Source organism: Candidatus Woesearchaeota archaeon B3_Woes, from assembly GCA_005222965.1.
GTDB lineage: Archaea > Nanobdellota > Nanobdellia > Woesearchaeales > B3-WOES > B3-WOES.
On sequence record NJBG01000001.1, the window covers coordinates 1 to 56,735 of the forward strand.

General features: G+C 29.7%; 67 protein-coding genes and 1 tRNA gene (1 of these 68 running past the window's edge). 31 read left to right on the plus strand and 37 right to left on the minus strand.

Going from position 1 to position 56,735, the window contains the following annotated elements; all coding sequences use genetic code 11:
• Nucleotides 1–217, plus strand: a 217-nt coding sequence (locus CEE44_00005; GenBank protein ID TKJ16905.1) for a hypothetical protein, incomplete at its 5' end; no start/stop codon positions are given.
• Nucleotide 218: 1 nt separating this feature from the next.
• On the plus strand, nt 219–680 hold the full coding sequence (locus tag CEE44_00010) for a hypothetical protein (GenBank protein ID TKJ16906.1): 462 nt from the start codon (nt 219–221) through the stop codon (nt 678–680).
• Between the two features lie 111 nt (nt 681–791).
• Here CEE44_00010 and CEE44_00015 read toward each other — a convergent pair whose 3' ends face one another.
• Nucleotides 792–1,613: a hypothetical protein gene (locus CEE44_00015; protein TKJ16907.1), complete on the minus strand. Its 822-nt coding sequence runs from the start codon at nt 1,611–1,613 to the stop codon at nt 792–794.
• Between the two features lie 85 nt (nt 1,614–1,698).
• On the opposite strand from CEE44_00015, the gene CEE44_00020 reads away from it, so the two are divergent.
• On the plus strand, nt 1,699–2,436 hold the full coding sequence (locus tag CEE44_00020; protein TKJ16908.1) for a hypothetical protein: 738 nt from the start codon (nt 1,699–1,701) through the stop codon (nt 2,434–2,436).
• 5 nt (nt 2,437–2,441) lie between these two features.
• Here CEE44_00020 and CEE44_00025 read toward each other — a convergent pair whose 3' ends face one another.
• The 4 genes from CEE44_00025 to CEE44_00040 all read right to left on the minus strand — a co-directional run bounded on the left by CEE44_00025 (nt 2,442) and on the right by CEE44_00040 (nt 5,562).
• Entirely contained in the window at nt 2,442–3,401 is a 960-nt protein-coding gene (locus CEE44_00025) for a hypothetical protein (GenBank protein TKJ16909.1), read from the minus strand.
• A 52-nt stretch (nt 3,402–3,453) separates the two neighbouring features.
• On the minus strand, nt 3,454–3,702 hold the full coding sequence (locus CEE44_00030) for a hypothetical protein (GenBank protein ID TKJ16910.1): 249 nt from the start codon (nt 3,700–3,702) through the stop codon (nt 3,454–3,456).
• A gap of 89 nt (nt 3,703–3,791) precedes the next feature.
• A complete protein-coding gene (locus tag CEE44_00035; protein ID TKJ16911.1) occupies nt 3,792–4,331 on the minus strand; it encodes a hypothetical protein in 540 nt (179 codons plus the stop codon).
• A 31-nt stretch (nt 4,332–4,362) separates the two neighbouring features.
• On the minus strand, nt 4,363–5,562 hold the full coding sequence (locus tag CEE44_00040) for a hypothetical protein (GenBank protein ID TKJ16912.1): 1,200 nt from the start codon (nt 5,560–5,562) through the stop codon (nt 4,363–4,365).
• A gap of 220 nt (nt 5,563–5,782) precedes the next feature.
• On the opposite strand from CEE44_00040, the gene CEE44_00045 reads away from it, so the two are divergent.
• Complete coding sequence (locus tag CEE44_00045; GenBank protein TKJ16913.1) at nt 5,783–6,442, plus strand: hypothetical protein; 660 nt, start codon at nt 5,783–5,785, stop codon at nt 6,440–6,442.
• On the opposite strand, the gene CEE44_00050 is transcribed toward CEE44_00045, so the two are convergent.
• The gene (locus tag CEE44_00050; protein TKJ16914.1) at nt 6,439–9,552 is read right to left on the minus strand and encodes an isoleucine--tRNA ligase; all 3,114 of its coding nucleotides are present in this window, start codon (nt 9,550–9,552) and stop codon (nt 6,439–6,441) included. The genes CEE44_00045 and CEE44_00050 overlap by 4 nt on opposite strands.
• 90 nt (nt 9,553–9,642) lie before the next feature.
• On the opposite strand from CEE44_00050, the gene CEE44_00055 reads away from it, so the two are divergent.
• Complete coding sequence (locus tag CEE44_00055) at nt 9,643–11,469, plus strand: hypothetical protein (protein TKJ16915.1); 1,827 nt, start codon at nt 9,643–9,645, stop codon at nt 11,467–11,469.
• 63 nt (nt 11,470–11,532) lie between these two features.
• On the opposite strand, the gene CEE44_00060 is transcribed toward CEE44_00055, so the two are convergent.
• The 6 genes from CEE44_00060 to CEE44_00085 all read right to left on the minus strand — a co-directional run bounded on the left by CEE44_00060 (nt 11,533) and on the right by CEE44_00085 (nt 16,319).
• On the minus strand, nt 11,533–13,116 hold the full coding sequence (locus tag CEE44_00060; protein ID TKJ16916.1) for a hypothetical protein: 1,584 nt from the start codon (nt 13,114–13,116) through the stop codon (nt 11,533–11,535).
• 23 nt (nt 13,117–13,139) lie between these two features.
• On the minus strand, nt 13,140–14,144 hold the full coding sequence (locus tag CEE44_00065) for a hypothetical protein (protein ID TKJ16917.1): 1,005 nt from the start codon (nt 14,142–14,144) through the stop codon (nt 13,140–13,142).
• A gap of 279 nt (nt 14,145–14,423) precedes the next feature.
• Nucleotides 14,424–14,903, minus strand: a complete 480-nt coding sequence (locus tag CEE44_00070; GenBank protein TKJ16918.1) for a hypothetical protein — start codon at nt 14,901–14,903, stop codon at nt 14,424–14,426.
• A gap of 9 nt (nt 14,904–14,912) precedes the next feature.
• Nucleotides 14,913–15,410, minus strand: coding sequence for a hypothetical protein (locus tag CEE44_00075; GenBank protein ID TKJ16919.1), 498 nt, complete (start codon nt 15,408–15,410; stop codon nt 14,913–14,915).
• Nucleotides 15,407–15,742 carry a hypothetical protein gene (locus CEE44_00080; protein TKJ16920.1) on the minus strand — a complete coding sequence of 112 codons (336 nt, stop codon included), beginning with the start codon at nt 15,740–15,742 and terminating at the stop codon, nt 15,407–15,409. Before CEE44_00080 ends, CEE44_00075 begins: the two co-directional genes overlap by 4 nt.
• 4 nt (nt 15,743–15,746) lie before the next feature.
• On the minus strand, nt 15,747–16,319 hold the full coding sequence (locus CEE44_00085; protein ID TKJ16921.1) for a hypothetical protein: 573 nt from the start codon (nt 16,317–16,319) through the stop codon (nt 15,747–15,749).
• Between the two features lie 135 nt (nt 16,320–16,454).
• Here CEE44_00085 and CEE44_00090 point away from each other — a divergent pair, with 135 nt between their 5' ends.
• From CEE44_00090 to CEE44_00100, 3 genes are all read left to right on the plus strand, one after another.
• Nucleotides 16,455–16,787 (plus strand): hypothetical protein, encoded by a 333-nt coding sequence (locus CEE44_00090; protein ID TKJ16922.1) that lies wholly within the window; start codon nt 16,455–16,457, stop codon nt 16,785–16,787.
• 167 nt (nt 16,788–16,954) lie between these two features.
• Entirely contained in the window at nt 16,955–17,296 is a 342-nt protein-coding gene (locus CEE44_00095) for a hypothetical protein (protein TKJ16923.1), read from the plus strand.
• 20 nt (nt 17,297–17,316) lie between these two features.
• The gene (locus tag CEE44_00100) at nt 17,317–17,430 is read left to right on the plus strand and encodes a hypothetical protein (GenBank protein TKJ16924.1); all 114 of its coding nucleotides are present in this window, start codon (nt 17,317–17,319) and stop codon (nt 17,428–17,430) included.
• Between the two features lie 244 nt (nt 17,431–17,674).
• On the opposite strand, the gene CEE44_00105 is transcribed toward CEE44_00100, so the two are convergent.
• Entirely contained in the window at nt 17,675–18,199 is a 525-nt protein-coding gene (locus CEE44_00105; GenBank protein ID TKJ16925.1) for a hypothetical protein, read from the minus strand.
• Between the two features lie 443 nt (nt 18,200–18,642).
• On the opposite strand from CEE44_00105, the gene CEE44_00110 reads away from it, so the two are divergent.
• Nucleotides 18,643–19,299, plus strand: coding sequence for a hypothetical protein (locus tag CEE44_00110; GenBank protein ID TKJ16926.1), 657 nt, complete (start codon nt 18,643–18,645; stop codon nt 19,297–19,299).
• 125 nt (nt 19,300–19,424) lie between these two features.
• Here the strand turns inward: CEE44_00110 and CEE44_00115 are convergent, their stop codons facing one another.
• Together CEE44_00115 and CEE44_00120 are read right to left on the minus strand one after the other, a co-directional pair.
• Nucleotides 19,425–20,030 (minus strand): hypothetical protein, encoded by a 606-nt coding sequence (locus tag CEE44_00115; GenBank protein ID TKJ16927.1) that lies wholly within the window; start codon nt 20,028–20,030, stop codon nt 19,425–19,427.
• 74 nt (nt 20,031–20,104) lie between these two features.
• The gene (locus tag CEE44_00120; protein ID TKJ16928.1) at nt 20,105–21,748 is read right to left on the minus strand and encodes a hypothetical protein; all 1,644 of its coding nucleotides are present in this window, start codon (nt 21,746–21,748) and stop codon (nt 20,105–20,107) included.
• 101 nt (nt 21,749–21,849) lie between these two features.
• Between CEE44_00120 and CEE44_00125 the strand changes: the two genes are divergently transcribed.
• Both CEE44_00125 and CEE44_00130 read left to right on the plus strand, forming a co-directional pair.
• The gene (locus CEE44_00125; protein ID TKJ16929.1) at nt 21,850–22,521 is read left to right on the plus strand and encodes a hypothetical protein; all 672 of its coding nucleotides are present in this window, start codon (nt 21,850–21,852) and stop codon (nt 22,519–22,521) included.
• A 36-nt stretch (nt 22,522–22,557) separates the two neighbouring features.
• Complete coding sequence (locus CEE44_00130; protein ID TKJ16930.1) at nt 22,558–22,920, plus strand: hypothetical protein; 363 nt, start codon at nt 22,558–22,560, stop codon at nt 22,918–22,920.
• A 27-nt stretch (nt 22,921–22,947) separates the two neighbouring features.
• Here the strand turns inward: CEE44_00130 and CEE44_00135 are convergent, their stop codons facing one another.
• The 3 genes from CEE44_00135 to CEE44_00145 form a co-directional block, all read right to left on the minus strand.
• On the minus strand, nt 22,948–23,160 hold the full coding sequence (locus CEE44_00135) for a hypothetical protein (protein ID TKJ16931.1): 213 nt from the start codon (nt 23,158–23,160) through the stop codon (nt 22,948–22,950).
• Between the two features lie 111 nt (nt 23,161–23,271).
• Complete coding sequence (locus CEE44_00140; GenBank protein TKJ16932.1) at nt 23,272–24,243, minus strand: hypothetical protein; 972 nt, start codon at nt 24,241–24,243, stop codon at nt 23,272–23,274.
• Nucleotides 24,244–24,365: 122 nt separating this feature from the next.
• Nucleotides 24,366–24,767 (minus strand): hypothetical protein, encoded by a 402-nt coding sequence (locus CEE44_00145; GenBank protein TKJ16933.1) that lies wholly within the window; start codon nt 24,765–24,767, stop codon nt 24,366–24,368.
• Between the two features lie 267 nt (nt 24,768–25,034).
• On the opposite strand from CEE44_00145, the gene CEE44_00150 reads away from it, so the two are divergent.
• Both CEE44_00150 and CEE44_00155 read left to right on the plus strand, forming a co-directional pair.
• A complete protein-coding gene (locus CEE44_00150) occupies nt 25,035–25,295 on the plus strand; it encodes a cold-shock protein (GenBank protein TKJ16934.1) in 261 nt (86 codons plus the stop codon).
• Nucleotides 25,296–25,518: 223 nt separating this feature from the next.
• Entirely contained in the window at nt 25,519–26,715 is a 1,197-nt protein-coding gene (locus CEE44_00155; GenBank protein ID TKJ16935.1) for an ATP-dependent RNA helicase, read from the plus strand.
• A 9-nt stretch (nt 26,716–26,724) separates the two neighbouring features.
• On the opposite strand, the gene rpl44e is transcribed toward CEE44_00155, so the two are convergent.
• A complete protein-coding gene (gene rpl44e / locus CEE44_00160) occupies nt 26,725–27,042 on the minus strand; it encodes a 50S ribosomal protein L44e (protein TKJ16936.1) in 318 nt (105 codons plus the stop codon).
• Between the two features lie 92 nt (nt 27,043–27,134).
• Nucleotides 27,135–27,575, minus strand: a complete 441-nt coding sequence (locus tag CEE44_00165; GenBank protein ID TKJ16937.1) for a hypothetical protein — start codon at nt 27,573–27,575, stop codon at nt 27,135–27,137.
• Nucleotides 27,576–27,661: 86 nt separating this feature from the next.
• On the opposite strand from CEE44_00165, the gene CEE44_00170 reads away from it, so the two are divergent.
• From CEE44_00170 to CEE44_00180, 3 genes are read left to right on the plus strand one after another with little or no spacing between them, the layout of a single operon-like run.
• Nucleotides 27,662–29,110 (plus strand): phosphoglycerate mutase (2,3-diphosphoglycerate-independent), encoded by a 1,449-nt coding sequence (locus CEE44_00170; protein TKJ16938.1) that lies wholly within the window; start codon nt 27,662–27,664, stop codon nt 29,108–29,110.
• Nucleotides 29,111–29,161: 51 nt separating this feature from the next.
• Entirely contained in the window at nt 29,162–29,731 is a 570-nt protein-coding gene (locus tag CEE44_00175; GenBank protein ID TKJ16939.1) for a hypothetical protein, read from the plus strand.
• Nucleotides 29,728–30,663, plus strand: a complete 936-nt coding sequence (locus CEE44_00180) for a leucyl aminopeptidase (protein ID TKJ16940.1) — start codon at nt 29,728–29,730, stop codon at nt 30,661–30,663. The genes CEE44_00175 and CEE44_00180 overlap by 4 nt, the downstream gene beginning before the upstream one ends.
• Here the strand turns inward: CEE44_00180 and CEE44_00185 are convergent.
• Together CEE44_00185 and CEE44_00190 are read right to left on the minus strand one after the other, a co-directional pair.
• Nucleotides 30,660–31,244 (minus strand): hypothetical protein, encoded by a 585-nt coding sequence (locus CEE44_00185; protein ID TKJ16941.1) that lies wholly within the window; start codon nt 31,242–31,244, stop codon nt 30,660–30,662. The genes CEE44_00180 and CEE44_00185 overlap by 4 nt on opposite strands.
• Nucleotides 31,245–31,275: 31 nt before the next feature.
• Nucleotides 31,276–31,947 (minus strand): hypothetical protein, encoded by a 672-nt coding sequence (locus CEE44_00190; GenBank protein TKJ16942.1) that lies wholly within the window; start codon nt 31,945–31,947, stop codon nt 31,276–31,278.
• Nucleotides 31,948–32,092: 145 nt separating this feature from the next.
• On the opposite strand from CEE44_00190, the gene tgt reads away from it, so the two are divergent.
• Both tgt and CEE44_00200 read left to right on the plus strand, forming a co-directional pair.
• The gene (gene tgt, locus CEE44_00195) at nt 32,093–33,277 is read left to right on the plus strand and encodes a tRNA guanosine(34) transglycosylase Tgt (GenBank protein ID TKJ16943.1); all 1,185 of its coding nucleotides are present in this window, start codon (nt 32,093–32,095) and stop codon (nt 33,275–33,277) included.
• 34 nt (nt 33,278–33,311) lie between these two features.
• Complete coding sequence (locus CEE44_00200) at nt 33,312–33,836, plus strand: peptidylprolyl isomerase (protein TKJ16944.1); 525 nt, start codon at nt 33,312–33,314, stop codon at nt 33,834–33,836.
• Here CEE44_00200 and CEE44_00205 read toward each other — a convergent pair.
• The 3 genes from CEE44_00205 to CEE44_00215 all read right to left on the minus strand — a co-directional run bounded on the left by CEE44_00205 (nt 33,828) and on the right by CEE44_00215 (nt 35,852).
• Nucleotides 33,828–34,532 carry a hypothetical protein gene (locus tag CEE44_00205; GenBank protein ID TKJ16945.1) on the minus strand — a complete coding sequence of 235 codons (705 nt, stop codon included), beginning with the start codon at nt 34,530–34,532 and terminating at the stop codon, nt 33,828–33,830. The two genes, CEE44_00200 and CEE44_00205, sit on opposite strands and share 9 nt — an antisense overlap.
• 31 nt (nt 34,533–34,563) lie before the next feature.
• Nucleotides 34,564–35,409: a hypothetical protein gene (locus tag CEE44_00210; GenBank protein ID TKJ16946.1), complete on the minus strand. Its 846-nt coding sequence runs from the start codon at nt 35,407–35,409 to the stop codon at nt 34,564–34,566.
• Between the two features lie 62 nt (nt 35,410–35,471).
• Nucleotides 35,472–35,852 (minus strand): 30S ribosomal protein S8e, encoded by a 381-nt coding sequence (locus tag CEE44_00215; protein TKJ16947.1) that lies wholly within the window; start codon nt 35,850–35,852, stop codon nt 35,472–35,474.
• 113 nt (nt 35,853–35,965) lie between these two features.
• Between CEE44_00215 and CEE44_00220 the strand changes: the two genes are divergently transcribed.
• Complete coding sequence (locus tag CEE44_00220) at nt 35,966–36,250, plus strand: small nuclear ribonucleoprotein (GenBank protein TKJ16948.1); 285 nt, start codon at nt 35,966–35,968, stop codon at nt 36,248–36,250.
• Nucleotides 36,251–36,260: 10 nt separating this feature from the next.
• A complete protein-coding gene (locus CEE44_00225; protein TKJ16949.1) occupies nt 36,261–36,428 on the plus strand; it encodes a 50S ribosomal protein L37e in 168 nt (55 codons plus the stop codon).
• On the opposite strand, the gene CEE44_00230 is transcribed toward CEE44_00225, so the two are convergent.
• A complete protein-coding gene (locus CEE44_00230) occupies nt 36,429–37,655 on the minus strand; it encodes a hemolysin (GenBank protein TKJ16950.1) in 1,227 nt (408 codons plus the stop codon).
• Nucleotides 37,656–38,029: 374 nt separating this feature from the next.
• Between CEE44_00230 and CEE44_00235 the strand changes: the two genes are divergently transcribed.
• From CEE44_00235 to CEE44_00270, 8 genes are all read left to right on the plus strand, one after another.
• Nucleotides 38,030–38,104, plus strand: a tRNA-Lys gene (locus CEE44_00235).
• Between the two features lie 12 nt (nt 38,105–38,116).
• Complete coding sequence (locus CEE44_00240) at nt 38,117–38,356, plus strand: DNA-directed RNA polymerase subunit H (protein ID TKJ16951.1); 240 nt, start codon at nt 38,117–38,119, stop codon at nt 38,354–38,356.
• Nucleotides 38,349–39,836: a hypothetical protein gene (locus CEE44_00245; GenBank protein ID TKJ16952.1), complete on the plus strand. Its 1,488-nt coding sequence runs from the start codon at nt 38,349–38,351 to the stop codon at nt 39,834–39,836. Before CEE44_00240 ends, CEE44_00245 begins: the two co-directional genes overlap by 8 nt.
• Nucleotides 39,836–41,638 carry a DNA-directed RNA polymerase subunit B gene (gene rpoB, locus CEE44_00250; GenBank protein TKJ16953.1) on the plus strand — a complete coding sequence of 601 codons (1,803 nt, stop codon included), beginning with the start codon at nt 39,836–39,838 and terminating at the stop codon, nt 41,636–41,638. Before CEE44_00245 ends, rpoB begins: the two co-directional genes overlap by 1 nt.
• A gap of 106 nt (nt 41,639–41,744) precedes the next feature.
• Complete coding sequence (gene rpoA1 / locus CEE44_00255) at nt 41,745–44,474, plus strand: DNA-directed RNA polymerase subunit A' (protein TKJ16954.1); 2,730 nt, start codon at nt 41,745–41,747, stop codon at nt 44,472–44,474.
• On the plus strand, nt 44,471–45,568 hold the full coding sequence (locus tag CEE44_00260) for a DNA-directed RNA polymerase subunit A'' (protein ID TKJ16955.1): 1,098 nt from the start codon (nt 44,471–44,473) through the stop codon (nt 45,566–45,568). The genes rpoA1 and CEE44_00260 overlap by 4 nt, the downstream gene beginning before the upstream one ends.
• Nucleotides 45,565–45,846 (plus strand): 50S ribosomal protein L30, encoded by a 282-nt coding sequence (locus tag CEE44_00265; GenBank protein ID TKJ16956.1) that lies wholly within the window; start codon nt 45,565–45,567, stop codon nt 45,844–45,846. The genes CEE44_00260 and CEE44_00265 overlap by 4 nt, the downstream gene beginning before the upstream one ends.
• Nucleotides 45,846–46,259 (plus strand): transcription elongation factor NusA, encoded by a 414-nt coding sequence (locus CEE44_00270; GenBank protein TKJ16957.1) that lies wholly within the window; start codon nt 45,846–45,848, stop codon nt 46,257–46,259. The genes CEE44_00265 and CEE44_00270 overlap by 1 nt, the downstream gene beginning before the upstream one ends.
• Before the next feature lie 2 nt (nt 46,260–46,261).
• Here CEE44_00270 and CEE44_00275 read toward each other — a convergent pair whose 3' ends face one another.
• Nucleotides 46,262–47,161 (minus strand): hypothetical protein, encoded by a 900-nt coding sequence (locus CEE44_00275; protein TKJ16958.1) that lies wholly within the window; start codon nt 47,159–47,161, stop codon nt 46,262–46,264.
• Nucleotides 47,162–47,318: 157 nt separating this feature from the next.
• On the opposite strand from CEE44_00275, the gene CEE44_00280 reads away from it, so the two are divergent.
• The 3 genes from CEE44_00280 (at nt 47,319) to CEE44_00290 (ending at nt 49,489) form a co-directional block, all read left to right on the plus strand.
• A complete protein-coding gene (locus tag CEE44_00280; GenBank protein TKJ16959.1) occupies nt 47,319–47,501 on the plus strand; it encodes a hypothetical protein in 183 nt (60 codons plus the stop codon).
• Between the two features lie 289 nt (nt 47,502–47,790).
• The gene (locus tag CEE44_00285; protein TKJ16960.1) at nt 47,791–48,771 is read left to right on the plus strand and encodes a UGMP family protein; all 981 of its coding nucleotides are present in this window, start codon (nt 47,791–47,793) and stop codon (nt 48,769–48,771) included.
• Between the two features lie 58 nt (nt 48,772–48,829).
• A complete protein-coding gene (locus tag CEE44_00290; GenBank protein TKJ16961.1) occupies nt 48,830–49,489 on the plus strand; it encodes a hypothetical protein in 660 nt (219 codons plus the stop codon).
• On the opposite strand, the gene CEE44_00295 is transcribed toward CEE44_00290, so the two are convergent.
• The 10 genes from CEE44_00295 to CEE44_00340 all read right to left on the minus strand — a co-directional run.
• Nucleotides 49,486–50,802: a phosphopyruvate hydratase gene (locus CEE44_00295; GenBank protein TKJ16962.1), complete on the minus strand. Its 1,317-nt coding sequence runs from the start codon at nt 50,800–50,802 to the stop codon at nt 49,486–49,488. The two genes, CEE44_00290 and CEE44_00295, sit on opposite strands and share 4 nt — an antisense overlap.
• Before the next feature lie 82 nt (nt 50,803–50,884).
• Nucleotides 50,885–51,346, minus strand: a complete 462-nt coding sequence (locus CEE44_00300) for a hypothetical protein (protein ID TKJ16963.1) — start codon at nt 51,344–51,346, stop codon at nt 50,885–50,887.
• Between the two features lie 101 nt (nt 51,347–51,447).
• Nucleotides 51,448–52,245 (minus strand): hypothetical protein, encoded by a 798-nt coding sequence (locus tag CEE44_00305; protein ID TKJ16964.1) that lies wholly within the window; start codon nt 52,243–52,245, stop codon nt 51,448–51,450.
• Nucleotides 52,242–52,415, minus strand: a complete 174-nt coding sequence (locus tag CEE44_00310) for a ribosome biogenesis protein (GenBank protein ID TKJ16965.1) — start codon at nt 52,413–52,415, stop codon at nt 52,242–52,244. The genes CEE44_00305 and CEE44_00310 overlap by 4 nt, the downstream gene beginning before the upstream one ends.
• A 339-nt stretch (nt 52,416–52,754) precedes the next feature.
• Nucleotides 52,755–53,378 carry a hypothetical protein gene (locus CEE44_00315; GenBank protein TKJ16966.1) on the minus strand — a complete coding sequence of 208 codons (624 nt, stop codon included), beginning with the start codon at nt 53,376–53,378 and terminating at the stop codon, nt 52,755–52,757.
• Nucleotides 53,375–53,647, minus strand: a complete 273-nt coding sequence (locus CEE44_00320) for a hypothetical protein (GenBank protein TKJ16967.1) — start codon at nt 53,645–53,647, stop codon at nt 53,375–53,377. Before CEE44_00320 ends, CEE44_00315 begins: the two co-directional genes overlap by 4 nt.
• A 244-nt stretch (nt 53,648–53,891) precedes the next feature.
• On the minus strand, nt 53,892–54,674 hold the full coding sequence (locus tag CEE44_00325) for a hypothetical protein (protein TKJ16968.1): 783 nt from the start codon (nt 54,672–54,674) through the stop codon (nt 53,892–53,894).
• A gap of 2 nt (nt 54,675–54,676) precedes the next feature.
• Entirely contained in the window at nt 54,677–54,862 is a 186-nt protein-coding gene (locus tag CEE44_00330; GenBank protein TKJ16969.1) for a 30S ribosomal protein S27e, read from the minus strand.
• 62 nt (nt 54,863–54,924) lie between these two features.
• A complete protein-coding gene (locus CEE44_00335) occupies nt 54,925–55,728 on the minus strand; it encodes a nucleotidyltransferase (GenBank protein ID TKJ16970.1) in 804 nt (267 codons plus the stop codon).
• A 39-nt stretch (nt 55,729–55,767) separates the two neighbouring features.
• Nucleotides 55,768–56,735, minus strand: partial view of an ATP-dependent helicase gene (locus tag CEE44_00340; GenBank protein TKJ16971.1) — the end only. Its footprint extends 1,939 nt past the window's final position; 968 of the gene's 2,907 nt are visible here — the last part of the coding sequence; its start codon lies beyond the right edge, outside the window; it ends in the stop codon at nt 55,768–55,770.

Consider the following 56,735-nt stretch of genomic DNA (forward strand, 5'->3'; position numbering starts at 1 on the left):
TCAGGACTCTGGGTGTTCTGGATTGATAGGTGTTTGTTCAACTACTGCACAGAGAGGCGCTTTAGATTGGTTACCCCAATTTGAGAGAGTAATTAGTGCAGCATGGCCTGAGAAAGTTGTTGGTTCAAACGTTCTACAAGGATATTCACCCACAAATGTTTGGCCTGTCGGAGAAATTGTTAGAGAACTAAGACCTGAGAATCAGGCAAAACGATAATATGACATTAAACTGGAAAGATAATTCTAAACTCGCCGAGGCATTATTATCTTCGATTAAGAAATACTCTTTAGGTTTTACTCCAGGAGAAATTCCTAGCAATCCAATTTCTCCTCATGAATCTGTTAATCTTTTGTATTATGGTAATCCTGCGATATTATGTGAAGATTCTGAAGGAAGATTAATGTTCTACTCTCAACATGGAAAATCTGTTTTTGGATATTCTGCTGATGAGGCAATTGGAATGTCTTCTGTTGATCTAGCTCCAGAACGATTTAGAGAAGGTAGAGAACAATTATTTAATGAAATCATAGAAAGAGATAAGCCAGAAACTATTGGAACTGTTCGAATACATAAATCTGGAAAAGAGATAAATATTTCTGCACAAGTCTTTCCTTATGAAATAAATGGAGAGAAGAGTATTGGTGCGATTGTTAAAAAATTAACTGATAAAACCCTTTAATCTAATTGGATAGATTTTACCTATGTATGGTTTCCTTTATTTTTTTAAATTCTATAATTAAAAAATTATTGAAAAACCTATTATGTTAGTTAGAACTCTAAAATATTATTCTTACTTTTCCATTAGTTTTAGAAGGTCTGATCTTAGATATCTAAGTAATTTTGATTCTGGAAATTTTCTATATAGTTTAGAGAGCAAATCTGATGGACGTACTCCTATTAAAATATTTCCTCCAAGCCAAATAAGACCATTACCCTCTACCCCCCTTGATGAAAAACAACCATTAAATGAACCTAACTCCAGATTGAGCATTAGAGGAGGTGCTTCTGGATATCCTTCAGTTAAGGGATAAAAAACCATGTTTTTTTCATTATCTTTAAATTCTCTAAATATACAATCTACATATTCCTCTAATAATGCTCTGTCATCTTGTGCCATTTTAAGCCAAAGTGGATGATTTCTAGCTTCATTTTCACTTAATTCCCTATTGAGCAATAATTCTCCATATTTAAATGATTCATATTTTTGAGATAGTTCATTATATTGATCTAGATTTAATTCCAAAGCCCCTGTGGGTCTTTTTTTTGAGAATGTTACAAAACGACAACCACAACTACCAGTTTCATGAATATTAAGTAATATTTCTGCATTAGGAACTACCATTAAATGTTCTCCATAGCTAACCAACCCATCTGATGTATTAAAGTTTGACTCAGTATCAGATCTATGCTCATATGGTGCATCAACTTTCTCTAACCAGAACTCTCTTTCATTTTTATCTTGGCTTTGAAGAGCTTTTACTCTATATGACATAATCTCTTTGCTAGTTAAAGGTCTAAATCCCTCTTGACGTAATAAAGGCATCATGTTGCAATATGCTCCATGAAATAATTCATATTCCTTATCTTGAATTAATCTAGTTTCACTTGCCATATAATTCCATTCTTTCACCACTATTTAATTATTATTCCCCCCCAGTTAGGGAAAAATATATAAACAAGTAAATTATATAGCTTACATGATAAAAGAAGCCTTAGAAAAGATTGGATTAACACCCGGAGAAGCAGAAGTATATGAAGCATTGGTTAATCTGGGGTTGTCTTCAACCGGGTCAATTACAAAGAAAGCAGGTATTGCCAGTTCAAAAGTATATGAGGTTCTTCAAAGATTGCAGAAAAAAGGTCTTGTGAGTTTTATTATAAAGAATGGTGTTAGATATTACGATGCAACACCTCCAGAAAGGTTGCTTGACTTTCTTGAAGAGAAAAAGGAAGATGTTGTAAAAGCTCAAAATGAGATAAAAAAGATTATTCCAACAATAAAACAAATTGGAAAAAAAGCAGAAGAACACAATGAAACAGTAGTATACACAGGAATTGAAGGTCCAAAGATAGTCTTAAACGAGATTTTAGAAGCTGGAAAAAAAGGCGTATCAAATTATGGATTTGGAACTGATATTGATCCTTATGTAAAACAAATACCTCATATTTTAAACAAATACATAAAAGAAGCTAAAAAATATAAGTTTAAGACAAAACTAATTTTTGCTAAAGGGTTTAAATCTCCAAACATAACAGCAGATATTAGATTTCTTTCAACAGAATATTTACCACCCGTAAGAACAATGATTTATGGTAATAAGGTTGCAATTGTTGATTTTACAAAACCTATTACAACAATTATTATTCATAAAAAAGAAATTGCAGAATCCTATAAGAAACATTTCGAACAATTATGGAAAATCGCTAAAAAATAATATACTTAAACCCACTTTTTTCTCTTAAAATAATAAATCATAACAGCAGCTACTGAAAGCATTATCCCCATTATAAGATAAAAGCTTTCTTTACTCTGGCCGCCAGGAAGAATTGGCAGATTCATACCATATATTCCTGTTATTAATGTCAATGGCATCATTATTGTAGCTATAATTGTTAGAACTTTGATAGCTTCATTCATATTTGAAGACAATAAAGTATTGTGTTCAGAAATAGTTGCAGCTATCTGCTCTTTAGTTGTTTGTAAAGAATCATTAATAATTAACAAATTATCCAGAACATCTTTGAAATATATTACTACTTCTTCTCTGATATCACGATTAGAAGGTTTGGTCACTCTTGACATCATTCTTCCAGAAGAAACAATCAATGATTTTAATTCACTATTAATAACTTTTTTATCAAATAAATCATCTAATTTCTTTTTATCACGACTTTTTAGAATATCTTTGTCTAATTTTTCTATTGCTTTCTCATGATTTTCTACAATTGGATAATATAAATCAATTTCCTTATCAATAAAATAATGTAATAAGTAATCTGTTCCTCTTGATAATAAAAACTTTTTTCTTCTATCTCTTTTCTTCAAATCATTAATAATTTTATTATCTTTATGTAATGTTATTAAAAATCTTTTACCAACAATAAAATAGACTGTGTAGAGTTCTAAATCATCTTTAGAAATCTTTTTTATACCTGTATAAACAATAAAAGAATAATCATCAAATTCTTCATACTTTATTCTTGTAGTCTCTTCTTCATCTTTCAAATCTTCTATTGTAATTGGATGAAGCTCTACAAATTCACTTATTTTCTTTATATCTTCTTCAGAAGGATTATTAAAATCTAACCAAAATTTTATTTTTTTAACATTAAAACCCTTGAAATTTTTTAGATCTATCTTTCCAAGTTCTTTATCCTTATATGTATATCCTTCAAACATGACTTAGCAGAATTTTCAAAGTTTTATAAAGCTTTTGATTAAGAAAAGAAATTTAGATAAGGTTTTCCAGATCTTGTTCTAGGCTTTCTAATTCAGATAAATCTTGATCTATACTTTCTACTTCAGCAATATCTGATCCAAGGTCTTGTGCATCTATGTCTTCATCACTTGTTAGACCAATATCTTCACCAGAAATAGTATCAACAGGTTGTTGATTTGAATCATCAAAAGTTGGCTGAGTACACCCAATTAAACCAAGAACAAAAACCATCATAAGAACTATTTTTTTCAATATTATCACCTATGCATTTATCATTAAAGTACTATTTAAACTTTACGAAAAATAAAAGAAAAAAATGGAAATAAAAATATTTCCATAACTCACAAAATTTATTCTGAATTTTCAACATCCCTGTACATAAACTTATACCAAGGATGCTTCTCGCTTATATTCCCTTGATTGTCTATATCAAATCTTTTTGTAGCTTTGCCTTTTATAAAACCAAGGAATCTTACTTCTTCTTTTGCTTTTATCTTTGTCTCTCCTGTTTCTTCATCAACTTCTTCTATTTCCAGGTTTTCTAACTTATGCATTCTTTCCTGATATTTTTCCTGGAATCTTTCTATGTTTTGTTGTAGTCTTTGCCTTGCATTTTCATTTTCAACCTTTCCTAATGCATTATTCAATCCTTGTTGTAGCTCATTTCTATTCTGTTCTCTTGCTTGTTCACGAGCCTGTTGTCTGGCTAGAACTGCTTCAGGAGTTGCATCATCCTCTCCTTGATCTTGCCGGCCATTTCCTTGTTCTGCTCCTATTGCCTCTGGTTTTCCCATGTATAGTTCTGGTTTAGGTGTATCTTTTGGTCCAGCTGCCATAGCAATTGAACTAAACAACAGCAAAAAAACCAAAAAACTCAAAATTCTTTTCATTTTTATTACCTCTCTATATTTTTATTTAAGTTTATTCCTCATCCTCGTCTTCTTCATTCTCTTCGTCATCATCTTCCTCATCACTTTCGTCATCATCTGCTTCCTCCTCATCAATTACTCCTTCATTTGCTGAAAGTTTTATTTCTCTTAAGATCTCTTTTAAAGTTCTATGAGCTTCTTTCAGATTTTGTTGAGCCTCTTTCATAATGCTATTAGCTTCTTTCATAAGGCTTGACACATCACCAGAATCTTTTACTTCGTCATATTTTCCTCTAGCTTGTTCATAATTTCCTTTTGCTTCATCAATTTTTGCTTTAAACTCATTAACAAGCCCTTCTGTTGAACTGGTGTCATACCCTTTTTCTTCCATCTTTGTTAAAATTCTGTCTAATTTTATCTCAAGATGCTCTGATTTTACAATTATTCCATGTATTTTAGCATTAGCTAGTCTTCCAACACTTACTTTAGCATGTGTTTGAGCTTTTTTCCATGTATTTTTAATTGTTAAAGCAGCTTCTTTTATTTCTTCATCAGAACTGTTTTCATCCAAATCTTCAATAACTTCTCTTTCTTCTTCAACTTCAGCTATGCTCTCTTCAATTTTTGCTAATCTTTCCTGCTTAACATCATCATCCAAATTTTCAGCAGCTTCTAATCTTTCTTTTAATTTTTCTAAATAATTCAAAACCTTATCATCTGAACTTATTAAGAAATCTTTTGAATGTACTTTAATCTCTTTTCTAACTTCTTGGCATTCTTCTGATTCTTCATCACACTGTTTTACTCTTTCTCTTACTTTAGTTATGCTTTGCTTTGCACTTAAGTAATTATTTTTAGCTTCTTCAACATCTGCTCTTGCTATTTTATACTTTCCTCTTACTTGCTCAAGCCTTTCTTTTGTTTTTTCATTTACTTCTAAACCCTCTCTTGCAGGCATTATTGCTTTTGGTCCATTTCTTTTAATTACAACCCCATCACTATCATAACCTACCTCCTCATCTTTAGCAACTGGCCAATCATCTGTTACATTTATTCTAACTACAACCCCATCACTATCATAACCTACCTCCTCATCTTTAGCAACTGGCCAATCATCTGTTACAGATAATGCTCCTACAACATTTCCAGTTATTTTATTTCCTCTACCTTCATTCTCTTGTTTAGCCATTGCTAAAGGTGCAACACTTAATACCAGCATTGCCATAATCAAAATTGCCATTATTTTTTTCATTTTATTTTCCTCCCTGCTATATTTTTGATAACAATCATGTAAATTAGATTATCTGCTTTATTTATAAATAAACTTTTTTTATTGAAAATTTAAGACTTTATTTATTCTTTTAAAACTTTACAAAGCCTAATTTAAGCGTTTAAAACTTTACAAAGCCTATTTAGTGCTTTTTTTAATTAGAAAAGTTTTTATATTAGTTTTTGTTCAAATTTCCTGTAAAATGATTAAAAAAACACTATACTTTTTCATGTTTTTGTTCTTAGTAAATTTTGTAACAGCAACCACTTTACATGGAACAATCTATTCTTTTGATCTGGAAAAAAGAACAGATGCTATTGTTAGTGTTGATTCTGTTCCACCGCAAACAAAAGTAGCAAAAGACGGAACATATAGCTTTGATCTTCCTTTTGGTGAATATACAATAACTGCTTCTTATAATCAGGATAATTCAAAAGAATCTGCTAGTGAAAACATAAGAATAGAAAAAGAAGGAAGTTTTATCTTAGATTTAATCTTATTTCCAAGCTTTGAAGAAGAAGAATTACTATTTGAAGAAGCAGAACAAGAAGTTGCAGAACACGAATACTTTGAAGAACCAAACTATCTAGCACTTATTATAATAGTTATTTTAGGTTTTGGAATAATAATATACTTAATTCTAAAATATAAAAAACACACTAAAAAACCAGAAGTTACAGATTTAACAGATGAAGTTATTGATTTTATAAAGAAACAAGGCGGAAGAACAACTCAAAAAGACATAAGAAAACAATTTCCTTTGTCAGAAGCTAAGATATCCTTAGTTGTTTCTGAATTAGAACATAAAAATCTTGTTAAAAGAATAAAAAAAGGCAGGGGAAATATTATAGTTTTAAATTAACTAAAAAACATCTCAAACTTATAATCCTTAACTTTTTCTTTGGAACTAAATTTATGTTTTTTGCTTGGATCTAATTCAGAAATTTTTAATGTATCAGCTCCAACTTTTTCTTTTATCTGTTTTTCAAATACGCTTAATATATCTTTAAGCTCTTCATCAGCTTTTATGAATAAACTTATCTTGTCTGTCTTGTTTAGATTAGCTTTCTTTCTTTGAATCTGAACTCTTCTCATTACCTCTCTTAGATATCCTTCTGCTTCTAACTCATCTGTTCTCTCTTTATTTAGATAAATAAAAATTCCTTTAGATTCATTTTCAATATAAGGTGATGGTACATCTCTTTTGATTACCAGATGTTCTTTAACAATTCCAACCTCTTTTCCATCTATCTTTAATTTATATGATTTTTCCTTTTCAATATGATTTAGAATTGTTTCAGGGCTTTCCAAAGCTAATTTTGCTATTATTTTAGGTGCCAATGAACCAAAGTCAGGTCCTAACTGCGCAAAATCAGCTGTAACAGATTGTTTAATTCCAGGCAGGCTTGGTTGTACATTTAAATCTTTGATATTTGTCTGTTTTTTAATTAATTCTTCAACATTTTTTACTGATTCTACAACCTTGTCATCTTTTGTAACTATCACTACTTCCTTAACAGGCCATCTAAGTCCCAAACTAGCTTTTTCTCTTGCATATAAAATACCCTGAGTTAAATTGCTAAACATATCCATATTTTGTTCTAATTTTGAGTCTATTAATTTTTCATCTGTTTTAGGCCATTCTGTTAAATGAATACTTTCTTCTTTTAATTTGAAAGCCTCTTTTAGATTTTGATAGATTTTTTCAGTTATGAAAGGGCTAATAACAGCAAACATTTTCAAAATATTCAATAAAACATTATAAATTGCATAAATTACTTCTTCTTTTTCTTGCTTGTTTCCAACACTTGACTTTTCTCTTGTTAATTGCATATAAGTTCTTGATAATGTTAAGAATAAATCTTCAATTCTTCCAATTGTTTCATCTAGTTTGTATTCATCAAATAATCTAGTTACATCCCTTATTGTTGAATTTAATTTAGATAAAATATATTTTTCTTCTTGTTTTGGTTTTATCTTTAATTTAGTTGGATTTACATTATTCTCTTTGCACATATTTATCAAGAAATTCTGAATATTCCACAAAACTAACAAATTTCTCTGTTTTTGCTTTACCTCTTCCCAACCAAAATTCATATTTTCACCTGCTTTTGATTGACACATATAATATCTTAATATATCAGAACCATACTTGTCAATAACTTCATAAGGTGAAATAATATTTCCTAAAGATTTAGACATCTTTGTTCCCTGATAATCTAAAATCATTCCATGAACATAGACATTTTTATAACAATTATTCTTAAAAGCAATTGTTGAACATATACTTAACATACTAAACCATAATCTAACCTGTTCAGTTGCTTCTAAAATTAAGTCAGCTGGGTAAAATTGTTTCATTAAACCATCTTTTACAGGATATTCTAAACAATTCCATGAAGCTGTTCCAGAATCAATCCAGACATCTAAAACATCTGGTATTCTTTTCATTGTATTTCCACATTTACAAGGAAAAGTTACTTCATCAATCCAGGGTTTGTGTAAATCACTTGGTATTTTATTTGCTTTTTTCTTTTCTAAATCTTTTCTAGAGCCAATAACTTCTGTGTTGTTACAACTTTCACATACCCAAATTGGAACTGGTGCTCCCCAAAATCTTTGTCTTGTAATAGAATTATCTTTTAATGCTTCAACCCATCTGTCAAAAGCTGTTGAAGTGAAATTTGGCTGCCATTTAACATCCTTATTATTCTTAATCATCTGTTTAATTAAATCTTCAATTTTCAAAAACCACTGTTCTGTAGCTCTGAAAACAACAGGATTATGACATCTCCAACAATGAGCATATTCGTGTTCTACTTGAGTTGTTGTAATTAAACAATTTTTATTTTTAAACTCTTCAACAAATTTGCTGTCATCATCTTTTGCTTTGAAACCAGTGTATTTTCCTAAATCTTCAAATTCACCCTTTTCATTTAGAGTGTTAAATGGTGGTATGTTGTATTCTTTTCCAACTTCATAATCTTCAGGACCGCATCCAGGTGCAGTATGAACTAAACCAGTCCCAGCTGTTGTGTCAACATACTCTTTGCTTAGTAAAACAGTGTGAATATTCTTATGTTTAGCTTTTAGATCTTTATAGTTAATTTCATCTTCTAAAGGATGGATATATTCTAAACCTTCTAATTTTTTTCCTTTGAATTCTTTTAAAATTTTAAATTTCTTGTTTAAAACATTGTTTATGAAAATTCCTGCTAATGCTTTTGCAACATACCAAACTTCTTTTTCTACTTCTACTTTTAAGTAATCTAAATCTGGATTAACCATAACACCTAGATTAAAAGGAATAGTCCATGGTGTTGTAGTCCATATTATTAGGAATTCATCTTTGTCTTTTAACTTAAATTTTAAGAAAATTGAAGTGTCTTTATCATTTTCATATTCTAATTCGTGTTTAGCTAAGCTAGTTTCACAGCTGCTGCACCAATGCATAATCTTTTTTCCTTTGTATAATCTCTTTTGTTCATATGCTTTTTTAATTAACCACCATTCGCCTTCAATAAACTCATTTTTTATTGGATAGTATGCATTTTCATAATCAAACCAGATTCCTAGTCTTTGCATGTCTTTATCCATAAGTTTTGCATTATTTATTGAGAATTCTTTGCATCTCTTAATGAACTTGTCTAAACCGTATTTTTCTATATCTTCCTTATATTTTAGTTTTAATTCCTTTTGAACCTTACTTTCAGTTGGTAAGCCATGCATATCATAACCAGCTCTATCTAAGACATTAAAACCATTCATTTTTTTATATCTTAGAGCAATGTCTTTTAAAGAATTGTTCCAAGCGTGTGCAATATGCAATCTTCCACTTGTGTATGGTGGGCCTTGTAAGAAATAGAACTTTTTTCCTTTTTGATTCTTTTTTTGTAATTTATCGTAAATCTTATGTTCTTTCCAATATCTAAGTGTTATTTCTTCTTCTGTTTTGAAGTTGTAATTGGCCATAAAAGAGTTATATAGAGATAGTTTAAAAAGATTATGTTAATTATCTGTTTTTTAGAAATATTTAAATAATTTAGTTAATTTACTATTATTATGGCAATTACACCTCAACACATAGCAATAGGAACCTTATTCCAAAATCAATTTACATTCCAAGTTCCAAAATATCAGCGAAACTTTACATGGGATGAAAACGATTTATCAGACTTCTTCGATGATCTTGAAAAATGTTATCAAGTTAGAATAAATGAGAATACAAGACATCATTTTTTTGGTGGTGTTGTAAGTATTAAACAAGAAATTCCTGGCTCATCACGTCAGCTTTTTGATTTGGTTGATGGACAGCAACGTATAGCCACATTTATTATTTTTATGTCTACTATAATTTCTATCACAGAAGAATTAGCTCAAGAAGCAGATGAACAAAATGATAATGAAAATAATAAGCTTGCAAAAGAACGTGTTAAAAAGTTAACAAGTTTATATATTAAATTTAAAGACGAAATTAATCGTAAAATCATTGAAATTGATCGCTTAGAATTATCTTTACCAGATGAACCATTTTTTAAAGACTTAATCAATAACAATTCCCCAACTCCAGAAAGAGATTCTCATAATAGATTAGAATACGCATATAAATTCATAAGTGAAAAATTAAAAAATATTTTAAATGAATTACAAGATATACCATCTAAATTAGATGCATTAGAAACGTTCCATCAAGTAATTTTACAAGATTGCACTATTATTCATATTGTAACAGAATCAAAAGACGAAGCATATAGATTATTCCAAGTTCTAAATGATCGGGGAACATGTCTTACTGAAGGAGATCTTCTGAAAGCAAGAACATTGGAATTATTAGATCTTGAAATTCATAACGCAAAACAAGACGCAGTCTTACGTCGTTGGAATAAAATTATAGCAGACCACCCTGATCAAACAGAGAAATTCTTAAGATGGTATTACTCTTCCGTTAAGGGAAAAAGACCTAGCAAAACAGATCTGTTTGACGATTTTTTAGATAATTTTTTCCCTCAACACAAAAAAGAAGTAGACCAAATTACTGGAGCAGACGCAACCGCAATATTGAATTCAGTTAATAACTTTGAAAAAGAAATAATAATTATGCGTAAATTAATTGAAGGAGATTGGCCATATAGTAGCACCACTCAAACACCTTCATGGAATAAAGAAAGACTTAGACTGTTAATAGTAGATCTGAAACACACCCATTGTATCCCTTTTTTGTTAGCGGCCCGTAAATTAGATCACCATAAATTTTCAGAAATAGTTCATCTTGTAGAAAGATTCTTTTTTAGATATAAATTAATGTGTAATGCACACATCGGCCAATTAACTAAAATCTATTTTGAACAGTCACAACTTATCAGAGCAAACCCCAGCACATATGATATAAGTACACTTAGATCGGAATTAAATTCATTACAAAACTCAAAAGCACAAGATGAGTTATTTGTAACACAAATGTCCGCAGAATTAAATTACAATGTTAATAAAACCAATAAACCCCTTAAGTATTTTTTAATGACTATTGAACATTATTTTAAATGGTATATTGAAGGATCTACAGGAGACCCTCAATGCGAAAACTTAACAAGGGTGTTTGATTTTGCTAATACAACAATTGAACATATATACCCTCAGAACGCAACAGGTAATGTAATTCAGGCACAACTAGAAGAATTAAAACATAATATAGGAAATCTATCATTTTTAGGAGAAGAGGATAATAATACTGGCGCTAATGACACTTTTAATACAAAAAAATCAATCTTACAAACATCTTCTGTGTTAATGAACAATAAAATTGCAGAAAAGTCATCCTGGGATAAAAATGCAGTAGAGGAAAGAAGAGACTTGCTTTTAGATCTTGCTCTTAAAGTTTTTTCTGCTTAAAATGTTCTATATACCCTTCAGTTTCATTTCTTTTCCACACAAAGAACAAAAAAATAATTATTACTAGATATCAAATTTAAGTTTAAATAACCTTTCAAGAACATCTTCTACAATAGCTTCATACGCTTCTATTTGTTCGTCCGTTATACTTACACTAGCACGCCTATGAATAAGTTCACACCTAAGTTTATAATAATACTCTATTCTATTCCACATAGTTTTTGTTACCTTTTTATACTTTTTAACTTCTTTATGTACTTCTGTTCGATTATCAAAAAGGTCATTAATACGTCTTTGACTATATACTGTACCAGATTCGTAAACTAAAAACTCCTTAAATGCAATTTCTATAGTGCTATCTAAAATAATAAGACATATCCTATTTTTTTGCTCAAGTTTCTGTGAGTATATCAAATCAGAAGCAACTCTCCCTTCATATAATCCTTTAGTCCAAGGTTTTTTTTCTGATATTTTTTTATTAATCTGATCTATACGAAGACCATATCTGGGTTTTGAGATGGGTAAGGGAGGAAGGTATGATTTTTTTTCTGTTATAAAATCATCAATTGGAACAAACTTTATTTTACCTTTTGTGTACTTCAAAACTTTTTGAGGCCACTCACCACTTAATCTTCGGCAAAGGGAAGCATAATCTTTAACAACCTTCACTAAAAAAGTCTGAAGAGCCGAAAATATTATATGTTTTGTGTCAATTTCAGATTTACTGCTATTCCATGGCATTGATTGTACTTCCCCTTTAAGAGACACAATTACTTTAACAAGGGAAATAGTATCATGAGGTTTACCAGCCAACCCCTTAGCAAAACCAACATCATAACTTTTTAAAGCTCTAGAAATCAAACGATTATTACAATAAAAATATACTCCATATTCCCCTCCTGAGGGGTTGAATTTACTAGAAAGTTTTGATAGTCCTGCAATAATTTCAACTTCTACAGGTTTATATTCTGGAGTTTTTATTATTCCACAATATCTATGTGGGGGATATTTTGGAGGATATACCCACTTCTCAAAAATTAATGGTGACAGTTTTTCAGAATTAAGTTTTAGGGTTAATTTTTTATCATTTAAAAATTTGGCATAAGTAGCTTGAAGATGAGTTTCAAGAATTAATAATTTTTTTTTTGTTATTGTGATTCTAAGCGCATGTAGTTTGATTATAGTGGTCCCTTCATCTATTTGGCTTTCTTTATACAAAGGCAATTTCCAATTATCTTCTTCCTTAAGCCAGTCTTCATCAAATTCTAAACTAAATGTATTCTCTTTTTTATATCTAGAAATAATTTTTATATCTTGAGCCAGAGCCACAACTGCTCTTTTGGTTCCAACACCAAAAATACCTATAATTTCATCAGTTTGTAAATTACTTGTTCTCCCAGGCCCAACCAATAAGTCTAGCTCTGTTTTTTTTACACCACCCGCATTATCTTTTATACATATAGTTTGTTGATCTTTATTTATATCTATATCAATTAACAAAGATTTTTTCTTTCCCTCTTTAACCCATATATCCAAAGAATTATCAATAAGTTCACATATAGAACTGTTTAAATCATAATCTGCTATTATTGATAAAAATAGTCTTTTGGAAGGTATTGCTTCTATTGTATCTATTTCTTTTTTCATACATTTAGTAACTTATATGTTGTTTATTCAATCTTAACATTACATCTCTTACAAATCTTACCATAACCCCAGTGATTAGTAACGTTCTTCCATAGAACAGGATTTATTTGTTTAAGTTTGATAAAATTATTCTCTTCTGCTATATGAGAACCAAACCCACAACAATAACATCCATTTCTTTTTAGATTATATGGTTCATAATAAATATCAGCAAATCTAATTTTATGTTTTTTAGCATATTTGTGAACGTCTTTATCTGTAAAAAAGATTATAGGATGAACAACTACTTGATCTTTTGTTTCATAAATACAACCTTTTCTTACCCAAACAACTCTTCTCATTTGGCTTTCTTCTGCCCTCACACCCATTATTGCTACTTTTTTCCCACTTTCTTCTTGCCATTTTTTCATAGGTTTTTTCTTAAGAAGAAGACAACATTTAGAACTAACTTTAATACCTCTATATGTCAAAAAATTTTTTAATTTCTCTCTATCTTCCATTTCTCCTTTATATCCTATTTTTCTTACATATCTTTCTATTTTTTTTATGTGCTTTGGAGGCAATTTACCACCATGCCTTGCTCTTTCAAAAAATTCTGCAATTTCTTTTGAATACAAAGGATAACCATATTTTTGCCATATCTCTTGAGGTTTAATATCAGGATAAACCATAGTAAGTTTTACATCGTTCTCTTTACACCATTCTTCAGAAAAAGTGATACATTCATGATACTCAAGTCTTGTATTAGAAAAGACATGTTCTAATTTATAACCCATTGATAAAACAATATGACTCAAAATTGTACTATCTTTTCCTCCTGAAAAACTAACATAACAATTTTCTTCACCATACTTATCTATTGCTGCTTTAATACGTCTTTTTGTTAACTTTACTTTATAATCTAGAGCATAATTCATCCTCTTATTTAAAAGACTGCCACGAAAACTTAGAAGTTCTTTTTGTGCTTTAGTTTTATTTGGATTGTTCCAACCAGTTGTTTTATCCGATATACTAAATCCCAAAACCATTTGTATTTCAATAGTCTTTAATCTTTAAAAACATTACTAAAAAATTAACTATAATACTTCACCAAACTTATCACCGAAGCAGCAATAATCCCCAAACTAATATATTTTACATAAAAACGCCAGTCTTTTGGTGGGGATAGGTTCATTTCATCACTTTTTTTATTTTACCACACTTAAAACATTTATACTTCTGAGCAAATTTACCGTTTCCTACATTTCCAGGACCCATAAATTTCTCCCATTTATGAAGTCCAAAAAGACATTTTATGTTCATATTATTCAATGTTCAGGATATACAGCATCTAATAAATTACCTGCAAAAATCATCAAAAATAAAGTTACAAAAGCCAAAGCCAACAACCAATGAGTTGCAAAGAAAATTTTTCCTAAATAAGCACCAAGACCTATTATTACAGATAATAAAAAGGCCTTAAAAAATCTAGGAACATTAAACCTTTCTTTGAACCAATTAGAATTCTTTTTTTGTTTAACACTTAATTTTGTATTTTTTTCTCTCTTAATTTTTTTACCAGTATACATTTTTACAAGAATCCCAAAAGATATTATCATCCAAGTTTCTGTTATCAAAAAAAGAATAAAAAAAAGCAAAATTACAGGAAACAAAATTTCTTTAAATGCATCTGGGACATAAGGATTATAAAAACCAAAAATAGAAACAAACAATAATGCTACAAGAGAGAAAGTCCAAGATTTACCAAGATCATAAGATAATTTATGAAATTTTTCTTTATTACTCATTTTATTGCATCAAACCTCATAACGATATTGCACTTGACCACTCCATCTCATGTATAATGTGGCTGTTTTAGTTACTGTCCTTTCTTTCTGAACGTCTCGATACCTTGTAACTTGTCTTTCTTTTTCTACTGTACGATATTTAACAACCTCTTTTGATTTTGTTATCGTTCTAAACTTAATAACATTTTCACAAGTTTCAAGTAAACTACTATAATCAGTTTCATCATTCAACAAGATATCAAGACCTCTGTTGATATAATCTAGGGGATTTGATGATATATCTGTTTTGCATTCTTCTTCAGTAATTGGTATCTGTTCTTGATAACTTTCTGTACCCATATATGGTTCTGTATCAGTATATTTTTCTGTTGTTATGTAAGGTTCTGTCTCAGTATAGATTTCAACTGCAGTATATGGAATAGGAACTAAGAATATAACACCAACTATAATTAATAATATAACACTAATTGAAATTGGTATAGTCCAAGGGTTTTTTGTTTTTTTCATTTTTTAAAATTCATTAATTGTTTACTTACTTCTTTATGAAAATCAAGAATATGTTTATCTTTACCATAAACTCTCATAGTTGTATGAGGTGTTCTTAGTTCAAGATGTCTTTTTTTAAAGATCAAACCCTTTTCATTCATAGTAGCACCTATTAAATCTTTTAGAAAAATATCAACCATTCTATCTTTTTTGAATATCAAACCAAGTGGTTTAAGAAAAATAAGTCTATAATCAGTTAAATAAGGGAAAAAACCCTTATCATTATCTAAATATACAGAATAATTTAATTTATAGATTACCCTTTCCCCATCATTTAGGTATTTATCTACCATTTTATTATACCACCCATTCACAAGATAAAAATTCTGCACCAACCACTTCAAATATCTCTAACATACTTTTAGTTTCGCTTGTTTTCTTTAAAACAAAGCGCACTTTAAACGAATTTTGACCTTTTGAAAAACCAATTTCATCATATCCTGCACTCTTTTTATAAGATAAATAATCTTCATATTTAGAAGCTCGTTGATAATAATAATTAGAATTTTGACCTATTCCTCCTTTATAAAATTCTAAATACCTAAATTCATCATACTTAATAAAAGTATCATCTGCCCATCTAATATTATCAATAGTATAATAACCAGAATTACTCTTCATCATATCTATTTTTTTAGGTAATATTTTAGTAGCCATTTTTTCACAAGAGTTAAAGTTACTATCAACACCTGGAGTATATATAGGTATATTTGATCTTAGGTTGTTAAAATTTTGTTCAGAAACAAAAGATTTTATTTTATCAAGAGGATTTGAATAATCAAATATTGAATGGTATACTGTCAAAGCTACTAGAAAAATAAAAAAATACTTTATGATGCTCTGCACGTTTTTTTTTGTTTTTTTTAACAATGTGCCGCCCCCATTTTGTACTATATATCAAAAAGAAACTATGATTCTATATAAAGATTGCTGAAAAATTAGGATAAACTTACATAAGATATCTAAAAAGAATAAATTTATATTAAGAACATCTTTTCCAAACATATGACCAAATTAGTATTTATAGCACACCCAATTTCAGGAAATATTAAAGATAATGTTAAAAATATATTAGAAATATGTAAAAAAGTTCATACCAAAGACATAATTCCTATAGCACCTTACTTAACAGCATTTCAATACTTAGATAATGAAATAAAAGATGATAAAGAAAGAGGTGTCCAAGCTAACGAAGAGTTTTTTAAAAGAAAAATAATAGATGAACTCTGGCTTTGTGGTGATAAAATTTCTAAAGGAATGAGAGAAGAAATTAAATTAAGCAAAGAAAACAACATTCCAATTAAATTCTATAACAAAGAACTTGAAAAAGAATTATAAAACTTAAGATTTATAAATAAAATAAGATTACTTTAGAGTAGTGAAATATAAAAAGATTTAAATATCCTGGTTAATTTCTTATTTACTTATGATTGGTCTTAATGCGCTGACAGAAAGAGACAAATTAAATAAAAAAATAGAGAAAAAAGAAGAGAAATTAAACTAAAATGTTAAAACAAATACAAATAAAAGAAATGAGAAAACAAAACCAAGCAAATTTGGATTATATTAGAGAAGAATGCCCTCATTTATTTAATCAAAGAAGAATAGATAGAAACATTGAGATTATTTTAGATGCGACAACAGAAGTACTAGGTGTAAAACCAAGCGATCATGATTTTGTTGCTTCAATCTGGGAAATAACAACCAATATTTACCTTAACAATTTAGTCAATGAAATTAAACAAAAAGAAACATGGGGACTAATAATAAAAGAAATCCAAAAGGTTGATGAAGAACAAGCTTATAAATCAGTTTTAAGCTATTATGAAGCAAGGGGTATGATATAACAAAGTCCATAAAGTAAGAGTTGTTAAATATTGTAAAAGCCAAATTTGGGCTTAAAGACAAGTCTCAGGCTATAAACTTGGTGGTTAATGAATATGAGAAGACATCTCTTGAACCCAATTTAAGACCAGAATAAGTTAGATAAAATTGTGAAAGGCAAACATCTTTCTAGAAAAGACTTTGAAAAAGAGGTTGATTAATGTATACAGATTTCTATAGTGAAGAAATCACTAAGAAATTATCTAAACTTAAGAAAAAAGATCCAATGCACTTTTCTAAGGTTCTTAAGAAGATGGACTCTATTTTAGAAAATCCAAAACACAGCTGTAAATTCTCCTTCTTCTAAAAAAGTCAAATCTTCGATCATAGTTTTCATTAATTTAATTTGTTGGTAGTAATTGATACTTTAAAGAAATAAGTAAAGGATTAATTATACCTGAAAATTGTTGAGCAGATTCATCAGAGATACCTTTTAGAGATAATGCCAACAAACCACCAGCATCACACAACTCTTTTTTAGAAAAGTCATCAATATTACCTTTTATATAAATACCAAATTCATTAAAAAAATCAACAAGCGTGTTTTTCATACCATAACTAATTAGGGCATTAGTTGATTCACGTCCTAATGTAAATGTATTATGAGCATCACCCCTATCTTTATAAAATATAATTGAACCCACATGATCATTATGACGTAAAGTCAAAGTTCTACCATAAAGTGAACTACCTTCTTTAAATTTATGTTGTAATCGAAATTCCTGACATAATTTTTCAGTATGTTCATCTATACTTTTGACTAAACCATCAACTCTAAGATAATTTGATTCTCCTATAGATAAATCTATATCAAATCCAGGTAAAGTAACAATGCCATTTTTTAATCCATATCTTTCAAAAACCATTTTTATTTAGTTACTCAGGAGCTCTTTGATTAGGAAGTTTGCCTGTAAATGAATTTCTGCATTTTGCATGATCAATAAAGATATTGTTTATTTATAAACTTTTCTATTAGTTACCACCTTTTAGTAAAAAAGTATTAATAGAAAACCTTATATTAAGAACATCTTTTCCAAACCTATCCCAAAGGCTTATAACCAGAACAACCTTATCATAGTCATGTTATCAAATAATTGTCTAAAATGTAATAGCGAAATAAATGATGATAGATTATATTGTGATGAATGTATTAATAAAAATAATTCAAAAAACAGAGAATAAAATATTTATTTCTAACCTATCCAAAACCTTTATAAAACTTAAGATTTATAAAGAAAACAATCTTTATTACTAAAAAAGAGGTGTGAAATACATCTCAAGTTAATTCTTGAGGTTTTAAATATTTAAAATGACAAAAATAAGACACGGCATAGATGTACAAATTAAGAAAGATGCTATGAAGGGTAAACAAAGATTTCAAGTTATGTCAGGTAAAAATGAGATCTTTGTCTCAGACAGCCATTTCTATAATTCTGACAACTATAGTTTTGCTACAGTGAATGGCTCTGCAGAAACTTCATGGGAAGTTGATCCTAAAAAAAACAAGAGATATTTTATTCAACAACTATCAGCATTTTATAAAAGATTAGAAGAATATGATTTTGAAAAACTCACAGACAATGAAAAAGAGTTAGGAATCACAATCATAGGTGGAAAGAAAGTATATCTTCCTCTTTATGATTCTGAAAATAAAGAATTGAATTTAGAAGCAATATTATCTTATCATAGGCCAGTCAGGATTAATACCCCTTATGCAGATATTATTTTCGGAAACAATTCTATAATGTCCCTGCCAACAGAAAATCCAAGAATAGAAGTCCTGAGTCATAATGAGATTTCAGAAGCATTGTCTTATCTGATTTCTTTAACATCAAGGCATCATGTGACTCAAAACCACATTTCTTCAAGCTTAGAATATCCTGTGACTCAAAACCAGATTGAATCGGTTCTGAGAACAATTTATAGATTTAATCGCAGCCCATTGAAAAGAACACTAACTGGTTAATCTAATAAAAATAAAACCTTAATTACTATCTCTTACAAAAGTTGTCTGGCCATCTTTGTATATGATTCCAACCACATCATCACCATATTTTTCTCTAATGGCCTTTTTAAGTTCTTCTTTTGAGATTACAAACTTCCATTTCTTAGATATTTCCTTGCCCTATGCACTCTTGATTTGACTGTTCCAAGAGGAATATCCATTATATCTGCTATTGTCTGGTATTTCAGCCCCTGCAGGCTTCTAAGCACATAGGCTGTACTAAGTGCCCGGTTTTCATCAAAAAACCCAATCAGTCTCTGCATAGCAGAATCAACTTTTGCACTTAATTCCAATTCCATTGTCAGATTTCCGCCATAAAGAACATCATCAACTGAAAAATCATTTCTTATATCTTCCCACATACCATCAAGAGAACAAGTCTTTCTTCTTTTAAGATTTCTGAGCTCTGTTTTTGCAAGGTTTGCTGCAATTGTGAAAAGCCATGTACCGAATTCAGCTGTTTGTTCATTATAAAGTTGCGCACGGGTATAGAGCTTAGTAAATGTCTGCTGAACAATATCACCTACTTCAACAGCCCCTTTAAATCCATTCTCGAAACGGAAAATAAAACCAGTAAGCCTTGGCTCATACCTATGATATAGTTCTGAATAAGCTCTTTCATCCCCTTCTTTAAAAGCAGCAATCAATACCTTATCAGGCATCTCAACATAAACTTCACCATTATGTTTCATTTTTATCGTAATTTTAAATTAATTTATAAATTTATGTAAAGAAAATTAAACATAGTCGTTTTAGGTAATAACTTTTAATTTTTATATTGATCAAGCTGTTGTTCTAATAAATGCATCCTGTCTTCTGGAATTTCATTATCCTTGATTAGTCTTTGTAATCTATTTAATCTGTTTTCTTTAATAGCTTTACTTACTCTTTTAAGAGGATAATCAAGGACAACTGTTTCTTCAGTTGGAGAAAAAATACCAGGAATTATCCTGTAAGTATATTTTCCATCGACAACCTCTGTTGTTAGATTAATAATTTGAGGGAATTTATTTGCCAGTTCAGTTAATTCCAGATGGTGAGTAACCATCCAAGTTTCATATCCTGCCTTTCTTGCAATCTCTTCTAAGTATAATCTGGCTTGAAGAATTGCTTTTAAGTCATATGTCCCGGATGTAGGTTCGTCAAGAATCAGAAGACTCCTTGATCTTGCTTTTTCTATAATCTTAAAAGTAGTATCATTGATTTTTTGATATGTGCTTTTTCCTGAAAACGAATCTTCTGTCTGTCCGATGTTTGCAAGTATTTGGCCTACATAACTTAGCTCAGCATTGTCTGCTATTACTGGCAATCCTGCCTGTGCAAATGCCTGGATAACGGCTCTTGTTTTGATTAACATTGTTTTTCCATAAGCATTCTCACCTGTTATCAATCTTATTGGCTCTAGTTCATCAATGAAAAAATCATTTGGAACTTTTTCTTTATCTCTATTTTCTCCCATGTAAAGGATAAAATTTACACCGCCTTTGATATTACAGTGCCTGTAGCCACCGCTCCTGAATTCAGGAAACGTTAAGTTTGCGCCCTTTTCCTGCAATTCTTTGAAACCTATTGCATAGCCAATAAAATAATCCAAGGCAGTAACAAGCTTGTTTACGCCTGAGACTTTCATAGCATAGAATAAGTCAACATATTTTATCAGATTTGTATCTCTGCCTGCTCTTTTATCACGCTCATATTCTTGTTTGGTTTTGTTACGAAGTTCATCAAGTAATCTTGAAGAATCTATGACTCCTATATCTTCTTCTATGTCAATATTTCCTAACTCCTTGTACCATTCAGTTGATTTTATGCTCTCAGCCAATACACCACAATCTTGAAAGTGTGTGCCTTTTGTAATAGAAGCAATCTTTTCCAATACATGCAATTGTTGTTGAAGTAGTTCACCCATTCTATTTATTTCAAAGGGGTTGAAAAACAATTTATAAGGATAATCTCCCCCCTCATACCAACATTCTACTTCATTAATATCTCTGCTATTTTGATAATATTGATTAAACAATGAGCCTATCTCATCTAAATCTTTATTTTCCATCAAAAACTTTAGGGTTTTTTGTCTTTCTTTTCTTAATTCAGGCTCAAAAGCCATATCTGCAATAATTTCAATAGCCCGCTCATCTGTTTCTTTTTCCTTGAATGAAAAAAGATTTCCAACAATTCTATCAATATGGAGAGGTTTAATAAATAAATCATATTTATCACTATATCCCTGGAAATTAGGAAAACCATCTCTTTCCAGATGCACTAACCTGTCTAAACTATATTCTGATGGCTTTTGAGGTTTTTCCGATTCTGTAAATTGCTCCCAATCACATTCAATCTCTTCCAAAACTTTTTCCAGTTCCATATCATCTAATCCTTCCTGTATTGGATCACTTTTATGTCTAGCCATTCTCTAAAGAAAATTTAGTATATTTATAAATCTTCCTATATTCTTAATCCCAAAGTAGTAACAATAGAAAGATTTTTAAAGAATATATTATTTCATAGCATATGTCAACTCATTTTTTAGGAATAGAGACTATACCAGAGACAATATATGATGGTATTTCTCTAGATACTGTTGTATTAGAACAGGAAATGCAGACAAATAACGGAGGAGTTGACATAGCAGATCCATACCAAAATTATGTTATACAGGAAGATTTTTTAAGACAATTTGTACCTCATTTTTTTACTGATGAATCAAATCCTGACTGTAGCGAAAACCTTGCAATAGCAAATAAATATCCAGATATAACAAGTCCTTGTTCAATCTTAGTTGATTCAGTTCAGGATGTACAAGATATTATGGCAATAGGCTATCAAGTTGCACATTTCAATTATATTCTAGGGAAAAAACACAATCAAGAACCATTCCTTTGTTTTGATTCAAATAAGAATGTAGAGGAAAACAAATGGCATCATTTTGCTGTTGTTGTTTCACCTAATGGAAACACAGGGTATCTAAATGGAGTAGAAATCACAAACAGACGCTATAATTTTGGTAATTCAAAAGACTCTTCTTTTCTAAAAGACATTTCAGGAAAAACAAAACTAATGCTTGGATACGGAAGAAGCTCTTATATGCTCTCTCCTGATTTTATATACTTTAAAGGAGCTCTTGATGATGTAAGAATTTATGATAAGCCACTAACTACTTCTGAGATAAAAGAATTAATATAAAAATATTTATATAAATCCAAATTTTCCAAATCCAATATGGATATAAAACAACCAAGTATTAAACTAGAAGACAGAGTTTTAAGTAGACATGAGAGATTTGAAAATTGGCTTTTAAAGAGATACAAAACCATAACTGTAGTTACCTGTGGTGTAGGAATATTTGCTTGCACATTTAGTGCTTATAATTTAGGAACAGCTGTTCATTATCTTGTTAAAGAGGATGATCCTAGAGCATCAGTATCAGAAAATTCTGCTTTTAAAGAAGATTTCCACAACTCATTTGATTATTTTCAAAAAGGGTTCTTTATAGCGTGCGGTAGTTTGTTTCTATCCACCTTAGCTTATTATGAGGGAAGGAGGATAGCAAGAGAAAGAGAAGAAGAATCAAATTCTTACTAAATAATTAAAAAAAGAAAAAAATGTTTTTTATTTGCTAAACATCTTTTTGCAAAGTGGGGCCGCGAAAACTAAACCTAAAACTAAAAACCATCCCCAGTGGACTCCTAAAACAAAATCTCTAAATCCGGCCCAGACAGTTACCAAAAACAGTGTAAAGAAAAACACAGATCCTTTTAGCAGTGATATATCATACCACTTCATCTTTTTAATTAATTTTTCTACCCATTTAACAAAACACATTTTTACACCTCCTTTAATTTTCTTTTTACTTCCATTGCTTAACCTATACTCATAACATGAAGAATTACTATTTTTTAAACTTTTTGTTTTATTGCTATCTTGTTAATAAAATTACCTAAGAAATATATTTGTTGAGTGTCTGCGATGATACATAGAATCATCATCTGTAGCATCTTTATTCTCTTTAATAAACTCTATGAATTCAGAAGTTCTTGAACTTAATTGATCAGCAAAATACAACACAACAGCTTCAGCAAACATTGGTTTTTTTGGAGAACCATACTCTAATTCACCATGATGGCTCACAATCAAATGCAATAATTTCTCTTTTAACAAATCATCTACAGAACTATCCTTTAATTTATCAGCAACATGAATAACACCTAAAGTTAAATGACCTATAAACTGACCTTTACGAGTACCTTTTATACGAGAAGTAGTCTCAATCTCCTCTAATTTGCCAATATCATGCAACAAAGTGCCTGATATCAACAAATCTCTATCCAGTTCAGGAAACAACCTGCAGCTTGTTTCACAATATTCAACAATCTCCAAAGTATGCTGTAATAATCCCCCACGCCAGTTATGATGTATCTGAATAGCTCCAGGATGCTGCTTAAACTTATCTCCTAAAGAATTAAAAACATCTAATAAAAGTTTCTTCAAATCTTCATTCTTAATAGAATCTATTTTTGACATTAGACCAGAATACATCTCATCTATATCTTTCTGAGGACCAGCAATAAAATCACCTTCATACTCATCCTGATTAAGAACCCTTATATTATTAGGGTCACTATTTCCAATCTGTAATTTATTCTGGTAACTCGAAACCTTTCCTTTAACCAAGACAACCGAATCAGGTGCTATAAGATTGTAAATTGCCTTTACTTTATCCTGATCAAAATCACCCCAATACTTGTACTCTATACTTCCTCCTGAAGAATCAGAAAGAATTAAAGTAAAGAAATGCCCTTTAGAATACTCGCTAATGCTTCTCTTAATCTTTACAACAAAGATATCATTAACTATATCTCCTTCTTTTAATTCCTTAATCTGTTGTTTTTTTGTAAATTTTTCCATATTAAACCCTAATTCTTTAAATTCTTTTAAGAATTGTTGTTCTAAGGTATATAATACGTAGTGGTCTATGTGGGGGCTGTCAACAAAAAAGAATAGATTCAATAGCACAAGCTTAATTCTTTTTATTTATTTGATCTAATATAACCCCTAACAGGAAAGATTCCCAGAACATCAATTGAGATAAATTCTTGCCCTCTCTTAAAAATACCCTCTACAAGATAAAGACGATCTGTTACACCTTCACTAACAAATCTATACTCTGGATCAACTTTAGTCAATTCAATCTCATTGCCAGATTCATCAATAATCAGTTTATGGTAAGAACCAGAATAAAACTTATAACCTAAAAAACCAAAAACAGCAACCTTTTGATTGTGATAATCCCACGGATCATCAAGATATTTCTGAAAATTTATTCCCTCACCAACTTCTTCTTCAGAAATCTCTTGTTGCTTAGCCATAGAAACAAACACAACTACAAGTACAAAAAATAAGATAATATTTCTAAAATAATAATACCTCATTTTTTCTTTGTAGATTTCTTCTTTTTAGGAGGGCTTGCTGTTCTAATCACTTTAGTAACAATATTTTTCAGAACAATAGCAGCACCTGCTAATTTTATTAATTTACCTATTTTTCCCATTATAACCTCCTTTCTATTACTAAACCTTTTTTTATTAATAATATTTAATTCTTTGCTTTTTCATTAAATATAACCGAAAGGTTTATAAACAGACCCTATAACTCTCTACTCAATAAGTCTTTAAGACTTTAAACGGAGTGAAAAACAAATGAATGGAGAAGTAAAATTTTTTAACAGAAAAAAAGGATTTGGTTTTATAAAAGGAGAAGACGAAAAAGAATATTTTGTACATTTTTCGGCACTAACAGAAGGAACAATGATCAATGATAATGATAGAGTAACATTCGATCCTTCAGAAGGTGACAGAGGATTACAAGCACAGAATGTTTCTTTAGCTCAAGGTGGAAGTGAAGCACCTGAAGAAGAATCTAAGGAAGAACCTAAAGAAAAAGCAAGTGAAGATTTCTAAATAGGGTATAATTTTATTTTTTTAATATTTTTTTAATAAACTTAATAGACCTATCTATACACTTATTCTGAAGGGAGTTAACCTATATAACCATTAACTTTATAAACCAACCAAAACTCTTCTCTATCAATAACGCATATTATTGACGAAAGAGCACCTGATTAGATTTATTGAACATTTTGCTTTTTCTATAAGAATTGCTGTATATTAGAGGTATAATAAAATGAACGTATTTGAAAAGTTTGGCTTAAGCCAAGAACTATTAAAATCAATTAAACATATGAATATTACAGAACCAACAGAGATACAAACTCTATCTATCCCACATATTATGAAAGGAAAAGATGTTATTGGAGAATCTGCAACTGGTTCTGGGAAAACACTAGCATTTGGATGTGGGGTAATTGATCACACACTTCCTAAGAAAGGAGTACAAGCATTAATTTTAACTCCAACTAGGGAGATTGCAGAACAAGTAAAAGATGTTTTGAGAAAATTAGCATATCATAAACATTTGAATGTAATATCAGTTTATGGAGGTGTATCAATTACTGCTCAAATTCAAGATTTAAAAAAAGCAGAAGTAGTCATTGCAACACCTGGAAGATTATTAGATCATCTTGAAAGAAGAACCATTGACTTAACAAGAATTAACTTATTAGTATTAGACGAAGCAGATAGAATGCTTGATATGGGATTTATAGATGATGTGGAAAGAATCATAAGAGCTTGTCCAAAAAAGAGACAAACATTATTTTTCTCAGCTACAGTTTCACGAGTGAAATCTTTGGCTAACAAACATATGAACAATGAAGTCATAGTCTCAGCTCAAAACATGGTTGATCCATCAAAACTCAAACAAGTATATTATAATGTTAAAAAAAACATGAAGTTGTCATTGTTAGTACACTTACTAAAGAAAGAAACTTCAGGTTTAGTAATGGTTTTCTGTAATACTAGAAGAAACACCGACTTTGTCGCTAAAAATCTCAAAGCAAACAATATCAAAGCAACACCTATTCATGGAGGTTTAACACAGAATAAAAGAAAAAACACACTTAAAATGTTCAACACTGCAAAAGTAAGTGTATTAGTTTGTACAGATGTTGCAGCAAGAGGATTGGATATTAACAATGTTTCACACGTATATAATTATGACATTCCAAAAGACACTAAAGAGTATGTTCATAGAATAGGTCGAACAGCAAGAGCAGGTGCTGAAGGACAAGTTGTTAATGTTTTATGTGAGTATGATTATGATAATTTTTCAAATGTTATGAATCAATATCGTAATTTCAACATTGAAGAAATAAAAATACCTTTCTTAGAGAAAGTCGTTGCAATCAGAACTGATGATTCAAGACGACAACCAATGAGAAGAGGACAGTTTCATAGTAGGAATAGAGGACATAGAAGATAGTTAAGAATTCTAAGCAAACTCAACTTTTTTTGCTCTTGTACCTTGTCTCTGAGCATGGGTTTTTCCACACTCTTTACAAGTATACCTTAAATCAGTCTTTTTAGTCTGTTTTTTACCATATCTTTTCCAGGAACCCATTGCTTTTTTAGAAAATCTTCCAAGATTACCAAATCCACGTCTTAATCCTCTTGATTTTACTCTAGGTTTAGAACCTCTCGACATAGTATGAGCTTTATTCAAACCCTTAAATGATTGATTCTTTACAGTATGGACTGTATGCTTTTTACAAAAAGGACAAAGTCTTTTTACTGATTTTGGTAGTTTCATAGTAAATGAAGAAATTTGAGGTATTTAAAAAGCTTTCTTTTATGATGGGTTGTGTTTAAAAATTTTAGTTCAATATCATCTAAAAAGTAAACTCATAAATACTTCTTTAGAGGTTTTAACATTGGTGATTGAGAGAAATGTATAGAAGCCCTAGCACTGTCTATTTTTTTATTTAAAAAATCACTTAAGCTATAAAGAAATCCTTTTCTATACAATAATCTTCCAGCTTCCCTGTTTGTTTTCATATCTCCTCGTCCCATATTAATTGTTGTTGGAGAAGAATAAGGAGTATAAATATGCAGTTCAAGTTTGTTTTTTCTTGGAACCTTTAAGGTTTTCATAAGTTCACGTGTAGAATATGCTGCTGCATTACTGCCGCCAATCAAAACATAAAGATCAATATCCGACCTTTCAGGATCCCAACGATCAGTATTGTAACTGCCAAAAACTCTTACCTCTCTTAACAAAGGCCAGTTTTCTTTCATTGAATCAACAAGTTCTTCCAGAACTAATTCTACATCAGGAACCCTCATAAAAAAAGGAATTAAAATAATTATAAAAAGCTTTCTTTTATTCAACTCTTCAGAAAGATTTAAATAAACAAATAACCAAAATCATAATAATGAATAAACCAGTAGTATTAATCATAAGAGATGGATGGGGATACAGAAAAAACAAAAAAGACAACTATATCTCAGAAGCAAATACAATAAACACAGATAATTTAATGGAAAAATATCCAACAACAATACTAAAAGCTGCAGGAAAAGCAGTCGGACTACCACCAAATTACCAAGGAAATTCTGAAGTTGGACATGTAACAATCGGTTCTGGAAGAATTATCAAACAACCTTTAACAAAAATTAATAAATCAATAAGAAAAGGAGATTTTTTCAGAAACAAACAATTCATAAACGCATTAAAAAACTGCAAAAAACACAATTCAACTTTACACATAATAGGATTACTACAAAAAGAAGGTGTTCATGCACATAAAAAACACCTTTATGCTCTATTAGACCTATGTAAAAAACAAAACTTCAAAAATTTTAAAATACACATAATAACAGATGGAAGAGATGCTCCTCCTAAAAACAGCATAAAAAACATAAGACAACTTCTAAGAAAAACAAAAAACATAGCAACCATCTCAGGGAGATACTATGCTATGGATAGGGATAAGAGATGGGACAGAACAAAAAAAGCATATGAATGTATTGCAAATGCAAATGCAGAAGAGTTTGAAAAACCAATAAAACTTCTAAAAACCTGTTACAAAAATAATGAAACAGACGAATTCATAAAACCAAGAAAATCAAAAAATTACAAAGGAATTAAATCAAATGATTCTGTAATCTTTTATAATTTCAGAACAGACAGATTAAGACAACTAACCCAACTTATTCTTAAAAAGAACATATTCCCAGTCACAATGACAAAATACTATAAACCTTCTAGAGCAAGAGTCGCTTTTGAAGAACCAAAAACAAAAAACACCTTAGGAGAAGTCTTATCAAGAAATAAAATAAAACAATTAAGAATTAGCGAAACAGAAAAATATGCTCATGTAACATTCTTCTTCAATAATCAAATAGAAAAACCATACAAAAACGAAAAAAGAATCTTAATACATTCACCAAAAGTAGCTACTTATGATTTAAAACCAGAGATGAGTGCATATAAAATAACATCAAGGCTGCTAAAAGAGATGGACAAATATAAATTCATCGTTGTAAACATAGTTAATGGAGATATGGTTGGACACACAAGTGTAAAAAAAGCTTGTCTTAAAGCAGCAGAAACAGTGGATAAATGTGTAAAGAAAATCACAGACAAAGTTTTAGAAAAAGATGGAACAGCTTTAGTATTCGCAGATCATGGAAATCTAGAAGATAAAGGTGGGAAATACCAAACATCTCATACAAAAAACAAAGTTCCTCTAATTGTTGTTTCAAATAAAAAATTAAAATTAAAGAACAACAAAGGACTAAAAGATATAGCACCAACAGTCTTAAAACTTCTAAATATAAAACAACCAAAAGAAATGACTGGAAAAAGTATTATTTAATAATTTCTAAAGAAAGATTTATAAAGATAGTTCAAGTCCATATACTATAAAATGTTAAGAGAATTTACCGAAATAAGAAAGGAATTATCAAAATATGATTCTAAAAGGGAAGAGCTAATAAAAAAAGCAAGAGAATTGCTAAAGATTTCTAAACAAGTTATCTACTCAACACACAGAGCAGATCTAAAACAAGCACAACAAAATACAACCAAAGCAAATAAAATAAAAAAAGAATTGGATAATATTGTTAATTTCAATAAAAAACTATTTTTTGAAGGAAGCTATTCAGATGCTTGCCAGGAATATGCAGAAGCATTGTGCTATTATAATTTTGTTAAGAATAAAAAACTAATAAGCTTCAAAACTCTAAAAATTAATTATGAAGATTACTTAATGGGAATATGTGATTTAACAGGGGAACTAGGTAGAAGAGCAGTAGCACTAGCAACAAAAAGAAACCTAAAAGAAGTTGAAAAAATAAAGAATTTTGTTGAAGATGTTTATGGTGAATTTCTAAAATTTGATCTAAGAAATGGCCAATTAAGAAAAAAATCAGACTCAATTAAATGGAATCTAAAAAAATTAGAAGAAATCTTATACGATTTAAATAAGATAAAATGAGTTCTCTACAAAAAGCAGCCCAAACTGCCTTAAAAGTTTGCATGGGCCTAAAACAAAATGAAAAGATTCTAATTATTTATGACACTAAAAAGAGAATATTAGCAAATGTTTTAGCAAAAGAAGCTAAAAAAGTAAAACTACTAAAAATTCCAGAATCAAAAGTTCATGGACAAGAACCCTCTAAAAAAACAGCAAACGAGATGTTAAAACATGATGTAATTATGATGGTTACATCAAAAAGCCTAAGCCATACAGATGCACGAAGAAAAGCATCTAAAAAAGGTGTAAGAATTGCTTCAATGCCGGGGATTACAAAAGATATGTTTCTAAGAACAATGAAAGCAGATTATAATAAGATAGAAGAAAGAACAAATAAAATATCAGAATTACTAACAAAAGGAAAAAAAGTAAAACTAACAACAAAAAAAGGAACAAACATTATCATGAACATCAAAGGAAGAAGAGCTGAAAAAGGAGCGTTAATAAGAAAAAAAGGAAATTTCAAGAATCTTCCATCAGGAGAAGCATGTCTAGGACCTTTAGAAGGAACAACAAACGGAATTTTTGTTGTTGACTGCTGTTTTTTTGAAAAAGTAGACAAACCAATTAAAGTTACAGTAAAAAATGGATATGCAACAGAAATCAAAGGCGGAAAATCAGCTAAAAAACTAATAAAAATGCTGGAAAGCATTAATCATAAAGATGCTTATGCAATAGCAGAATTAGGAATTGGCACAAATGATAAAGCAAAGATAACTGGAAACTTATTAGAAGATGAAAAAGTATTTGGTACTGCTCATATAGCCTTAGGAAACAATATATCATATGGTGGAAAAATAAATGTTCCAATTCATTTAGATGGTGTTTTTAATAAACCAACAATTTTTATCGATAATAAAAAAATAATGGATAATGGTAAATTAATTATTTAATCTTTCCAATCTCCTTCTGTAAATCTATTAGAACTAGTTAAATGCCATTCATGAGGATTAGATTCTTGTATCATATCAAACATCTTTTTTGCTGTTTCTGTAAATAATTTATCACGAACCTTAAGCCTAATATCTTTCCAATCTTTCATCAAACTATTTCCTTTAGAATATTGTTCAGCTAATTCCAGATCAACATCTAAATTATCAGCATCTTTTACAATCTTAGATTCAATAGTTTCTTGTTTCTCAAATTCATCTATTAATTCTTTATATTCTTCAATAGAAGTGTCTTTTGTAGCTTCGTTTATGGCTTTTTTTTCATCCCTATTTGTAAACATTTTAGATAAATAATTAACATCTCCTACCCTGGTTTCAGGTATATCATGTATTAGAGCAATTTTTAATACTTTAGAACTATCTGCTTTTTCATGTTTAGCTAAAACTAATGAAATCCACATTGCACGAAAAGTATGTTCTGTTACATTTGAGAATTCAGGAGTTAAAAATTGGCTCCATGTTCTTTTTACAAACCTTAATGTTCCTATCTCATAAAGAAAATTAACATCTTTTTTTATATCCATATTAAAAACTAATTATAGAGATAATATAAATTTATGTATTTTGGTTAGCTGAGGGATTTGCATAACAATTAGTATTTATAGCGTTTGGTGATATTATAGGTGTGCCTTGATAATCTTCTTTTGTTAAAATATGAAAAAAATCAATATCGTATTGTGCTTTACTTTCTTTAACACCTTTATTTTGAGCAATAACAACTAAATCTTTATGAGAAATACCATAAAATTGTCCAAAATGATTAGCAATATCTGCAAATACACCTGAGAACCAACTATCAGTATTATCAACAGTACCATTGCTTAATCTATCTTCTAGTTGACAAGTTAAATCTCTAGTTGAGTAAGTTGAATATAAAACCTTTAATTCCACCCCTTCAATTGAAAATGGGCTTTCTAAGATATAATCTTCAATTCTATGTTCTACTTGATATTTTTCGTGAGCTTGTTTAATCATATCAGGAATTTCAGTTAAAAATTTATCTACAAGAGTACCATGAGTATCATCCATATTTTGAATTGTTCTGTATAAATCTGCATTTTTCAATCCTTCTCCTTGTACTAAATCTTCATATGAAATTGTATCTGGATCATAACCTAAAGTATCACATAATTCGTCAAATTGATCACTACTCTCAATTTGTTTAATACATTTTATTATCCTTGATATGGTAATTTCATACCTTTTTAGTTTTTTATTTGATACCATATTTACATTTCTTAATAATTCAAGGATTTAAGTATAAACAACAACTATTTATATCTTTCGTTTTTTTAATCACTTATTAAGAGTAACTAAATTTATCTATTTAAAATAAGAAACAAATAAATACCCTTAATATTTCTTTAATCATATGAAATTTAAGATAATAAAAGAAGATGGAAAAGCCAGAACAGGTATTGTCACAACAAAACACGGAAATTTCCATACTCCTTCATTTACACCTGTAGCAACTCTAGCTTCTGTAAGAGCTTTAGACCAGGAAGATTTAGAAAAATTAGATGTAGAAGTTATTTTATCAAACACATATCACTTACATTTAAGACCAGGAGACAATATAATAAAAAAATTCAAGGGCTTGCATAATTTTATGAATTGGCACAAACCAATTATTACTGATTCTGGAGGATTTCAGGCATTTTCCCTAGGATATGGAATGGAACACGGTGTAGGAAAGATAGCAAACAATATATTCCCAGGAAAAGAAGAGATTGAATACAAAGGAGAGAAATGGGCAAAAGTCACTGACAAAGGAGTTAGATTCAAAAACCCACTAAACGGAGATAAAACAGAACTAACACCAAAAATATCAATGGAAATACAATCTAATCTTGGTTCTGACATTATTTTTGCATTTGATGAATGCACATCACCATTATCTGATAAAAAATACACAAAAAAAGCCCTAGAAAGAACACATAAATGGGCTGTAGAATGCCTAAAATATAGAAACAAAGAACAAGCTTTGTTTGGAATTGTTCAGGGTGGAGCATTTAAAGATCTAAGAATCAAATCTTCTAAGTTTATTGGAAAATTAGATTTTGATGGATTTGGAATAGGGGGATCATTAGGAAAAACAAAACAAGACATGTACAAAATTCTAGAATGGGTTATTCCATTGCTGCCAAAAAACAAACCAAGACACTTATTAGGTATTGGAGGTGTAGATGATATTCTAAATAGCGTAGAAAAAGGCGTAGATATGTTTGACTGTGTAACACCAACCAGATGGGGCAGAAGAGGTCATTTATTTATTTCTCCTGAAGAAGGAGGGAACATGGAAAACAAATACAAAATAATAATTAAACAAAACAAATACAAAGATGATAAAAAATCAATAGATAAATCCTGTAATTGTTATGTATGTAAAAACTATTCAAGAGCCTATCTAAGACATCTACACATGTCAAGAGAATGGACTTATTACAAATTAGCTTCTTATCATAATGAATACTTTATTCTAAATCTAATGAAAGAAATAAGAAAATCAATCAACAATAAAACTTTTAAAAAATTAAAAAAGAAATGGTTGAAATAAAAACATTTATATATATAATATCTCAATTAAATTGATGAAAAAATTAATATTGATTATTTTGTCAATTAGTTTATTAATAGGGTGTGCAAAAAACATGGATGAAAACAATAAAATAGTAATTCTTGAGACAAACCATGGAGATATCAAAATAAAATTATATAATGATATGCCAATAACATCAGGAAATTTTGAAAAACTAGTAAAACAAGGTTTTTATGATGGTGTTATATTCCATAGAATCATAAACAATTTCATGATTCAAGGAGGAGATCCAACCGGAACAGGAACAGGGGGTCCAGGATATACAATTAAAGATGAATTTACAAATCATAATAAAAACAATAGAGGAACAATTTCAATGGCAAATGCTGGACCAAACACTGGCGGAAGTCAATTTTTTATTAATCTAGTTAATAACAATTTTTTAGATACAAAACATCCTGTGTTTGGAGAGGTTATTGAAGGAATGGATGTAGTAGATAAGATTGTTAAAGTAGCAAAAGATTCTAATGACAAACCATTAGAAGATGTAACAATTATTAAAGCAACATTAAAATAATTTTTTAGTCTTCTTAATCTTTTTACTCCAATAGATAAAAGGAGTATCACAAACAGACACAACAAATTTCATTATATAAGAAACAATAAATATCTGTATAACTATTGACCATTCAAAAATCATAGGTAAAAAAGTTCCAAAACCGACAAATGCTATCCATGTAAAAACAAAATTATCAATTAATTGAGAAACAATTGTAGAAAGATTATTTCTAAACCAAAGATATTTTCCTTTCATCTTTTTCTTCCACAAAGCAAAAACCCACACATCGTGTAATTGTGATACTAAAAATGCTGCTAAGCTTGCAAACGCAATCCTAGGTAAAAGACCAAAAATACTCTCTAAGGCAGGACTTAACATATCAGATTCATGAGGAACAAAAGCCAAAGAAATATGCATTATAACAGTAACTGTTATCAGAATAAAAAAACCAATCCAAACAGCTTTTCGTGCATCTTTTTTACCATAATTCTCATTAAGAATATCAGTAACTAAAAATGTAGTACCATAAATAATATTACCCATTGCAGTTACCAAACCAAAAAAACCAACAGTTTTCATAACTTGTATATTTGCTAAAATAATAGCCATTGCCATCCAGGCATATAAACCATTTCTACCAAAATATCTATAAGCTAGAATTATTCCTGCAAAATTCACAAACATCAATAAAATCCATAACAACTCATTTATCATAACATTAATTAGAATTAACACTATTTAAAATTTACTTAACAACAGCCAAATACTGTTCAGAAGGCAGAGTTAATTTAGAAATACTCAACTCAGCTGGCATAAATCTTACACCTTTTTCTGCTTCAATTTGGCATGTACTATCAATTATTCTTCTTGTTCTGGAAATTAAGATATTCTTCTCGTATCTTGCTACACCTCTTTTCTTAGCATAATTTACATAAGCTCCTCCTGCTTTACAAGGTTGATGATCATGCATTGATCTGTTTGGTTTTTCACAAACAGGACAATTATCATCTTTAAACTCACAAGGATCTGTAACATGAGCAAAACTTACTACCTCCACAATACCTTTTTTAGGATTAAAATAAATAAGCTCAGGAAAGTATGTTAATCCCCTAATCCCCCTTTTTTTGCCAGAGTTTCTTGTATTATGATGATAAAATTGATATAAAGCAACTTCAATAGGATCAAGTATTCTTTCGTCATAATGTGCTTCAGAATCAATTTTTTGTTTTAGAAAATACCCTTCATTAACAAGTGGTTGAGTTCTATCTTTTAATTGAGAAAAATCAGTATCAGCCTGTAATAAAACAAATCCAGGAATATACCCTAAAGTATTTTTTCCCTGAACAAAAAAAGAGATTGAATTAGATATAGCTTGTAATCTTCTTCTATCATTATCAAAATGTTTAGGGTCATCATCAAAACGATAAGGAAATTCGGCCTGTTTTGACAAAGTTTTGATAAAAAACTTTCTATCTGCACTACCTTTAAACTCAATATCATTACCTATTCTTTCAATCTCTCTACCAACAATATTCTCCAGCAAAAACTGAATCATTTCTTCTCTTTTATCGTGAAGTGTTCTATGTGGCATTTTAATTTCAATATGTTAGAAACAGTTCTCTATATAAATTTTATTATTTATAAGTAACAAACTTAAGAAACAAGCACAGCATTAACTGATCCATTCTGACCAGGTCGGGAAATTACTTTTGCTTTTCCCTTCTCAGTATCTATCACAGCACCCTTTGTGATTATATTTCTCCTAACAAAATGACGATTAGCAGGATTATCCAAAACAGCTTTAATCTTAGCTTTAGAATATGTTTTTGTTTTAGGGTCTAAAACATTAGCTACTTCACTCAAAAAAACCTTCACCTTTTCATTACCACCAAGAACCCTCACTTTCTTAAGTTTAGTAGCACCAACTTTTGTATTGCTCGGTTCTGAACCTTTATCATAAAGCTTTTTCTTTCTATAAGCACGATATCTGGCTCCTGTTGAGCTTCTTTTTGATCTTGATTGTATTATTACCATGTTATTTGAGGAATTTTAAAGCATTTAAATAACTTATGTTTTTTAATCAACACAAAGATTTATAAACAACAAACATTTCCATTTCTTATTATTTATTTTTTGAGGTAGAAAAAATGGAAGAACAAATGTCAAGACCTTTTGATGCTTTAAACAGAGCAAAAGGCAAAAGAGTTGTAGTTGAATTAAAAAACGGAAAACAATATAGAGGAGTATTAGAGGCTTTTGATCCTCACATAAATACAGTTCTAAACGAGACAGAAGAACATGTACAAGAAGAAGTAGAAAAAGAAATAGACGGTAAAAAAACAAGAGTAAAAACCGGAAACATGGTTCTCAAGAGAAAACTTGGAAATGTGTTCTTAAGAGGAGACACAATAACAATTATAAGCCCAGAATAAGATTTCTAAAATGACAAAAGGAACACCATCAAGAGGAAAGCACAGTAGAAAAAAGACACATATAATGTGCAGAAGATGCGGTAAAAGAACATATCATGTTTCTAAAAAAGTTTGTTCAAGTTGTGGTTATGGAAAATCAAAAAGAATGAAAATTTTCACGTGGTCTAAAAAGAAATAATTATTTCTTAATATATTTAACTAACTCTATCCTGTTATTAAGAACTTTATCAACAACAAACTTACCATTAGTCAATTTTATTTCCTGACCTTGTTCAGGAATCTTTCCAATTCTTCTTAGAATATATTCTGAAAGAACCTCATCTTTTTGAGATAATCTTAATCTTAACAATTTATTAACTAATTTAATTTCACTATCACCATGCACCAAATAAGTATTTTTATTCAAACGATTAATTTTTTTATGGACAATATCCTTTTCGTCATATATATCCCCTACAATCTCCTCAATAACATCCTCAATAGTTACAATGCCAGACACACCACCTTTAGAATCAACAACAACAGCTATATGTGTCTTTTTCTTTTTAAAATCCTCAAGCATATGATCAATCTTTTTTGTTTCAGGAACAAACAAAGGCTTCATCATAATTTTTTTAATCTTGATATTTGTATTTTTATTAAGATAAGGAATAATCTGTTTAAGCAATAAAATACCTTTTATATTATCTTTAGTTTTACTATAAATAGGAATTCTTGAATAAAATCCTTCTTTTATTTTATCCATCATATCACTAAGCTTTGTCTCTTCATCTAAACTAAACATTTCTGTACGGTGAGTCATTATATCTTTAACCTCTATATCATTAAACTTAAAGATATTATTTATCATCTTTTTTTCCTGAGGTTCTAACTCTCCAATCTCTTCGCCTATCTCTACAGCATTAATAATATCCTCTTCTGTCATTTTTGGCTTTTCTTCTCTCCTGCCAAAAATCAAGATTATCAAACAGCTCAATCTATCAATAATCCAGATAATGGGTGTAAAAATGATCATTAACGAACTCAAAATACCAGCAGCATGCAGACAAATAAACTCACTATGATCAATTGCAAGTTTTTTAGGAGTTACTTCACCAAAAACCAAAATAAAAAGAGTTAATATTCCAGTTGTTATACCAATAGCCCCTGATCCAAAAAACATCATGGTTAAATAAGTAGCTAAAGAAGCTGCACCAATATTAACCAGGTTATTACATATAAGGATTGTAGTAATAAGTTTATGACCGTTGTCTTTTAATTGTTCAACAAGCGTAGCATTTCTCTTATGAATATCTTTTAGTTTTTTAATTTGTATATGGGTTAATGAAATATAGGCTGTTTCCAGACCAGAAAAAAAGCCGGATAATATCAATAATATAAAAAGTGTTACAAATTCAATAAGCATGCTTTTAGTTCACCATAATCTTATAGGCACAAATAGTTTATATTCTTTTTGTTTTTATAAAAAATATAAGAAGAATACTACAATCTTACAAAAAAACCGCAAGCTTTATAAATGGATGTAAAGTTCTTGAACTATGCCAGAAAAATGATTCTATAGTCTTATTGCTATCATGTCATAGCTATAACTATGGAGGTCGTAATCAAGCCCTGGTAGTGTAGTGGTTATCACGAAGCCCTGTCGGTTTAAAGCTCAAAAATTAAAACAGTAAGGCTTCGACCCGGGTTCAACAAAACAAGAGCTTAATTTGAAAGTCCCGGCCAGGGCGTTTAAAATTACAGCGTGTTTAAATTCACAAAAATAAAACTCATAAAAAAGGGCCGGTAGCTCAGCCTGGCTAGAGCACCTGACTTTTAATCAGGGGGTCGCGAGTTCAAATCTCGTTCGGCCCATTTCAATCGAAAATGACAAAATTCAAAATTGAAGAACACATTCTTGTTCCAAAACACTCAAAACTTAATGATAAAGAGAAGAAAAATCTTCTTGAAAAATACAATATAACTCTAAAAGAACTTCCTAGGATTCTAAAAAAAGATCCTGCTATAAGCCCTTTATCTCCTAAAATAGGGGACGTAATAAAAATAATAAGAAAAAGTCCAACAGCTGGCGAGGCTATTTTCTATAGGTATGTTGTAAATGGATGATCAAACAAAAACTATCATAAAAAAGTTCTTTGAGGAACAGAGTTTTGTAGATTCTGATATTTCTAGTTTCAATAATTTTGTAGAGAAAAAACTTCAGGAAATTATTGACGAGAACAGAATCATAGAACCAACAATTATCCCTCAAAATGTAAATGATTTTAAAATTACTTTAGATAAAATTGAAGTTCATAAACCAGAAATTATTGAAGCAGATGGAAGTAGAAGAGCAATCTATCCTATTGAAGCGAGATTAAGAAAAATAAGTTATTCTGGTCCTGTTTTTATTGAAATAAGTTCTCATATAAACGGAGTGCAGCGTGAAACATTCAAAACACAGATATGCAATTTACCTATAATGATTAAAAGTAAACTATGTCATCTAAACAACTTAAATAGAGATGAATTAATTGAAAAAGGAGAAGATCCAGACGACCCAGGAGGATATTTCATAATAAATGGAACTGAAAGAGTTGTTGTTAATGTAGAAGATTTGGCCGCAAACAATTTCTTAGTTGAAAAAGCATCAATTGGTCCTTCACCTTTTATAGGAAAACTCTTTTCAGAACACGGCTCATTTAAGATTCCTCATACAATAGAAAGATTAAATGATGGTATTATCTATCTTTCATTTACAAGAGTAAAAAGAATACCAATACTAATCATCATAAAAGCATTAGGTTTGTTAAAAGATGAAGATATTATGCATTTTGTTTCAAGCGAAAAGCAATATGATGATGTTCTAATAAACCTTTATGAATTTGTTGATATAAAAATAGAAGAAGAAGCAGTAGATTGGATTGCAAAAAAAATAGGAATTACACAATCAAAAGAGATAAGATTAGAGAGAATGTATGAAATTCTTGATAAGTATCTTTTAACACACGTCGGAACAAAAAAAGAAGACAGAATTCTAAAAGCATACAATCTTTGTAAGATGATTAAAAAATACATAAGGGTTGCAAATGGAGAACAAAACATAGACGATAAAGATCATTATATTAATAAAAGACTAAGAGCAAGCGGAGATCTTCTAGCTGATCTTTTCATGGTTAATCTAAAGGTTCTCATTAGCGATGTTCTATACAATTTCCAGAGAATCGTTAAAAGAGGAAAATTCCCAAGTATAAAGGTAATCATAAGAGGAAAATTACTAACATCAAGAATAAGCAGCTCAATGGCTACAGGTAACTGGGTTGGTGGTAGAAAAGGAGTAAGTCAAAGAATATCCAGAATAAACTTTATTGATAGTCTTTCTCATTTACAAAGAGTTGTTAGTCCTTTATCCGCCACACAAGAAAATTTCCAAGCAAGAGAACTACATCCAACTCATTTAGGAAGATTATGTCCAATAGAGACGCCAGAAGGAACGAATATTGGATTAAGAAAAAATTTGTCTTTATTAGCATCCCTTTCAAAAGAATCAAACGATGAAGAAACAGTAAAAGTATTCCAAAACCTTGGATTAAAGGAGATTAAATAATGTCAGACTTTTATTTTAACGGAAGATTTTTAGGAAATCTGGAAGAACCAGAAGAATTTGTAAAACAAGTAGTAAATGAAAGAAGAAAAGGAGTAATTGATAATGGAGTTAATATCTACCTTGATGAAAAAACAAAAGATGTTTTTACTAACTCTACTTCAGGTAGAGTAAGAAGACCATTAATTGTTATTAAAGAAGGTAAACCTTTGTTAACAGATAATCATGTAAAACAACTTGAAAAAAACGAACTCACATGGAACGATCTAATTGATCAGGGTGTTATTGAATATCTTGATGCAGCTGAAGAAGAAAACTGTTTAGTTTCTTTTTCTGAAAAAGAATTAACACCAGAACACACCCATTTGGAAATAAGTCCATTAGCGATGCTTGGTTATTGTACAAGCTTAGTTCCTTTTGGTAATTTTACACAACCAGCTAGGCTTATGATTGGGAGCAAAAACCAGAAACAAGCCCTTGGACTATATGTAGCAAATTTCCCATTAAAGATGGATATGGATGTAAATATCCTTAATACACCACAAAGACCTATTGTTCAATCTGTAATGCACGATCTATCTAAATATGACAGTCATCCAGCAGGACAAAACATTATTGTTGCTATCATGAGTTATAAAGGATATAATATGGATGATGCTATAATTCTTAATAAAGGTTCAATAGAAAGAGGAGTTGGAAGAAGCACATACTTCAGAATAAACTCTACAGTAGAATTAAGATATAGTGGAGGATTAGTTGATGAAGTAAGTGTTCCTGATAAAGATGTTAAAGGTTATAAAAGCGAAAAAGATTATAGATTCCTGGAAGAGGATGGAATTATTTATCCAGAAGCACAAGTTCAGGAAGAAGATGTAATAATTGGAAAAACCTCTCCTCCAAGATTCTTATCAGGGTTAGATGAATATAATTTAGCATCATCTACAAAAAGAGAAAGTTCTGTTGCAATGCAGCATGGTGAACACGGAATAATTGATTATGTATTACTAACTGAGAATGAAGAAGGAAATAAACTTGTCCAGGTTAGATTAAGAAAGGGGAAGGTTCCTGAACTAGGGGATAAATTTACTTCAAGACACGGACAAAAAGGTGTTGTTGGATTAATTGTTCCTCAGACAGACATGCCCTTTAGTGCATCTGGTATTGTTCCTGATTTAATATTTTCACCTCATGGAATTCCATCAAGAATGACAATAAGCCATATGTTAGAATTAATCGCAGGTAAAATAGGAGCACTATCTGGAAGATATGTTGATGCTACTTGTTTTAGCGCTGAAAAAGAAGAAGACCTAAGAAAAGAATTAATGGGTTTAGGATTCAGAGAAAATGGAGTAGAAACATTATATAATGGAATGACAGGAGAACAATTTGAATCAAAAATATTCATAGGAAGTATGTACTATCTAAAATTAAGACATATGGTAAGCAACAAGATGCATGCTCGTGCACGTGGACCTATCCAGTTATTAACAAGACAACCTACAGAAGGACGGGCAAAAGAAGGAGGTCTAAGATTAGGAGAGATGGAGAAAGATACTTTCGTAGCTCATGGAACTTCTTTATTACTAAAAGAAAGATTTGATTCAGATAAAACAGTCGTTCCTGTATGTGAAAGTTGTGGTATAATAGCAGTATATGATGAATATAAGAATAAAAGTTATTGTCCTATCTGTGGTGATGCAACTGAGATAAATAATATAGAGTTAAGTTACGCTTTCAAACTTTTATTAGATGAATTAAAATCGCTTTGTATATATCCAAAATTAAATTTAGAAAATAAATACTAAAAACCATGAAAATCAAAGATTTTCAGGGTGCAACAAAATCAAAAGATTTTGTGCACAAGAAAAGCGAAGCTTTTCTTTGTGCCAAAAATCCGGAGGATTTTTAAGCATGGCTAAAAAAGAAACAAAGGAAAAGGAAGTCAAAGAACCTGTTGAAGAAAAAGCAGAAGAAGTTGTTGAACCCATAGAAGAGACCAAAGAGGTTCCAGAAGTAGAAGATCTTCCAGAAGAAAAGGGTTCTAAAGAACCTGTTGAAGAAAAAAAGATCGATTTTGAATCCCACCAACATGTTCATAAACAAATTAGGAGTATTGAATTTGGTACTCTGAGTCCTGAATTAATAAAAAAGATGGCTTCTGCTAAGATAGTCACACCTGAATTATATGATAGAGAAGGATATCCTGTTGATGGTGGACTAATGGATATAAGATTAGGAGTAATTGATCCTGGATTAAAATGTAAGACATGTGGAAGTAAATTAAAAGAATGTATTGGACATTTTGGTTATATAGAGTTAGCAAGACCAATAATCCACATAAAATTTGTTAGTATAATATTAAATATCCTTAAATCAACTTGTAGAGATTGTGGACGTGTTCTAATTCCTAAAACTAAGATTGCTAAATGTTTAGATGAATTAAAAGAAGCCGAAAAAGAAAGCGGATTAGCTGGAAGAAGGAAGAAAATAAGACAGATCATAACAAATCTTAAATCTCAAAACAAATGCCCTTATTGTCAAGTTAAACAACAAAAAATAAATCTTGAAAAACCATCAACATTTATTGAAAACGAAAAAAGAATAAGCCCAATAGAAGTTAGAACAAGACTTGAAAAAGTTACAGATGATGATTTATCTTTATTCGGGATAAATGCAAAAGTAGCAAGACCTGAATGGATGGTATTAACTATAATGGCAATACCACCGGTAACAATGAGACCTTCTATAACTCTAGAATCTGGAGAAAGAAGCGAAGATGATCTAACACATAAAATAGGAGATATCGTAAGAATAAATCAAAGATTATTTGAAAATATAAATGCAGGAGCTCCTGAAATAATTATTGAAGATTTGTGGGATTTATTACAATACCATGTTACAACTTTCTTTGATAATGCTGTTGCTCAACTGCCACCAGCAAGGCATCGTTCAGGACAGCCTCTTAAAACAATAACAGAAAGAATAAAAAGCAAACAAGGAAGAATAAGGCAAAATTTAGCTGGAAAAAGAACAAATTTTTCTTCCAGAACAGTTATTAGTCCTGATCCTAATCTACAATTAAACGAGGTTGGAGTACCTATGGAAATTGCTACAATCCTAACAGTACCAGAAAGAGTCACTGAATGGAATATAGAATATCTTAAGGGATTTATTAAAAGAGGATCTCATGTTTACCCTGGAGCAAATTATGTTATAAGACCTGGTGGAAAAAAGAAAAGAATAACAGAAGAGACAAAGGAGGCAAGCCTAGAAGAGATTGAACAAGGTTATATTGTTGAAAGACACCTATTAGATGGGGATGTTGCAATCTTCAACAGACAACCATCTCTTCATAGAATGTCTATGATGTGTCACAAAGTAAGAATCTTAGCTGGTAAAACATTTAGATTAAGCCCAGCAGTATGTAATCCTTATAACGCTGATTTTGATGGGGACGAAATGAACCTGCATATTCCTCAAACAGAAGAAGCGAGAGCAGAAGCAGAAATTTTGATGCAGGTTCAAACTCAACTAATTTCTCCAAGATATGGTCTTAGTGTAATGGGATGTAAACAAGATGCCATTAGTGGTAATTATATCCTAACCACAAATAATTTCAAAATGAAAAGAGATGATGCTGTTGATTTATTATATAACCTTGGTATAAATAATTTCTCAAAATTACCTAAGAAAAAAGAAGTTAGTGGTCAGGAAGTATTTAGTACACTCTTACCTGATGATTTTGATTTCAAAGGAACAGATAGGACAGGTAAACCTGTGATAATTAAAAATGGTGTACTTAATGAGGGTTGTGTAATTGATAAAAATGCTGTTGGAGAAGAAGCAGGACTTATTCTAAGAGCATTACACAAAAAATATGGTGCAGATGACGCTGTAATTATTATCAGTAATATATTTAGATTGGGAATTGGTGTTTTATTAAAAAATGGATTTTCAATCACATTGTCAGATACAGATTTACCTAAGAACGCAAGAGAGGAAGTCGATGAAATATTCACAAATGTGAAGCAAGATGTTCAAAATTTAATTAATTCTTATTATAAAGGAGAATTAGAAGTATTCCCTGGAAAAACAGCATCTGAAACACTAGAACTAAGAATTTTAGAGTTATTAAATAAAGAGAGAAATAAAGTAGGACAGGTTGTTATGGATTATTGTCATAAAGGAACATCTTCAATTATAATGGCTGATAGTGGGGCTAGGGGAAATTCATTAAATTTAGCACAGATGGCAGCTTGTGTTGGTCAGCAGGCTATGCGTGGTCAAAGAATTACTAAAGGTTATAACAAAAGGACTTTGTCTTCTTTCAAAAAAGGAGATTTAGGTTCTGAATCTCATGGATTTATCCAAAATGGGTTCAAACAAGGATTAAATCCTTTTGAATTCTTCTTTGGATCAATAACAGGTCGTGACAGTCTTATGGATACTGCTTTAAGAACACCTAAGTCTGGTTATCTCTATAGAAGATTATCCAACGCTTTGCAGGACCTAAAAGTAGAGTATGATCATACAGTAAGAGACGCAAGCAAAAAGATTATTCAATTTAAATATGGTGAAGATGGTGTTGATGTAAGTAAATCAGAAGAAGGAGTAATAAATGTTGATAGAGTTATAAAATGAGAGACGAAATAGAGTTAACACCCAAACTGAAAAAGGAGCTAAAAGAAAAGAAAGCTAGTGAAGCTAACATTAAAAAGGTTGCACAGGAATACAAAGAAGCGCTTATTTCTCCTGGAGAATCTGTTGGAATCATCTCTGCTGAATCAATTGGAGAACCAGGTACACAGATGACATTAAACACTTTCCACTTTGCTGGTGTTGCAGAAATGAACGTTACAATGGGTTTGCCAAGAATAATAGAAATCCTTGATGGAAGAAAAACAATTGCTACACCAATGATGGAAATCTATCTTAATAAACCCCATAATAAAGGTAAAAATATTATGCAGATTGCAGCATCTATAAAAGAAACAATGCTTAATGAAGTTGCCTCAGAATTTTCCATTAATATTGTCGATTTCACAATAGAAATAAAATTAGATAGAGAAAAAATGAGGGAAATAGGCATAAATATTACAACTGTCGCAAATGCTATCTCTAAATCTATTAAAAAAATAAAAGTTAAACAAAAAGAAGATAACATTGTTATAAAAATAAAAGAAAAAGAGGAAAATCTGAATGAAATTTATAAACTCAAAGAAAAACTAAAAACAGTTTTCATAAAAGGTATAAAAAACATCAAACAGGTTTTGCCAGTAAAAAGAAAAGAAGAATTCATAATTATAACAGCTGGATCAAATATCAAAGAGATCCTTGACTTAGATTTTGTTGACAAATCAAGAACAATAACAAATGATCTTTATGAAACAGAAAAAGTACTAGGCATTGAAGCTACAAGACAATTAATAATATCAGAAGTCTATAAAGTTATTGAAAGCCAGGGTCTTAATGTTGATATAAGACATATTATGCTTGTTGCAGATACAATGTGCAATAATGGAACAATAGAAGGAGTTACAAGATATGGTGTTGTGAGTAGAAAATCTTCTGTTTTAGCAAGGGCTTCTTTTGAAACACCCCTAAACCATATAATTGACTCATCCTTAGTTGGAGATATAGATCTATTAACTTCTGTAGTTGAAAACGTTATGCTTAATCAACCAGTTCCAGTAGGTACTGGATTGCCTGATTTGATAACAAAGGTGAAAAAATGAGTCAAAAAGATATAACTGATATCAAAAAGAATTTAGCTGCAAAAAAACTAATTAAAGGTGCAAAAGAAAACATAAAAAACATTAAGCTTGGCAAGATTTCTAAAGTTTATATAAGCCAAAATTGCCCAGAAAATATACAAAATGATATAATAAAATATACGAAAATAGCTAAAATTGATTCTATTATATTAAATGAATCAAGCGAAGAGTTGGGAGTTATATGCAAAAAACCTTTTTCTATCTCAATTTTAAGTTTTATAAAAGAGAATAAAAAATAATGACAAAAATAAAATATGATACTAATCTCATAAAACTTATTTCTTTATTTGAAACATTAACCAGAGCAAAGGTTAAAGATTGTATTGATAGTAATATCTTGATGTTCGTAGTTAAACAAGGAGAAATAGGTAAAGCGATTGGTAAAAAAGGCTCTAACATCAAAAGAATTGAGAACGTATTAAAAAGAAAGATAAAAATTGTTGAATTTGATGATGATATTGAGATTTTTGTTAAAAATCTTATATCACCACTAAAAGTAGAAAACATAACAAAAGAAGATGACACAATCATAATAAGTGATGCAAATAACCAAACAAAAGGGAAACTAAAAGGAAGAGATTCTCAAAACATTAAAGAATATAAAAAGATAGTTTCTAGATATTTTGATATAGAAGATATTGTTGTTAAATAAAACTAATAATGAATTTCTGTTGGAAGGTGTTTTATTTTAGCTGCTATATTATGTAAAAAACTCAATATAACATAATCTGTGTTGTTGTGTTTCATCATTTTTATAAGTTTTCTAATAAAACTTTTTATTCCTCTATCAAAGTTTAATAATGATTCACTATCAAATTTATTAAATAAACTATAAACCTCTTCAAAATATTGTGAAATTTCTTCAAATAATACTTTTGTTTTTTTATTAATATTAAGTTTATTTTTAATCATATACCTACAAATATCTCTTAAATCATCAACAATCTCTTCAACACAATGGATAAGATAATAGATAGAATTTGTTTTGTTTTCGTCTTTTTTATATCCTTCTCTATTCAAGAGTCTAAGTGAAAAATACGTCAATTTATTGTTTGTTCCTTCTAATGCTATAAGATTATTAAGTTTATTTATATCATTATTATTTAATGCATTTATCATATCTTTCATTATTGATATTGTGGACCAGAAAATTCTTTTGATTATATTATCTAAATCATTATCAAGAGCACTAGCAATGCTTTTTATAATACAATAATTTGGTTCTTGAGTTATAATTTCATAACCCATCAAGAATTGCACTTGATCTGATACTAAACTGAATATTCCAGGATCTTTATAATTTATTTTTATTTCTGTATATCCTTGAATGTATGGTGAAAACAACAACATTCTTCTAAATCCATCAGGGCTTTTAATTGTTAACTCTAATTTTTTTTCTTTTTTATTTAAAGATGGGGGACTTATTGTCAATCCTTTTTGAGATTCTACTACATCTAAAGCTTCTCCTTTTTTAATACCATGCTTAAGTGCCCATTTTCTAGGTAAAGATATTAGTTGTGTAGAATTTCCTATCTGTATAACCTTTCGTTGCATTAAACCACCTATTTCACCGAAGTATAAACTAATATATAAATGTTTTGAATTTATATAAATCTCATTTTTATATAATTTTTATAAAATTTAAGGCAAAATTATATATATTTTCTAAATATATATCTATATTATAAGATAGTGGGGGTTATGCAAAAATTTGTCAAAAATAAGGGGTGTTAATATGGCAATTAGAAGAATAAGGTCAGGTTGGGAGGAAGATATTGAAGAAGAGGGAACATTTTATTCAGAAAGCAAAAGAGAATCGCTCGTGGAAAATGACGAGATAAGCCCTAGAGAAGAAGCATTTATGATGGGTTGGGAAAACGCTGAAGAAGAATAAAATGCTATATGAAGATAAATTTGGGAATCTTTTGATCCAGGATGACGTTGGATGTTTGTCTCAATGGGAAATTGAAGAAAAAGGCATACATAAATTAGATGATTATAAACAAGCTTAGGAGGTGAAAATGTTATATGAAGATAAATTTGGGGTTTTTTGGATTCAAGAAGAAGTTGATAAACTTCCAGCATTTAAAGTTAAAGAATTAGAATTAAGTCCATCATACGACGAAGATCTTTTTGATTAAGATAACATAAAACTTATAAAACAATAACTTATACTACTTCTTATGATATGTTTAGGTATAGAATCTACAGCTCACACTTTTGGTGCAGGTATTATAAACAATAAAGGAGACATCTTAGCTAATGTTAAAGATAGCTATACTACTGAAAAAGGAGGGATTCATCCTACTTTTGCTAAAGAACACCATATAAAATGTGCTAACAAAGTTATTAAAGAAGCATTAAAACAAGCCAAACTAAAAGAATATGATATTGATTTAATCTCTTTTTCACAAGCACCTGGTTTACCACCTTGTCTAGTAGTAGGAATGGAAAAAGCAAAAGAATTAGCTAAAAAACTAGATTTGCCTCTTGTTGGAGTTAATCATTGTATAGCTCATTTAGAAATTGGAAAACTATTAACAAAAGCAAAAGATCCGGTTTTATTATATGCTTCTGGCGCAAACACACAAATCATTGCTTATGATGGTGGAAAATATCGTATTTTTGGTGAAACACTAGATAATGGTGTTGGAAATTTCTTAGATGGTTTTGCAAGACACCTAGGAATTGGTTTTCCAGGAGGACCTAAAATAGCAGAACTAGCTTCAAAAGGAAAAAACTATATTGAAATACCCTATGTTGTAAAAGGAATGGATATCTCAGTAGGAGGAATTTTAACCAATCTTAAACAAAAATATGATAGTAATAAATTCACAAAAGAAGATTTAGCATACTCCACTCAAGAAACAGTCTTTGCAATGTTGCTTGAAGTAACAGAACGTGCAATGGCTCACTGCCAAAAAAAAGAATTATTGTTAGGGGGGGGGGTTGCATGCAATACAAGATTACAAGAAATGTCTGAAATCATGTGCAAAGAAAGAGGTGCAAAATTCTTTGTTCCACCAAGAAATGTTCTAGTAGATAACGGGCTTATGATAGCATGGCAGGGAATACTACAAAAAAAACAAGCAACAAAAGATTATTCCAGCTTAGATATTAGACCAAAAGAAAGAACCAACGAAGTTATGGTTAAATGGTCGTGATTATTTGATTTCCGACATATTTAAATATGAGTTATAGGATTATTAATATGGGGGTAAAATGAGTCAAGAAATAGAATCTAAAGATATTATTGTCACTTATGATACTCTATTTGAAATTCTAAGAAACGAAAAAACAAAAGAAGATTTACAAAAACTTCATGATACTTTTTTTCATGATGCAACTAACTATCTTAATGAAAAACAGAACATTCTAAATGATAACAAAGATCAAAAAGGTCTTTTTGAATCTGATGAAAAAGAAAAAACACTTCATCAAATAGGGAACATAAAGAAAATATTAACAGATATATATGAAAGAAGAGAGAAAAAGATAATAAATATGGCTGTAAATAAATCAAGATATTCTTCAAATATAATAGATAATTCTGCTCTGCTTGATGAAGAAAAATTGTTTTATGAAATGATAATAAGCCTATTAGACAGCCAAAGAGATAAGATTCTTGATAAATTACTAAAAGGACAACACTTTACAAAACCAGAACAAACAGAAACAAAAGAGGAGTTTAAACCAGCAGATGAAATTCCTAAAGAAGAATCTACCAAACTTGTAAGATTTCTAACAGCAGTACCTCAGTTCATGGGAGAGGATATGCTTGAATACGGTCCTTATGAAGAAGAGGATGTTTCTAAACTACCTATAGAAATAGCAGATGTTTTAATAAAAAAAGAAAGAGCTGAAGAAATAAAAGAAAACTAAGGTTCTCTAAAGTGTTCTCCTGCATAACTGCATCTATCACCTAATTCTTCTTCAATTCTTAATAATTGATTATACTTTGCCAATCTTTCAGATCTACAAGGGGCTCCTGATTTTATCTGACCAGCCCTTAATCCAACTGCCAGATCAGCTATAAAAGAATCCTCTGTTTCACCACTCCTATGACTTACCATAACCCCCCATCCTGCTTCTTTTGCTTCTCTGCAAGCATCAATTGCTTCACTAATAGTTCCTATTTGATTTACTTTTAACAATAAAGCATTGCACGCATTCTGCTCAATCGCTTTTGCTATTCTTTTAGGATTTGTAACCAATAAATCATCTCCAACAATCTGTATTTGATCACCAAATTCAGCAGTAAACTTAACATAAGACTCCCAATCATCCTGATCAAAAGGGTCTTCTATTGATATAACAGAAAAATCTTTGATAAATTTTGCATACATTTCACTTAATTCTTCTGACGTTATTTTATTTTCCTGGATAGGATCCTTAAAATTTAAATCATACAATCCTTCATCATAAAACTCAGAAGCTGCACAATCCATGCTTATCTTAATATCAATTTCCTCTAAAAGTTCTGCTTTCTTAATAGCATCTTTTAAAATACTCAACGCTTCACTACCTTTAACAATATTTGGCATAAATCCACCTTCATCTCCAACACCAGTAGCTGCTTTTCCATATTTATTAGAAATAATTTCTTTTAGAATATGATAAACCTTAGAACCAATACGCAGTGCTTCTTTAAAAGAAGTTACTTTTGTTGGCATAAACATAAATTCCTGTAAAGCCAATTGATTATCCGCATGCTTGCCTCCATTAATAACATTAAAGCTTGGCACCGGCATTATATAATGATCAGTTGGCTCTCCAGCAAGTTCAGCAATATGTTGATATAAAGGAACTTTCTTAGCAGCTGCTCCTGCTCTACAAACAGCCATTGAAACAGCTAACATAGCATTTGCGCCTAAATTAGTTTTATTTTCTGTTCCATCCAAAGAAATCAAACTATCATCAATCTCTTTTTGTTGTGTACAATCCATATTTACAATATTTTCTACTATCTGTAAATTAACATGATTAACAGCTGTTAAAACACCTTTTCCAGAATACCTTGAATTATTATTGTCTCTTAATTCTAATGCTTCATATACACCAGTAGAAGTACCAGAAGGAACAGCAGCCCTAAAAACTCCATCTTTGGTAAAAACATCAACCTCTACAGTAGGATTCCCTCTGGAATCTAGTATTTCTCTAGCTTTGACAGACTCTATTTTAGACATATTAATAATCTAAGAATTAAGATATATAAACATTACTAAATTATGTGCTTTGATAGGTACAAAAGAAAATAAAATTTCTTTTATATTAATTTTAAAACCCTAATCTACTCATAAACAAATTAAATCTAAATGCTTCTATATAAAATTTAATATAATCACCATAAAATAACCAAATTAAAAAAATTATAATACAAATTATTATAAATGTAATAACTACGTTTCCACCAGAATCATGATAATGATGAACTTCTCTAATATTTTGATTATGTTTATTAGTCGTCTCCTCATTTACATTATGAGATTTGTTAAAGATTATTTCTTTAATTTTCTTTATATTATCATTATTAGGATGTAATATTAAAGCAGCTCCAATAACTTCTTTTGCTCTATTATGCCTTCCTAATGCGAAAAGACTATTTGCTTTATTACATAGAACTGTCGCATCAATTGCATTTAGTTTTAATGATTCTTCAAAACATTCAAGAGCTTTTTTATAATCTCCTTCGCTATAATATTTTGATCCTTCAATATTTAATTCATGTGCAGTGACCATTCTATCTTTGATTTTTTATTATCTTCTCTACCCCTATTATCAATATAAGAACTAAACTATAAAAATATTACTAAAAAAGAACGCTCTAATTTATTACTAAATTATCCAATATAATTAACAGGATCCCTGCTAATTTTTCCACCTAATTTCTTCAAAGCAGATTTTTGAGAAAGTTCTCCTAACTGCTCTGATCTTATCAAATCATCTTTTTCAATTAACTCAATCTCTTTATTTAAATCTTTTAGATCAATTCCAATTGAATACTTTTTATTCATAATATTAATTATCTCTTTTGCACCTTTTATTCCAATATGAATAGGATGAGCAGAGGTTTCTGCTAATAACGAAACAGAATTTATCTTTCTTTTTTTAGCTAATCCGACCAATAAACCAGAAACACCAATTATTGGTCCAACAACACCAAAAAGCTTTTCATTTATCTTAAATCCATTCTTAAAATTCTTTACAGCAGATTTAGTATTACCTGTACAATACACTTTAGGTTTTTTTGGTTCATCCTGTAACCCAATTCCACCCAAAGTTACAATCTCTTTACATCCAAAATCTTTGGCAATATCGAGTATTTTTTCGCAAAATTCATAACAACTTTGCTCATCTGTTGGCTGTACATCTCCTCCTAATATTAATAAATCCCTTTTCTTTGATTGTTTATAATATATTGATATTAAAGGCAGCTCAACTAAATTATTTTCAGTTACAAAAACAGAATGTGGAAAACTATGCGAGGTAATGTCATAGAGTTTTTTTGCTTTTATTTCATCTGTAATAAAATCTGTTACAATCTTCCCAACATTACCTATACCAGGCAATCCTTCTATAAGAACTGGATTTTTTAATTTTGGTTTTTTTCCAATCAAAGTTATATCAAATTTGCTCATAATAATCCCTTTTTGATGAATTCTTCTTTTTTAGCCTTTCTTCTGTAATCCCCATATTTATCTTCAGGACTATATTTTGGTGGTTTAGCCATAAAAGCATTTCCACCACACCCACAATTTTCATTCATAGTATAATGTCCACACTCAGAACATTTTAAAATGTGTTTCATTAGTCAGAAGAATACAACCTTATTTATAAAATTTGTTATTAAAATTATTTCTCAATTCTCTTATCTTTATTTGAGTTCTAAAACTTTCTTCTATTTAGTTCTTGATTTTCTTTAATTAACTCCTGTATATCCATCTATATGGCATAATTGACGTCATCTCCGCTTAAACTTGTAGTAGTTCCTCTATTAGTATATTTGTTGAAGTTATTATAAAAATCATCTGCTATAACATTATTTTGATTTTATCTTCCATTTAACACCACTCACTCCTGCCCATATCACAAAGAGTTAATTTTAAAGCAACATTCTCTTATTTAAACCTTTTGTTGAGGCATTTTTTCACATTTTACATACTGTTTCTTTTAAATTATATTTCACATCAAAATTATTAAATATTTGGATCATATCATCATTAAAACTTGCTTTAACCATTAATACATTTCTTCCAAGAACATATATATTTTTTTTGTCAATAATTCCTTTATATTCTACTAAAACATCTTTTCCTTTTTTCTTATATTTGACTTTTTTCCCGTGCAATAGTTTAGAAAATAATGTCCTTTTTTTTGATTTATAAGCATTATATTCATAAATATAATAAGGCTTTAATCCTAATGCATCCAAATTAAACAAGATTCTGGTATAATTATCGACAATGATTTTTCCTTCTAATAAAAGTTTTTGAAGTAATGTATGATCCTCTACTGTTGTTTTTCTGCCTTGAAATTCAGGATGAATCTTAACACCATATTTAATTCCTATTCTTTCCAATTCATCTTCCAATTTTTTTGTAAATGTTTTTTGAGGCTTTATCTGATCAACAACAATAAATAAATCCAAATCAGAATGCCTTAAAGAATAATCTCCTCTGGCAACAGAGCCATATAATATAATTTTTAGAATTTTATCATGATGCAAATATTTTTGCCTGACATCATTAATGGCTTTTTCAAACTTGTTCATTTGAGTTCATCATTAGCTATTTCTGCAAAGCTTTTAATCACTTTATATTTTTCACCATTAACAGCCCTATAAGTTACCATTCCTCTTGTTTCCTGCATTTTTTTGTATTCAAAAAACATTTCAGAATTTTTAAATTCCTTAATATTGGTGTAAATATTGCTTGTTCTATTCTCATGATCGCCTGAATGCAAAGGGTTCTTCATCTTTGCAAACACATACTCAACTGCGTTTATTGAGGCATAAAAGTAATTTTGTGCAGCAACAGTCATTAAAGCTAATCTTTTGTCCTTATCTGCCTCATTCTTAAGCTCTTGTCTATGTTTACAGCTATCTCATAATGTTTTTCAGATGCGGTTTTATGTTGTTCTGCTTTCATTTTCACATATTTGAAAAATAAGGTTAGTTTATAGTATTATTTGCATATATGTGCAAATATATAAAGCTTTCCTTTATTCATAAGCCAAAACCTTTTGTTGAGAATTTTGAACATAAAATTCACAAAAACCAAAAACTTTATTTTTCAATTCTCTTAAAACTAGCAACACCTTTATTCTTTTCCATAAAATTTATAGCTGATTCAGTAACATTCTTTAATATTTTCTCAGCTCCTTTGTAATCGTCAGCTGTAATAATAATATTATAGTCTCCTCCTCCACCATATCTTATTACAACACTCTCTTTTCCACTATTTTCTGCTTTTGCTAGAGCTTGTTTTACGATTTCAATGCCATCTCCTTCATAACTTTTTAGTGAAAGATTACCATAAATAACTATTTTAGGAGGTTTCATCCTCTCTTTTATCATATTAGTTAGTTTTTCTGCTGATTCTTTTTCTATACCTAATTCTTCTAATGATACTTTATTCTGTACAACATCATTAAAACAATCATTTAAACCACTATAATTTAAACAAACCTTTTGGATTGTTGATTCATAAAATTGTTTTGCGTCTTTCTTTAATTCTTTTGCAATCTGCTCTACTATTTTTTCTGATTTTTGCTCTATTTTTATTGATTCTAACTTTCTTCTTTTTTGATTATCATTAACCCTTCTCAAACTTAAATCAATATGCCCTTTTTCTTGATTTATTCTTAAAACAACACAAACTATCTTCTTACCTTCTACTACATAATCTCTTAAGTTTCTTATTCTTCCAGGACTTATTTCAGAAATATGGACCATTCCCTGTTTGCTATATTCCTCAATATTAACAAAAACAGAATGACCAAATATTTTTGTAACTGTACAAAGCAATAATTCTCCTTCCTTGGGGAATCCTTTTTTTTGTAATTTCATAATTACTCTAGAACTTCTAATACTCTTGCCTTTACTCTTGCTTTTCCACCATTTGGTTCAGCTAGGATTTTTCCACATACAAGACATTTTACAGTTGAACTTGCTTTACCAAACATTATCTGTTCGTTTTTGCATTTAGGGCATCTTATTTTTACAAATTTTGATGTTGGTTCTTCCATTATTTTCATATTCTACCACCTTAATTATAATAGAATGAGAGAATAAATAAGCATTTATAAAGCTTTATATTTTAACTATTTTTAAGCTGTTCTCTCATTTTTTCTTCATCTTCAGGATTAGTTACTCCTATCCAAATGTCATCTGTAGGAACCACTTTTATTTTCGTATCTTTTTCATTTTTAAAATTACTTACTGAGTTTGGCAATAAGAATTCTGTTTTTGGATCATTAGGATGCTCTTTTAAGAATTTTTTTAAAGCTTCTTCTAAATAATTAAAGAAATCTGGTTGCAAACCAAATAAATTCATAGATATTAGTTCCTCTCCTGAATAATTAGTTCCAACATCTTTTTTTAATATGTCAAATGTTTCTTTAATACCTTCCATATAATTTTCAGAATCTATTTTAATTATACCCCTATTTACACCACCATGTTTAGAAAGCACATTTTTAAGTTTATAACCAGGCAAACAATAACCACTTTCTGTTATTTTTAAATAATTAGCTATGTATTTCATAGTGTTTTTACCATAAAGATCATCACTATTTAATACGATGAAAGGTTCTTTAACAAATTCTTTTGCTGATAATAAAGCATGAGATGTTCCAAATGGTTTTTCCCTATAATCTGGTGTTTCTTGTATACAATATTCAACTGAATTTTCTAAGAAATTATCTTTGTAAACTTCTTTTAATGATTCCAATGTTTGAGGACTGGCAATTATCACAAATTTATTAAAACCTGCTTGTTTGGCTTGCTGCATTGATAAACCCATTAGTGTTTCATTATTTGGGCCTATTTGTATTAGGGCTTTAATTCTGCCACCAAATCTAGAAGCACGTCCTGCTGCCATATAAACCGCTGTTAAATTCATAACAAATCAAAGAAATAAGCTATTTATATATTTAATGGATTAAATCTCTTTTAATTTTTTAAAAACAAAAGTCTGAAGTTTTTTAGGCCATTCTTTTTTAATCTCTTTCTTATACTTCTCAACAGAATCAACAACATCCTGCCTAATGTTTTTATCTCCCTCTATTAGCCTAACTAATTCTTCTTTTGCGAATCTTGGAACGTGTTTAACATTCCACATCATTAATTTAAGTTCATGTAATTCCTCTTCTTCTTTAGTTAATTTTTTCTTCTGCTCATTTTCCCAAAGCTCATTATAATCAACATCTTTATCCATTATTTGGTTTTCTATCTGATTCTTATCAATATCTTTTTTAAGAGATAACTTTACTAAAACTTGATTATGCATTCTTCTTAAGAATTCTATTTTGTCCTCTATTTTCATTATATCTGTATAACCCTGAGCTATTAAACCAAATGCAAAAGGAGAAGGAACTAGTGTTGAAATTTCTTCTATTCTTATTTTTTTTGCTTCAATCTCTTTTAAGATATATTTAGTATTGTTAATATCCATTAAATCTTCTAAAACCTCTCTTTTGGCTTCCTTTAAAATCGAAAAATTAGGATTTATCCTCTTTAAAGCGCTCATCAAAATCATAGAACTTACCTGTTGTCTGCCAACTCTTTTTACTCTTCCTTTATAGTTCCTCAAAATCATCAAAGAACGAGTTGCACAATGCCTGAATCTTCTTTTCAAAACCTCTGTTTTGTCTATTGCCATATCCATTATTTTATCTATGTCTTTTGATTTTATTAATTTAAAAGATTTCATCAACATAATTTTTTTAGGTGAAGTAACATAAAACCCATTATCATTAATTCCAATTTCGACATCTCTGTGTTGTGATCTAGAAATTGCAAATGCTACAGCTCTTGACAAACAATCATTAACTCTCCTGCCAAACAAAGTATGGAATACATAATATATCTGATCCCCATTATCATATTGTTCAATTAATATTTTTTTAT

What these genes read in the sequence shown, in the direction of transcription:
- CEE44_00010 (TKJ16906.1), top strand. Translation starts at nt 219, where the DNA reads ATGACATTAAACTGGAAAGATAATTCTAAACTCGCCGAGGCATTATTA.
- CEE44_00015 (TKJ16907.1), bottom strand. Translation starts at nt 1,613, where the DNA reads ATGGCAAGTGAAACTAGATTAATTCAAGATAAGGAATATGAATTATTT.
- CEE44_00020 (TKJ16908.1), top strand. Translation starts at nt 1,699, where the DNA reads ATGATAAAAGAAGCCTTAGAAAAGATTGGATTAACACCCGGAGAAGCA.
- CEE44_00025 (TKJ16909.1), bottom strand. Translation starts at nt 3,401, where the DNA reads ATGTTTGAAGGATATACATATAAGGATAAAGAACTTGGAAAGATAGAT.
- CEE44_00035 (TKJ16911.1), bottom strand. Translation starts at nt 4,331, where the DNA reads ATGAAAAGAATTTTGAGTTTTTTGGTTTTTTTGCTGTTGTTTAGTTCA.
- CEE44_00040 (TKJ16912.1), bottom strand. Translation starts at nt 5,562, where the DNA reads ATGAAAAAAATAATGGCAATTTTGATTATGGCAATGCTGGTATTAAGT.
- CEE44_00045 (TKJ16913.1), top strand. Translation starts at nt 5,783, where the DNA reads ATGATTAAAAAAACACTATACTTTTTCATGTTTTTGTTCTTAGTAAAT.
- CEE44_00050 (TKJ16914.1), bottom strand. Translation starts at nt 9,552, where the DNA reads ATGGCCAATTACAACTTCAAAACAGAAGAAGAAATAACACTTAGATAT.
- CEE44_00055 (TKJ16915.1), top strand. Translation starts at nt 9,643, where the DNA reads ATGGCAATTACACCTCAACACATAGCAATAGGAACCTTATTCCAAAAT.
- CEE44_00060 (TKJ16916.1), bottom strand. Translation starts at nt 13,116, where the DNA reads ATGAAAAAAGAAATAGATACAATAGAAGCAATACCTTCCAAAAGACTA.
- CEE44_00065 (TKJ16917.1), bottom strand. Translation starts at nt 14,144, where the DNA reads ATGGTTTTGGGATTTAGTATATCGGATAAAACAACTGGTTGGAACAAT.
- CEE44_00070 (TKJ16918.1), bottom strand. Translation starts at nt 14,903, where the DNA reads ATGAGTAATAAAGAAAAATTTCATAAATTATCTTATGATCTTGGTAAA.
- CEE44_00075 (TKJ16919.1), bottom strand. Translation starts at nt 15,410, where the DNA reads ATGAAAAAAACAAAAAACCCTTGGACTATACCAATTTCAATTAGTGTT.
- CEE44_00080 (TKJ16920.1), bottom strand. Translation starts at nt 15,742, where the DNA reads ATGGTAGATAAATACCTAAATGATGGGGAAAGGGTAATCTATAAATTA.
- CEE44_00090 (TKJ16922.1), top strand. Translation starts at nt 16,455, where the DNA reads ATGACCAAATTAGTATTTATAGCACACCCAATTTCAGGAAATATTAAA.
- CEE44_00095 (TKJ16923.1), top strand. Translation starts at nt 16,955, where the DNA reads ATGTTAAAACAAATACAAATAAAAGAAATGAGAAAACAAAACCAAGCA.
- CEE44_00105 (TKJ16925.1), bottom strand. Translation starts at nt 18,199, where the DNA reads ATGGTTTTTGAAAGATATGGATTAAAAAATGGCATTGTTACTTTACCT.
- CEE44_00110 (TKJ16926.1), top strand. Translation starts at nt 18,643, where the DNA reads ATGACAAAAATAAGACACGGCATAGATGTACAAATTAAGAAAGATGCT.
- CEE44_00115 (TKJ16927.1), bottom strand. Translation starts at nt 20,030, where the DNA reads ATGAAACATAATGGTGAAGTTTATGTTGAGATGCCTGATAAGGTATTG.
- CEE44_00120 (TKJ16928.1), bottom strand. Translation starts at nt 21,748, where the DNA reads ATGGCTAGACATAAAAGTGATCCAATACAGGAAGGATTAGATGATATG.
- CEE44_00125 (TKJ16929.1), top strand. Translation starts at nt 21,850, where the DNA reads ATGTCAACTCATTTTTTAGGAATAGAGACTATACCAGAGACAATATAT.
- CEE44_00130 (TKJ16930.1), top strand. Translation starts at nt 22,558, where the DNA reads ATGGATATAAAACAACCAAGTATTAAACTAGAAGACAGAGTTTTAAGT.
- CEE44_00135 (TKJ16931.1), bottom strand. Translation starts at nt 23,160, where the DNA reads ATGTGTTTTGTTAAATGGGTAGAAAAATTAATTAAAAAGATGAAGTGG.
- CEE44_00140 (TKJ16932.1), bottom strand. Translation starts at nt 24,243, where the DNA reads ATGGAAAAATTTACAAAAAAACAACAGATTAAGGAATTAAAAGAAGGA.
- CEE44_00145 (TKJ16933.1), bottom strand. Translation starts at nt 24,767, where the DNA reads ATGAGGTATTATTATTTTAGAAATATTATCTTATTTTTTGTACTTGTA.
- CEE44_00150 (TKJ16934.1), top strand. Translation starts at nt 25,035, where the DNA reads ATGAATGGAGAAGTAAAATTTTTTAACAGAAAAAAAGGATTTGGTTTT.
- CEE44_00155 (TKJ16935.1), top strand. Translation starts at nt 25,519, where the DNA reads ATGAACGTATTTGAAAAGTTTGGCTTAAGCCAAGAACTATTAAAATCA.
- rpl44e (TKJ16936.1), bottom strand. Translation starts at nt 27,042, where the DNA reads ATGAAACTACCAAAATCAGTAAAAAGACTTTGTCCTTTTTGTAAAAAG.
- CEE44_00165 (TKJ16937.1), bottom strand. Translation starts at nt 27,575, where the DNA reads ATGAGGGTTCCTGATGTAGAATTAGTTCTGGAAGAACTTGTTGATTCA.
- CEE44_00175 (TKJ16939.1), top strand. Translation starts at nt 29,162, where the DNA reads ATGTTAAGAGAATTTACCGAAATAAGAAAGGAATTATCAAAATATGAT.
- CEE44_00180 (TKJ16940.1), top strand. Translation starts at nt 29,728, where the DNA reads ATGAGTTCTCTACAAAAAGCAGCCCAAACTGCCTTAAAAGTTTGCATG.
- CEE44_00185 (TKJ16941.1), bottom strand. Translation starts at nt 31,244, where the DNA reads ATGGATATAAAAAAAGATGTTAATTTTCTTTATGAGATAGGAACATTA.
- CEE44_00190 (TKJ16942.1), bottom strand. Translation starts at nt 31,947, where the DNA reads ATGGTATCAAATAAAAAACTAAAAAGGTATGAAATTACCATATCAAGG.
- tgt (TKJ16943.1), top strand. Translation starts at nt 32,093, where the DNA reads ATGAAATTTAAGATAATAAAAGAAGATGGAAAAGCCAGAACAGGTATT.
- CEE44_00200 (TKJ16944.1), top strand. Translation starts at nt 33,312, where the DNA reads ATGAAAAAATTAATATTGATTATTTTGTCAATTAGTTTATTAATAGGG.
- CEE44_00205 (TKJ16945.1), bottom strand. Translation starts at nt 34,532, where the DNA reads ATGATAAATGAGTTGTTATGGATTTTATTGATGTTTGTGAATTTTGCA.
- CEE44_00210 (TKJ16946.1), bottom strand. Translation starts at nt 35,409, where the DNA reads ATGCCACATAGAACACTTCACGATAAAAGAGAAGAAATGATTCAGTTT.
- CEE44_00215 (TKJ16947.1), bottom strand. Translation starts at nt 35,852, where the DNA reads ATGGTAATAATACAATCAAGATCAAAAAGAAGCTCAACAGGAGCCAGA.
- CEE44_00220 (TKJ16948.1), top strand. Translation starts at nt 35,966, where the DNA reads ATGGAAGAACAAATGTCAAGACCTTTTGATGCTTTAAACAGAGCAAAA.
- CEE44_00225 (TKJ16949.1), top strand. Translation starts at nt 36,261, where the DNA reads ATGACAAAAGGAACACCATCAAGAGGAAAGCACAGTAGAAAAAAGACA.
- CEE44_00230 (TKJ16950.1), bottom strand. Translation starts at nt 37,655, where the DNA reads ATGCTTATTGAATTTGTAACACTTTTTATATTATTGATATTATCCGGC.
- CEE44_00240 (TKJ16951.1), top strand. Translation starts at nt 38,117, where the DNA reads ATGACAAAATTCAAAATTGAAGAACACATTCTTGTTCCAAAACACTCA.
- CEE44_00245 (TKJ16952.1), top strand. Translation starts at nt 38,349, where the DNA reads ATGGATGATCAAACAAAAACTATCATAAAAAAGTTCTTTGAGGAACAG.
- rpoB (TKJ16953.1), top strand. Translation starts at nt 39,836, where the DNA reads ATGTCAGACTTTTATTTTAACGGAAGATTTTTAGGAAATCTGGAAGAA.
- rpoA1 (TKJ16954.1), top strand. Translation starts at nt 41,745, where the DNA reads ATGGCTAAAAAAGAAACAAAGGAAAAGGAAGTCAAAGAACCTGTTGAA.
- CEE44_00260 (TKJ16955.1), top strand. Translation starts at nt 44,471, where the DNA reads ATGAGAGACGAAATAGAGTTAACACCCAAACTGAAAAAGGAGCTAAAA.
- CEE44_00265 (TKJ16956.1), top strand. Translation starts at nt 45,565, where the DNA reads ATGAGTCAAAAAGATATAACTGATATCAAAAAGAATTTAGCTGCAAAA.
- CEE44_00270 (TKJ16957.1), top strand. Translation starts at nt 45,846, where the DNA reads ATGACAAAAATAAAATATGATACTAATCTCATAAAACTTATTTCTTTA.
- CEE44_00275 (TKJ16958.1), bottom strand. Translation starts at nt 47,161, where the DNA reads ATGCAACGAAAGGTTATACAGATAGGAAATTCTACACAACTAATATCT.
- CEE44_00285 (TKJ16960.1), top strand. Translation starts at nt 47,791, where the DNA reads ATGATATGTTTAGGTATAGAATCTACAGCTCACACTTTTGGTGCAGGT.
- CEE44_00290 (TKJ16961.1), top strand. Translation starts at nt 48,830, where the DNA reads ATGAGTCAAGAAATAGAATCTAAAGATATTATTGTCACTTATGATACT.
- CEE44_00300 (TKJ16963.1), bottom strand. Translation starts at nt 51,346, where the DNA reads ATGGTCACTGCACATGAATTAAATATTGAAGGATCAAAATATTATAGC.
- CEE44_00305 (TKJ16964.1), bottom strand. Translation starts at nt 52,245, where the DNA reads ATGAGCAAATTTGATATAACTTTGATTGGAAAAAAACCAAAATTAAAA.
- CEE44_00310 (TKJ16965.1), bottom strand. Translation starts at nt 52,415, where the DNA reads ATGAAACACATTTTAAAATGTTCTGAGTGTGGACATTATACTATGAAT.
- CEE44_00315 (TKJ16966.1), bottom strand. Translation starts at nt 53,378, where the DNA reads ATGAACAAGTTTGAAAAAGCCATTAATGATGTCAGGCAAAAATATTTG.
- CEE44_00320 (TKJ16967.1), bottom strand. Translation starts at nt 53,647, where the DNA reads ATGACTGTTGCTGCACAAAATTACTTTTATGCCTCAATAAACGCAGTT.
- CEE44_00325 (TKJ16968.1), bottom strand. Translation starts at nt 54,674, where the DNA reads ATGAAATTACAAAAAAAAGGATTCCCCAAGGAAGGAGAATTATTGCTT.
- CEE44_00330 (TKJ16969.1), bottom strand. Translation starts at nt 54,862, where the DNA reads ATGAAAATAATGGAAGAACCAACATCAAAATTTGTAAAAATAAGATGC.
- CEE44_00335 (TKJ16970.1), bottom strand. Translation starts at nt 55,728, where the DNA reads ATGAATTTAACAGCGGTTTATATGGCAGCAGGACGTGCTTCTAGATTT.